The 42,291-nt window shown below is 43.6% G+C and carries 38 protein-coding genes, 1 tRNA gene, 1 pseudogene and 1 other annotated feature (1 of these 41 cut by a window edge); of the genes and pseudogenes, 32 read left to right on the top strand and 8 right to left on the bottom strand.

Annotation, left to right across the window (positions count from 1 at the left end; all coding sequences use genetic code 11):
• A protein-coding gene (locus FQV28_RS01620) for an aldo/keto reductase (protein WP_146493861.1) crosses the window boundary here: on the top strand, window positions 1-469 show its 3' end. Its footprint begins 518 nt before the window's first position; only the last 469 of its 987 coding nucleotides appear in the window; the start codon falls outside the window, past its left edge; it ends in the stop codon at window positions 467-469.
• Window positions 470-559: 90 nt separating this feature from the next.
• Window positions 560-1,507 (top strand): L-lactate dehydrogenase, encoded by a 948-nt coding sequence (locus tag FQV28_RS01625; protein WP_146493862.1) that lies wholly within the window; start codon window positions 560-562, stop codon window positions 1,505-1,507.
• Between the two features lie 57 nt (window positions 1,508-1,564).
• Here FQV28_RS01625 and FQV28_RS01630 read toward each other — a convergent pair whose 3' ends face one another.
• Window positions 1,565-2,575 (bottom strand): alpha/beta fold hydrolase, encoded by a 1,011-nt coding sequence (locus FQV28_RS01630; RefSeq protein WP_146493863.1) that lies wholly within the window; start codon window positions 2,573-2,575, stop codon window positions 1,565-1,567.
• 383 nt (window positions 2,576-2,958) lie between these two features.
• Here FQV28_RS01630 and FQV28_RS01635 point away from each other — a divergent pair, with 383 nt between their 5' ends.
• From FQV28_RS01635 to FQV28_RS01690, 13 genes are all read left to right on the top strand, one after another.
• A complete protein-coding gene (locus FQV28_RS01635) occupies window positions 2,959-3,555 on the top strand; it encodes a TetR/AcrR family transcriptional regulator (RefSeq protein ID WP_146493864.1) in 597 nt (198 codons plus the stop codon).
• Between the two features lie 220 nt (window positions 3,556-3,775).
• Window positions 3,776-3,973: a hypothetical protein gene (locus tag FQV28_RS01640; protein ID WP_146493865.1), complete on the top strand. Its 198-nt coding sequence runs from the start codon at window positions 3,776-3,778 to the stop codon at window positions 3,971-3,973.
• Window positions 3,974-4,515: 542 nt separating this feature from the next.
• Window positions 4,516-6,000 (top strand): PTS mannitol transporter subunit IIBC, encoded by a 1,485-nt coding sequence (locus FQV28_RS01645; RefSeq protein WP_146493895.1) that lies wholly within the window; start codon window positions 4,516-4,518, stop codon window positions 5,998-6,000.
• Window positions 6,001-6,107: 107 nt separating this feature from the next.
• Window positions 6,108-6,545 carry a PTS mannitol transporter subunit IIA gene (locus FQV28_RS01650; RefSeq protein WP_146493866.1) on the top strand — a complete coding sequence of 146 codons (438 nt, stop codon included), beginning with the start codon at window positions 6,108-6,110 and terminating at the stop codon, window positions 6,543-6,545.
• Window positions 6,546-7,697, top strand: a complete 1,152-nt coding sequence (locus tag FQV28_RS01655; protein ID WP_146493867.1) for a mannitol-1-phosphate 5-dehydrogenase — start codon at window positions 6,546-6,548, stop codon at window positions 7,695-7,697.
• Window positions 7,698-7,991: 294 nt separating this feature from the next.
• A complete protein-coding gene (ade, locus tag FQV28_RS01660) occupies window positions 7,992-9,716 on the top strand; it encodes an adenine deaminase (RefSeq protein WP_146493868.1) in 1,725 nt (574 codons plus the stop codon).
• 513 nt (window positions 9,717-10,229) lie between these two features.
• A complete protein-coding gene (locus tag FQV28_RS01665) occupies window positions 10,230-11,504 on the top strand; it encodes an extracellular solute-binding protein (RefSeq protein ID WP_186763755.1) in 1,275 nt (424 codons plus the stop codon).
• A gap of 15 nt (window positions 11,505-11,519) precedes the next feature.
• On the top strand, window positions 11,520-12,467 hold the full coding sequence (locus FQV28_RS01670; RefSeq protein WP_255472757.1) for a carbohydrate ABC transporter permease: 948 nt from the start codon (window positions 11,520-11,522) through the stop codon (window positions 12,465-12,467).
• A 12-nt stretch (window positions 12,468-12,479) separates the two neighbouring features.
• Window positions 12,480-13,310, top strand: a complete 831-nt coding sequence (locus tag FQV28_RS01675; RefSeq protein WP_146493870.1) for a carbohydrate ABC transporter permease — start codon at window positions 12,480-12,482, stop codon at window positions 13,308-13,310.
• Between the two features lie 383 nt (window positions 13,311-13,693).
• Window positions 13,694-14,644, top strand: coding sequence for an HNH endonuclease (locus FQV28_RS01680; protein ID WP_146493871.1), 951 nt, complete (start codon window positions 13,694-13,696; stop codon window positions 14,642-14,644).
• A 280-nt stretch (window positions 14,645-14,924) separates the two neighbouring features.
• On the top strand, window positions 14,925-16,958 hold the full coding sequence (locus FQV28_RS01685; protein WP_146493872.1) for a Na+/H+ antiporter: 2,034 nt from the start codon (window positions 14,925-14,927) through the stop codon (window positions 16,956-16,958).
• 26 nt (window positions 16,959-16,984) lie between these two features.
• Entirely contained in the window at window positions 16,985-17,140 is a 156-nt protein-coding gene (locus FQV28_RS19095) for a hypothetical protein (protein WP_186763756.1), read from the top strand.
• 309 nt (window positions 17,141-17,449) lie between these two features.
• Window positions 17,450-19,135: a bifunctional metallophosphatase/5'-nucleotidase gene (locus FQV28_RS01690; RefSeq protein WP_146493873.1), complete on the top strand. Its 1,686-nt coding sequence runs from the start codon at window positions 17,450-17,452 to the stop codon at window positions 19,133-19,135.
• Window positions 19,136-19,306: 171 nt separating this feature from the next.
• Here FQV28_RS01690 and FQV28_RS01695 read toward each other — a convergent pair whose 3' ends face one another.
• The gene (locus tag FQV28_RS01695) at window positions 19,307-20,242 is read right to left on the bottom strand and encodes an acetamidase/formamidase family protein (RefSeq protein ID WP_146493874.1); all 936 of its coding nucleotides are present in this window, start codon (window positions 20,240-20,242) and stop codon (window positions 19,307-19,309) included.
• 146 nt (window positions 20,243-20,388) lie between these two features.
• Here FQV28_RS01695 and FQV28_RS01700 point away from each other — a divergent pair, with 146 nt between their 5' ends.
• A complete protein-coding gene (locus FQV28_RS01700) occupies window positions 20,389-22,179 on the top strand; it encodes a S9 family peptidase (protein ID WP_146493875.1) in 1,791 nt (596 codons plus the stop codon).
• 394 nt (window positions 22,180-22,573) lie between these two features.
• Here FQV28_RS01700 and FQV28_RS01705 read toward each other — a convergent pair whose 3' ends face one another.
• Window positions 22,574-23,572, bottom strand: coding sequence for a potassium channel family protein (locus FQV28_RS01705; RefSeq protein ID WP_146493876.1), 999 nt, complete (start codon window positions 23,570-23,572; stop codon window positions 22,574-22,576).
• A 163-nt stretch (window positions 23,573-23,735) separates the two neighbouring features.
• On the opposite strand from FQV28_RS01705, the gene FQV28_RS01710 reads away from it, so the two are divergent.
• Window positions 23,736-23,823: transfer RNA gene (locus tag FQV28_RS01710), tRNA-Ser, on the top strand.
• 36 nt (window positions 23,824-23,859) lie between these two features.
• On the opposite strand, the gene FQV28_RS01715 is transcribed toward FQV28_RS01710, so the two are convergent.
• Window positions 23,860-24,381 carry a GNAT family N-acetyltransferase gene (locus tag FQV28_RS01715; RefSeq protein WP_146493877.1) on the bottom strand — a complete coding sequence of 174 codons (522 nt, stop codon included), beginning with the start codon at window positions 24,379-24,381 and terminating at the stop codon, window positions 23,860-23,862.
• 233 nt (window positions 24,382-24,614) lie between these two features.
• Between FQV28_RS01715 and FQV28_RS01720 the strand changes: the two genes are divergently transcribed.
• The 4 genes from FQV28_RS01720 to FQV28_RS01735 all read left to right on the top strand — a co-directional run bounded on the left by FQV28_RS01720 (window position 24,615) and on the right by FQV28_RS01735 (window position 28,406).
• On the top strand, window positions 24,615-25,325 hold the full coding sequence (locus FQV28_RS01720) for a GDSL-type esterase/lipase family protein (protein WP_146493878.1): 711 nt from the start codon (window positions 24,615-24,617) through the stop codon (window positions 25,323-25,325).
• A gap of 175 nt (window positions 25,326-25,500) precedes the next feature.
• Window positions 25,501-26,025, top strand: a complete 525-nt coding sequence (locus tag FQV28_RS01725) for a divergent PAP2 family protein (protein WP_146493897.1) — start codon at window positions 25,501-25,503, stop codon at window positions 26,023-26,025.
• A 240-nt stretch (window positions 26,026-26,265) separates the two neighbouring features.
• Window positions 26,266-27,696 carry a carbon starvation CstA family protein gene (locus FQV28_RS01730; protein WP_146493879.1) on the top strand — a complete coding sequence of 477 codons (1,431 nt, stop codon included), beginning with the start codon at window positions 26,266-26,268 and terminating at the stop codon, window positions 27,694-27,696.
• 116 nt (window positions 27,697-27,812) lie between these two features.
• Window positions 27,813-28,406, top strand: coding sequence for a class I SAM-dependent methyltransferase (locus tag FQV28_RS01735; protein WP_146493898.1), 594 nt, complete (start codon window positions 27,813-27,815; stop codon window positions 28,404-28,406).
• 47 nt (window positions 28,407-28,453) lie between these two features.
• Here the strand turns inward: FQV28_RS01735 and FQV28_RS01740 are convergent, their stop codons facing one another.
• The 3 genes from FQV28_RS01740 to FQV28_RS01750 all read right to left on the bottom strand — a co-directional run bounded on the left by FQV28_RS01740 (window position 28,454) and on the right by FQV28_RS01750 (window position 30,319).
• Complete coding sequence (locus tag FQV28_RS01740) at window positions 28,454-28,657, bottom strand: hypothetical protein (protein WP_146493880.1); 204 nt, start codon at window positions 28,655-28,657, stop codon at window positions 28,454-28,456.
• A gap of 27 nt (window positions 28,658-28,684) precedes the next feature.
• Window positions 28,685-29,344: a hypothetical protein gene (locus FQV28_RS01745; RefSeq protein ID WP_146493881.1), complete on the bottom strand. Its 660-nt coding sequence runs from the start codon at window positions 29,342-29,344 to the stop codon at window positions 28,685-28,687.
• A 165-nt stretch (window positions 29,345-29,509) separates the two neighbouring features.
• Window positions 29,510-30,319 (bottom strand): alpha/beta fold hydrolase, encoded by an 810-nt coding sequence (locus FQV28_RS01750; protein ID WP_146493882.1) that lies wholly within the window; start codon window positions 30,317-30,319, stop codon window positions 29,510-29,512.
• Between the two features lie 192 nt (window positions 30,320-30,511).
• Here FQV28_RS01750 and guaC point away from each other — a divergent pair, with 192 nt between their 5' ends.
• The 8 genes from guaC (at window position 30,512) to FQV28_RS01790 (ending at window position 37,766) form a co-directional block, all read left to right on the top strand.
• Window positions 30,512-31,495, top strand: coding sequence for a GMP reductase (guaC, locus tag FQV28_RS01755; RefSeq protein WP_146493883.1), 984 nt, complete (start codon window positions 30,512-30,514; stop codon window positions 31,493-31,495).
• 128 nt (window positions 31,496-31,623) lie between these two features.
• Window positions 31,624-31,882: a binding site (T-box leader), on the top strand.
• 50 nt (window positions 31,883-31,932) lie between these two features.
• The gene (gene metG / locus FQV28_RS01760) at window positions 31,933-33,567 is read left to right on the top strand and encodes a methionine--tRNA ligase (protein WP_146493884.1); all 1,635 of its coding nucleotides are present in this window, start codon (window positions 31,933-31,935) and stop codon (window positions 33,565-33,567) included.
• 160 nt (window positions 33,568-33,727) lie between these two features.
• The gene (locus tag FQV28_RS01765) at window positions 33,728-34,087 is read left to right on the top strand and encodes a hypothetical protein (RefSeq protein WP_146493885.1); all 360 of its coding nucleotides are present in this window, start codon (window positions 33,728-33,730) and stop codon (window positions 34,085-34,087) included.
• 11 nt (window positions 34,088-34,098) lie between these two features.
• Window positions 34,099-34,596 carry a hypothetical protein gene (locus tag FQV28_RS01770; RefSeq protein WP_146493886.1) on the top strand — a complete coding sequence of 166 codons (498 nt, stop codon included), beginning with the start codon at window positions 34,099-34,101 and terminating at the stop codon, window positions 34,594-34,596.
• Between the two features lie 41 nt (window positions 34,597-34,637).
• Window positions 34,638-35,447 carry an MBL fold metallo-hydrolase gene (locus FQV28_RS01775; RefSeq protein WP_146493887.1) on the top strand — a complete coding sequence of 270 codons (810 nt, stop codon included), beginning with the start codon at window positions 34,638-34,640 and terminating at the stop codon, window positions 35,445-35,447.
• Between the two features lie 29 nt (window positions 35,448-35,476).
• Window positions 35,477-35,869, top strand: coding sequence for a hypothetical protein (locus FQV28_RS01780; RefSeq protein ID WP_146493888.1), 393 nt, complete (start codon window positions 35,477-35,479; stop codon window positions 35,867-35,869).
• Between the two features lie 175 nt (window positions 35,870-36,044).
• On the top strand, window positions 36,045-36,812 hold the full coding sequence (locus tag FQV28_RS01785; RefSeq protein ID WP_146493889.1) for a sporulation protein: 768 nt from the start codon (window positions 36,045-36,047) through the stop codon (window positions 36,810-36,812).
• Window positions 36,813-36,998: 186 nt separating this feature from the next.
• Window positions 36,999-37,766 carry a sporulation protein gene (locus FQV28_RS01790; RefSeq protein WP_146493890.1) on the top strand — a complete coding sequence of 256 codons (768 nt, stop codon included), beginning with the start codon at window positions 36,999-37,001 and terminating at the stop codon, window positions 37,764-37,766.
• An 85-nt stretch (window positions 37,767-37,851) separates the two neighbouring features.
• Here the strand turns inward: FQV28_RS01790 and FQV28_RS01795 are convergent.
• Window positions 37,852-38,077, bottom strand: a pseudogene (locus FQV28_RS01795) (SDR family NAD(P)-dependent oxidoreductase); the annotation flags it as partial.
• Between the two features lie 183 nt (window positions 38,078-38,260).
• On the opposite strand from FQV28_RS01795, the gene FQV28_RS01800 reads away from it, so the two are divergent.
• From FQV28_RS01800 to FQV28_RS01810, 3 genes are all read left to right on the top strand, one after another.
• On the top strand, window positions 38,261-39,862 hold the full coding sequence (locus FQV28_RS01800; RefSeq protein WP_146493891.1) for a pyruvate oxidase: 1,602 nt from the start codon (window positions 38,261-38,263) through the stop codon (window positions 39,860-39,862).
• A gap of 40 nt (window positions 39,863-39,902) precedes the next feature.
• Entirely contained in the window at window positions 39,903-40,925 is a 1,023-nt protein-coding gene (locus tag FQV28_RS01805; RefSeq protein WP_146493899.1) for a zinc-binding alcohol dehydrogenase family protein, read from the top strand.
• A gap of 144 nt (window positions 40,926-41,069) precedes the next feature.
• Window positions 41,070-42,134, top strand: a complete 1,065-nt coding sequence (locus FQV28_RS01810; RefSeq protein WP_146493892.1) for a DmpA family aminopeptidase — start codon at window positions 41,070-41,072, stop codon at window positions 42,132-42,134.
• The last annotated feature ends 157 nt before the right edge of the window (window positions 42,135-42,291 follow it).

Consider the following 42,291-nt stretch of genomic DNA (forward strand, 5'->3'; position numbering starts at 1 on the left):
TCAAACCGAATACTCGCTTTGGAGCCGTGACGTGGAAGAGGAAATTTTTCCAGCTGTCCGTGAACTTGGAATTGGCTTTGTCCCTTATAGCCCGCTCGGCAGAGGGTTTTTAACCGGACAGATAAAGTCGTTTGATGACCTGGAGGAAGACGATTACCGCCGCTTTTCTCCTCGGTTCCAAGGTGAGAATTTCCAGAAGAATTTGGATTTGGTCCAGAAAGTCGAAGAGCTAGCTAGCGAAAAAAATTGCCAGCCAGCTCAGCTTGCGCTAGCTTGGCTGCTCGCGCAAGGAGAAGACATCGTTCCGATTCCTGGAACAAAACGGATCAAATACCTTGAAGAAAATATGGGGGCTCTTGAAGTAGAGATATCCCAGGAGGATTTGGACCGTATCCAGGAAATAGCGCCAAAAGGAGCAGCTGCCGGAACCCGTTACCCGGAAGCAGGTATGAGAGGCGTAAATTTATAAAAATTCCCCGAAGAATTTAAAAGCATCGTCTATGGCGATGCTTTTCTTTTTTAGGGAATTATGTATCTCGCATAAAGGAGTGATTGATGGATGAAAAGACAAAATGTTAACCGGGTTGTGTTAGTGGGTACAGGAGCAGTTGGCTGCAGCTATGCCTATTCATTTATTAACCAAGGTATTGCAGAAGAGCTAGTCTTGATCGATGTCAATGAAAAAAGGGCGGAAGGCGAAGCGATGGATTTAAGCCACGGCATTCCGTTTGCTCCGTCGCCGGTCAATGTATGGAGCGGAACGTATGCGGATTGCGGAAAAGCCGAATTGGTCGTCATTACGGCGGGAGTAGCGCAAAAACCGGGTGAGACACGCTTGGATTTATTAGCGAAAAACGCGAAGATTTTCAAAGACATCATCAAGCAAGTGATGGACAGCGGCTTTGATGGAATATTTCTGATTGCGACAAATCCGGTCGATATTTTAACGTATGTGACCTGGAAGGAATCCGGGCTGCCAAAAGAACGTGTCATTGGTTCCGGAACGACGCTTGACTCGGCACGCTTCCGCTATTTATTAGGACAATATTTCCATGTGGATTCACGAAATGTCCATGCAGCTATTATCGGGGAGCATGGCGATACGGAATTGCCGGTCTGGAGCCGGACGAGCATCGGACTCGACAGCATCAATTCACTGCTGGCCAAAAACAGCAACTACAGCCAACAAGACCTGGATGAAATATTCATAAATGTCCGGGACGCTGCATACCATGTCATCGAACGAAAAGGAGCCACTTATTACGGAATCGGCATGTCGCTTGTCCGCATAACCAATGCTATATTGAGAAACGAAAATAGTGTCCTGCCAGTATCCGTGTATTTAGATGGAGAGTATGGCCATAACGACGTATTTATCGGTGCACCGGCTATCATCAACCGATCAGGAATCCGGGAAGTGAGGGAAATCGAACTTAATTCGAAGGAAAAAGAGCAATTTGACCATTCAGTCACGTTGTTGAAAGAGGCAATGTCTTCTGTGCTTTAACGCTAAAAAAGAAAACCCAACAGCCTTTATCCGAAAATGGATAAAGGCTGTTGGCCGTTATAAACCGGCTTCTTCGCTGAATGCAGTAATCGCTTTGACAAATTCTTTCGGCTTAAACATATGAATCACATGATTGGCGGGAATCTTCTTATAAACTGCATGAGGCACTATGTTCAAAAGCCGTTTGGCATCATCATCGTCCATCGCCCCGACGAGCCCGTATTGGAGAAAGCGCCGCCAATTGGCATGCAGCACAAGCATAGGGCACTTCACGCTCCGCAGGGATTCTTCGTGATCCATGCCTTCATAGAAACGTCCATCCAGAAAAGCGCGGGAAAAATCCGGATCGAACATTGACAGCGACTTTAACAATAAACGCAGCGTCTCAGGAAAACCGACGTCAACCGGACGGCCGGGGTGCTCGGCTTCAAATTTTTCCGTCTTTTTCGAGAGATAGCGGATAAAGAATTCCGGAACTTTTTTGGTCCTCGTATCAGAAACTGGCATCTCCAGCCCCCGAAAATAATCGGCAATATCCCGATTCAGAGGATCGCCTATTTTTTCAACCAAGTGGTGCAGCCCGTTATAGACAAAGCGGTCCCAATCTTTAAACCGCGGCATTTCGGCCGAAAAGATTGGGGCATCCTCCAGCACAATACCTGCTACATACTCGGGGACGTGTGCTCCACACCAAAGAGCGATGATGCCACCGGAAGAATTCCCGGTTAGTATGGCCCGTTTCCCGACCACTCCTTTTAAGAAAGATTCCATATCAGCGCCGATGCTTTTCCATGAATAGTCGCCTGGCGTCCAGCTTGATTTCCCATGGCCACGTATTTCAACGACAAACACATGAAACTTTTTAGAGAGGGGAACCATCACTTTTTGATAGCTTTCCCAGATACCCATCTGGGCAGGAATCAATACCAGCGCCGGTCCGTTGTCCGGGCCCTCTACAAAATTCAACTGAATTCTCCCTGTCCAAAAGCGCTTTTCATTAAATCCTGCCTTTGCAATTTCTGCTATGCGGATTGGTTCGGATAGATTTTCATACGGATTCCTATACATCGGCTATCCACTCCCGTAACCGTCTTGGTATGATTAGTGTTCGCCATCAGGAGAAAAATTCCTGTGCCAAGCTGATTGTAGCCGGAACTTTTTCCACGGGTTGCATATAACACATGAAAAAGGGGAGGGGAGTCGAGGGCAACTGCCTCTAAGACTTCTACCGCTCTTTTTTCCTCATTTATTAGCAAGCTGTATTCCTTTTTTGACAGGTCTGTTACTGCTGGAGCCGAGTAGCCCACAGTTTTCCTTGTTATCCACAAAAGTAAAAAATTATCAAGCTTTTAGCAGTACACTTGTATCAAAATAAATATTAGCCGGAAAAGTAAATGATACAGCTGTATTAAAAATTACGAAAATTCTTATTATTGTGATAGAATGGAATCATGCCAAAGCAAATTGATCACGATACCCGAAAAGTTTTAATTGCTGAAGCCACTTGGAGAATTTTATTAGAACAAGGTGTAGCCGGCGCATCAGTACGAAATATAGCAAAGGAGGCAGGCATATCTTTAGGGTCATTGCGCTATTTTTTTCATACGCAGAATGAGTTGATGAATTTTTCAAAGGAGTTGATTTCGGAGAGGATATCACAAAAAGTCGATAATATTTTTAACGGGGACCAACCGCCGAAAGAAAAAATATTCCTGGTGCTATTAGAACTTTTGCCGCCAACAGGAGAAATGGAAAATGAAACACGAGTAAGATTAATTTTTAAATCTAATGCGCTTTCTGAAAAAGAGACTATTGGAAGGGGAGAAGACGGCGTTTTTTTAGCTGTGAAAAAGGTGATGTCTAATTTGTTGCTGCTGAACTTATTGAAAAAAGAACTGGATATTGCTAATGAAACTGAACGGCTCTACGCAGTTATGGAAGGATTGGCGTTCGAAAGCCTTTTAAGGCCGAATGTTTTAACAGCAACCAGAATCGCAGAAATCATTCAATATCACTTGAATGCAATATGCAAGGAAGAGGTAAAATAGCTGCCGTTTCAACTAATGAACTGGCGGATTCCTTTCTATACGTTGAAAGTGTATATTTATTCATTAATAAATAAACGTTAATATATTTATTATGTAAACAAAAAAATGAAAGAACTTGGGTTTGAAAACGGTTTAAATGAGGAATTGAGCATTAATCTTACTAAAATGCCACGGATATATCAAAGTATTTACTATCATAGAGTGAGAGGGGTGGAGTCCAATGAACATGGAAACGATTAAAGGTTCAAGCATGATTGTGAAAATGGCGCGTACATTGATGAGTGAAGGCTGGTCTTTCATTCCAGATGAATTCGACGTGATTGTGAAAGCTGAGAACAAGTCCACAGGCGAAGAAATTTCATTTCCGTCAATCGGCAACCTTAAAATGTGGATGTATGAAAAGGCGTTGAGCTATTAAAATGATTCAATACTCATATAGTAAGATCCGGTAAAAGCCGCCACTTCTTTTTTAGAATTGGCGGCTTTAACTGTTGTTTTTTTATAGAATATGCGGCTTCTTTTCACTTTTCATTTGTATCGGACTAGCGTTGCAGAAGTGCTGCACCTCTTTTTACGGTTTAATATTTAATAATTGATAATTCAGATAACTATGAACACATCAACCTATCTGTGTGATACTATTGGTTCAAGAAAATATTTCAAGATTGTTAGCAGGTGAATTGCCGAAGATGCACATGTTTAAAGATGGAAACAATTCTGAAACGCAGGTTGTGGCATCTTGAATCTTTAAAAATGAAAAAAGCTGAAAGAAGAATAGGCGATATGGATACCAATTAAATCTCCTGGGCTTCTGGAGCTTTAGACAAAGCGCTTAACTGAAAGGAGGAATTGGCAAATCGGCTTACTGAAGGCGGGATCAATTTCCGAGCAGTCTTTTTAGAGAGAAAATCTACAACTGAAAAGCTGGCTGCAATTATTTTAAAGAAAAGAGGGGAAAACATGGCAGAAGCAACGACACGCGCTCGAATCCAGCGTTTTGGCAGCTATTTGAGCGGTATGATTATGCCTAATATTGGAGCTTTTATCGCTTGGGGGCTAATTACAGCTCTTTTTATCCCAGATGGCTGGACTCCGAATGAAAAATTAGCAACTCTTGTCGGTCCGATGATCACTTATTTATTGCCGCTCCTGATCGGTTTCACCGGTGGCCGTTTGGTGTATGACTTCCGGGGCGGTGTGCTCGGAGCCATCGCAACGATGGGGGTGATCGTCGGAGCGGAAATTCCAATGTTCCTGGGTGCGATGATTATGGGGCCGCTCGCCGGTTTTGCAATGAAATTGATTGACGGTGGATTTCAGCACCGGATTCGGCCAGGCTTTGAAATGCTTTACAACAACTTTTCCGCAGGTATCCTAGGGGCGTTTCTTGCCGGCATTTCGGTTTATTTTGTCGGTCCTCTTGTCAACGGTTTGACGAATGCTTTAGCTTCCGGCGTTGAAGTGATAGTGGATATGGGCTTGCTCCCTTTAGCAAGCATCATCATTGAACCGGCTAAAATTTTATTTTTAAACAATGCTATTAACCATGGGATTTTAAGTCCTTTAGGCGTAGAACAAGCAGCGGATGCTGGGAAATCCGTTTTGTTCCTGCTGGAAAGTAATCCAGGGCCTGGTCTTGGTGTATTGCTTGCTTTCTCAGTTTTTGGAAAGGGCATTTCAAAAAGTTCAGCTCCAGGAGCTGCCATTATCCAGTTCTTGGGCGGCATCCATGAAATTTACTTCCCTTACGTCTTGATGAAGCCGATGCTGCTTCTGGCGGTCATCGCAGGCGGAATCAGCGGAGTCTTCACTTTTACTTTGTTTAATGCAGGTCTAGTCGCAACGCCATCTCCCGGAAGCATTTTCGCTTTGCTGGCCTTAACGCCTCCCGGAAACTATCCCGGTGTTATATTAGGTGTGCTTATTGCAGCGGCTGTTTCTTTTGCCATCGCTTCGGTCGTATTGAAAACGAGCAAAGCGGAAGAAGAAGATTTGTCTGCAGCGGCTAACCGGATGCAGGAAATGAAAGGGAAGAAAAGCGATGCTACCGGTTATTTAACGCCCCAGCCGGCTGCTGGGATTGTAGGGGATGCCGGTGCGAGAAACTTGGCGTCTGATAATACGCAAGCTGTCCAATCGGCTCCTGTGAAAACTGCACATGATATCAAGAAAGTCGTTTTCGCTTGCGATGCAGGCATGGGATCGAGCGCGATGGGAGCATCTTTGCTCAGAAACAAGTTCAAAAAAGCGCAGATCGATATCCCGGTGTCGAATACAGCGATCAACCAACTGCCGGCAGATGCGGATGTTGTTGTTACGCATAAGGATCTAACAGATCGCGCAAAAGCGAAACTTCCGCAAGCGGAACATATTTCGGTCGAAAACTTCATGAACAGCCCTGAATATGATAAATTGGCGCAGCGCTTAAAAGAACAAGGCGAATAAAAATTTCAATCAGTGGAGAATAGTCAGCTCCACTGATTGTCCTTTTATGAGCGTCCGCTGAACAAATGGCGGCATATCAGATTAAAATTTGAACAGGAGTGATAGAAATGGCAAAACCGGTCCTTAGCAGAGAGAATATTAAATTGAATGTGGCGATACCAAATAAAGCGGAAGCCATCCGCTTCACAGGGCAAATTCTTGTCCAAGGGGGCTATGTCGATGCAGGGTATATCGATAAAATGTACGACCGAGAAGAAATGGCTACCACGTATATGGGCAACTATTTGGCCATTCCCCACGGCACGGAAGATGCAAAAAAGAATGTTTTTGAAACCGGCATATCAGTAGTCACAGTACCGGAAGGCGTTGACTTTGGTGATGGCAATATTGCGAAAATCTTGATCGGCATCGCAGGAAAAGGCGATGAACATTTAGAAATTCTTTCAAATATCGCAATCGTCTGTTCTGAAGAAGAAAATATTGTAAAAATCCTTAACGCAACTTCAGAAGAAGAAATCATGGATCTTTTTAGTGAGGTGAAATAAATGCAGGCTGTCCATTTCGGCGCGGGAAATATTGGCCGGGGATTTATCGGCGCCCTTCTATACCAATCTGGATATCAAACCATTTTTTTAGATGTCAACGATACCGTGATTCAAGAGTTGAACCAGCAGCATGAGTACGAAGTAACTCTGGTAGGTACCGAACAAGAAATCATTTCTGTTAAAAACGTCAGCGGCATAAATAGCAGCACCCATCCCGCCGAGGCAGTGGAAGCACTCAGCAAAGCGGATTTGATCACCGCTGCAGTCGGGCCGAATGTATTGCCGCATATTGCAGAACTTCTTGCCGAAGGCTTAAAAGTGCGTATGCAAACGCGCAAAGATCCGGTGAATGTGATTGCGTGCGAGAACATGATTAATGGCAGTTCCATCTTGAAAAAACACGTATACGAATACCTGAACGAAGAAGAAAAACAAACAGCAGAACAATTGATTGGATTTCCCAACGCTGCAGTTGACCGCATAGTGCCTGATCAGCGGCCGGGGAATATCCTCGGGGTGGCGGTCGAGCCTTACTATGAATGGGTAGTCGAAGAGACAGCAGTCAAAGGCGGAAAGCCGGATGTGGAAGGAATTACGTATGTCGATGATTTAAATCCGTATATCGAGCGCAAGTTATTCACCGTCAATACAGGCCATACAGTTCCGGCATATCTGGGATATTACAAGAATTACTCCACCATAAATGAAGCAATGGGAGATGAAGAAATCGACAGGGTCCTGCAAGGAGCTCTTAAGGAAACCGGCGAAGTGGTTGTCCGCCAGCATAAATTCGACAGGGCAGAGCATGCTGAATATATCCAAAAAATCATTGGCCGCTTCCGCAATCCCTATGTTTCTGATTATGTAACACGCGTAGCACGGGGGCCAATCCGAAAACTCGGACAGAACGACCGCCTGATCCGGCCGGCCAGCCTATATATCCAGTTGACCGGTGAAGAACCCGTCAATTTGGCGACGGTCATTGCGGGTGTCTTGTTGTATGAAAATGACCAAGATGACGAGGCGCGGCGGCTGCAGGAACAAATTGCCGAGAAAGGCGTCGAGGAAACCTTGCAAAGTGTTTCTGGTTTAACCGCTGGAGATCCATTGATTGCGGCCGTCATAAAGCAAGTAGATGCAATGAAGCGTTAATTAAAAAGCGACCGGCACAATTTGTGCCGGTCGCTTTTTTAATTTGTTGAGCAACTTTCCAATACTATAACGGATGCGACATGATGCAACAGTGCATTTCTTAGGGATGTGACGGATTTCCTCAGCTTTTAATTTATAAAAAGCTTCGTTGACTGCTATCCAACAGCGGTTCTTTTCGTTAAGATAAGTCTATTAAACCCTTGTTGTACGGGTCGTTTCTTTCTTAATCAAGTGACCAAAACAACAAGGAAAAACCAAGGAATAAACGCAATAAGGAATAAAGGAGAGAAAGCCATGAAGAAAGAGCGATTAACGTCCCGCATTCTAGCCTCAACAAAACAAAAGCCAGCAGATCTGGTGATCCGAAACGGCCGCATTGTCAATGTATTTACAAAAGAACTGACTTCCGGAGATATTGCGATCACTGACGGAGTTGTCGTTGGCATCGGAAATTATAGCGGCATCCGCGAAATCGACGCAAACGGCCGTTTTGTTGCCCCGGGTCTTATTGATGCCCACGTCCATATCGAATCTTCAATGGTCACGCCCCATCAGTTTTCCCAAATTGTTCTTCCGCACGGCGTAACTTCGGTCATTACAGATCCCCATGAGATCGCAAATGTTATGGGGGCAGCAGGAATCGACTTTATGCTTAACGATTCCGAGTCAGTGATGCTTGATATTTTCGTTATGCTGCCATCCTGTGTGCCGGCAACCGCTTTTGAAAATTCAGGCGCAGTGTTGAGCGCAAAAGATTTGCAGCAATTTATCAAGCATGAAAGGGTGCTCGGGATTGCGGAAGTCATGGATTTCCCGGCTGTGTTGCGGGCGGATAACGAAATGCTCGAGAAACTATTGCTTAGCGCTCAGCGGGATGGGCACGCCGCAGGTCTGAAGGAAAACGATTTGAATGTTTACCGGACAGCCGGCATTTCGACAGACCACGAATGCGTGACCAAAGAAGAAGTCATTGAACGGCTGCGCCGCGGCATGTATGTTATGCTGCGGGAAGGTTCGGTGGCGAAGAATTTAGAGGCGCTGCTTGAAGCGGTCACCGAAGCAAACGCACATCGCTGCTTGTTTTGCACGGACGATAAACATTTAGACGACCTGATTGATGAGGGCAGCATCGATTACAATGTACGAACCGCGATACGCCATGGGCTAAATCCAATCACAGCAATCTCGATGGCTAGCCTCCATGCGGCGCAGTGCTATGGTTTGCACATGAAAGGAGCGGTTGCACCTGGCTATGACGCAGATCTGATTTTACTTGATAATCTTGAAGAGTTCGCTATTTCGGAAGTATACAAAAATGGAGTGTTGGTCGGACAAGGCGGTGCATATGCCGGCCCTATCGGTGAGAGGATTTCTGTAAAGAAAGTAAGGGAAACAGTGAATATTGCCGGCTATACTAAAAACAGTCTCCAAATTCATATGGCGGAAAACACGACAGCAAATGTCATCGGCATTAATCCGAATAATTTAGTGACAGAGCATTTAATTGAAAAAGTGGAAACAAGAAATGGCCATTTTGTTCCAAGCATAGAAAAAGATCTGTTGAAAATTGCGGTCATCGAACGGCATAAGGCAACAGGCAATATTGGTTTAGGCATCGTCAAAGGCCTTGGATTGAAAAGAGGGGCCATCGCAACAACCGTTGCCCACGATTCACATAACATTATTGCTGCAGGTGCCAATGATGAAGATATTTTAACAGCGGTCAAAGCTCTTCAAAACATGGAAGGGGGATTAGTCGTGGTTGACGGCGGAAATATATTGGCTGAGTTGCCGCTGGCGGTCGCTGGGCTAATGTCTGAAGAAAATTTCCAACGGGTATATGAACAGATTAAAACCATTGATGCGAGCTTGATGCAGCTTGGTGCCCCGACTCATTTCAATGCATTTTTGACATTATCTTTTTTATCGCTGCCGGTCATCCCTCACCTGAAGATTACCGATTGCGGCTTATTCAAAATGGCAGAATTTCAGCATATCTCCGTTCCTGTTGCGAAATAGGCATTAAAAAACCAGGAACAAATTACCTTGCAGCGGGAATCTTTGCTGCAAGGTTTTTTAATGGCATTATAGCGTTTAAATACTGGGTTGTCAGGCTATTCAGTTAATGACGGGAAATTTTTCAAGAAAGAAAAAAGAAGGAGGAGCATTTTGTGTACATAAATGCAGGAAAATCACAGACTTTATCATTTTTCCATCAATTAATTTTGTTAAAGGCAAGTCTATGACTGGAAAGATTTTCACTGTCCGCGTGAAGTGGCTGTAAACAGGCATCCCCAATGCAATCGAACTGGCTCTGATCAAGAGGCGACAGTATAGCTTCTATGTATATTTTTTCCCACAGAATTTACAGGAATTGAATGACAATTTGCTTTGACAGCCGAATTATTATAAAATTTAGAAAATTATCATTTTAGGTTAGTCAGTTCAGTTCGGGTTAAAGGGAGAATGCTTAATAACTTGTTTCAGCCACGGAAGTGTGTAAGCGCTATTTTAAAAAAGGGGGCAACATTGATGAAAAGTAAAATGCTTTTATCTGTACTGTTAATTGTCGCGATGATATTGAGCGCATGCGGAGGAGGGGGCTCGGGCTCTAGTGGTGAAACTGCAGACGGAAAGATAGTTATCAAGTATATTAACGGCTTTACCGGCGGGGATGGCGAATACATGAAAAAAATCACCGACGGCTTCAATGAATCACAGGATCAATATGTTGTGGAAGAATCACAGGAAAAAGACCACTACACAAAGTTTAAGACAGGAAGTTACGATTTGGTCTTGATTCACTCCGACAATCTTCAGACTTACCGGCAGGATAATATGATCCAGGATATGGGAAGCGTATTAGAAGCTGCAGGAATCAGCCCTGATGATTTCCATCCGGTAGCTAAAGAACAAGTCACTTTCGAAGGTGCTACATTCGCAGCACCTCTCGACATCCATCCTATGACCATGTTCTACAACAAGCAACTTGCTCCAGAAGCACCAATGACCTATGAAGCAATGACGGATTTAACCAACACTTTGCAAGAACAGGATTCGAATCTCTACGCAACCGGTATTCCTAGCGGCGGTCTGCCGGAATGGTTTTACATGACTATTGCGGCACAGAACAATATCAACTTGGTGGAAGGCAACCATTTGAATTTTGCCCAGGATGAATTTGCAGATGCGCTGATGATTTACCATGACATGATTTATAAAGACAATATATCTCCGGCAGGATTGGGGCTGGATGGGGAATTCCAAGCTTTCATGAAGCAAGTAGATGAAGGCGGAAGCTCAGTCCAGACTGCTACTGCTCTCACCGGGCCATGGTATTACCAGGCGGTAAAAGAAGCATACGGAGATGATTTAGGCATTGCTTCAGCGCCTCAATTAGGTGATCAACCAGGCGTTTACGGAGGCGGCCATACTTTGGCGCTGCCGGCTTCTGTGCAAGATGAAGAGAAAAAAGCTGGTATTGCTGAATTCCTAAAATACATGTATACACCAGAAAATTTATTGAATTGGGCGGACAGCGGCCAAGCGCCGACACATCTCGCTACAATTGAGCTGGTTGAGCAAGATGCAGAAAAATATCCGCTTGCCGCACAAAATGTCCAACAATTTGATTCGTTTGTTGGTGCGCCGCAGCTTTACCAATACCGAGAACAAGTACGCTACATGACTGAGAGTGTGTTCCCGCAATTAGTAGGGGATGAAGGGATGACAAAAGATAAACTGATGTCGGAATTGCAAAAAGCGACCGACCAAGCTGCTCAGGTAGCTGAAACAGCACCTCAATAACAAGGATAAAAATAGGTGGGCGGCATTTCATTCTTGCCTGATGAAATGCCGTTTTATTTAACTGACGGGGGTGTATTAAGAACTATGAGGATTTCGAGAACATGGTCCATTATTATGTATTTGCCTTTTCTGATCTGTTTCGTCCTTTTTTTGATTGTTCCATTGGTTTACGGCATTTGGATCAGCCTGCATAGCTGGTCTGTGTTTGGTGGAAATGGCGGGTTTGTCGGTCTTGACAATTACATAGCCATCCTGACTCCAGGGAACATCTACAGCACTTCTTTCTATCTTGGGCTAAAAAATACGCTTGTATTTGTAGCAATCAGCGTAATTCCGCTGGTGGTGATCAGTTTGGCCCTTGCGCTATTGGTAGACGCTATTCCTAAAAAGCTGAAAGTCTATTTCCGGACAATCTTCTTCATCTCTTATGCTGTTTCCGTAACCGCTGTTTCTGCCATTTTCAAATGGCTGTTCACCGGAAACGGGGGATATGTAAACAATGTAATGAATTCGATCGGATTAAGTCCCATCAACTGGCTGAATGAACAGCCGTACGCCTGGGTATCCATTCTGGTGGCAACCATTTGGTGGACAATCGGCTTCAATATGATTTTGTTTATCAATGCTTTAGATGAAGTCGACGAAACCATGTATGAAGCCTCAAGCCTCGATGGGGCAAACTGGTGGGAAAAATTTGCCTATATCACTTTCCCTTCCATCAAAGGTGTGTTTGTTTTCTTGACGATTATCTCAGTAATCGCTTCCTTCAATTTGTATGGGCAAACATTGCTTATTACAGCGGGAGGCCCGGCTCAAAGCACACAGTCTTTGATCATGGTCATCCAGCAAATGGTTTTTACCCAAAACAATCTAGGGATCGGTTCTGCCATGGCGATTGTCATGGGGCTGGTCATGATGGCGATTGTCGCTGCCCAATATTTTTATTCATTCCGAAAAGAATAAGGAGGCTGAAACATGAAGAAATCAAAAACTAAAACGGCCTTGATTGTCATAGCAGCATCCATTATTGCATTTTTGTTCCTGCTTCCGCTGATCTTTATGATTTTCACTTCCTTTAAGGCGCTTGGCGAGGCAATGTCATCTTCCGCGTTGTTGCCTAAAGCGTGGACATCGGAGAACTATGGCAGCATATTCGGGATTGGAGCCGAAGTACCCGTTATCCGCTGGCTATTCAATACAGGTTTAGTCACAATAGCCGGGACTGCACTGGTCGTTTTTGTCGATGTACTGGCAGCGTATTCCTTGGCAAGGCTCAACTTGCCCGGAAAGAAATTCTTCCTGAGCGTTGTAGTGGCAGCTTTGACAGTGCCGGGCATCGTTACGTTATTTCCTGCGTTCTATCTTTTCCGGCAATATGAATTGATTGACACTTACGCACCGCTGGTTTTGATCTACTCCGCGAATACCATGGGCGTCTTCCTGATATACAGTTTTTTAAGGGGCTTCCCAAAAGATTTGGAAGAAGCGGCGTTTATCGATGGCGCGTCATTGCTTCAAATATTGCGCTTTGTTATTTTTCCGGCAATCCGGCCTGTGGTCGCTACTTTGTCGGTGCTGACGTTTTTGACAATCTATAATGATTTCCTTTGGCCATCGATTGTAACAAGTTCAGATGAAATGAAAACTGTGACTGTAGGCGTCGCAAATCTTGTTCAAGGCGCAAACTTTGTCAATCCCGGAAGGATGATGGCTGCGACTGTAGTAGCGACTATGCCGGCGTTGATCATTTTCGTGGTTGCAAACAAATACTTTGTCAGAAGTGTCGTAAGCTCAGGCATTAAATAAAATTGCAGAGAAAAAAGCTGGGCGCCGAATCGGCGGCTCAGCTTTTTCTGGTTTTCGAAAAACTTTAGGTTAAAAAGGAAGCGCACTAGCTATTCTACACATCAGCTGCACTAATGTGTGTGCAGCTTCGTGAATGGAGCGAAAGGCAACAAACTTGTTTGCAGGAAGCAGTGTAGAGTTGCAACGTTCTTCATGATCCACACCTTATGAAACCGAAAGTGTCTGCCTCGGGAGAAATGAAATAATTGCCGAGAGTTTCCGACAGTTTTTTCATGATCAGATAGAAGAAACTGCTCATCATGCGCACGAAATGGGAAAAGTAAGGTAAAATAGAAGACAGAAGATTTTAAAGGAATTAGATAGCGCGTCTAGGAGGCAGTTTATTGAACAGTTTTATCGTTATGCAAGGAGAAACGTATCAGCAAGAAAAAAAGTTGGGGATCCTTTGGTCGCCGCAACAAGACAAATCGGGGATGGTTCCGCATTCCTACAAACGGATGACGGAAGTGAAAAAAGGTGATCGCATTCTTCATTTCGTTAAAGGCGCAATTATCGCTATCAGCAGAGCGGCTGAGGACTGCAAAGAAGCACAGCGGCCAACACTGCTGGACGGGACCGGCGAAACGAACGGCTATAAAGTCTCTACAGAATACCGGGAGCTGGAAACTCCAGTAATTATCCATGAGCATATAGCCGGCTTATCTCCTTTCCTGCCCAAAAAATATTCTGCCTTCCAAGAAGACGGAAGCGGAAATCCTGGCTATTTATATGCCTGCAATGAAGAATTGCTGTTGAAATTGCTGGAAATCATTAGTATCCACAATGTTTATGTCGAGGAAGCGGAACAGCTTGAGTTGGCGATCGAAGTAGTGCGCAGAAAAGAGCATTATCCGCTTGTCACGCTGATTGCTGAAACGGTGTTGGATGCAAAAACGAAAATGGAACGGGGCGAGCAGCATTTTCAGCAGCTCCTTATGCCAATGTGGAATAGACGATGCCAGATTTGTGGAATCCAATTGGAGGCGCTGTTAAAAGCCAGCTATGCTAAACCATGGAAAGACAGTATGGACACAGAAAGAGTAGACCCTTATAACGGCATCGTTTTGTGTGCCAATCACGATGCACTGTACCGGAACGGATATATAGCAATCAATCCAAGCGGCAACTTGCAGATTTCAAAAAAAATTGCGGAAGAAGATTATCCCTTATACGGATTGGCGAAAAAAATCAAAATTGCTGCTAATCCTCAAAATGAGCCTTTCTTTAGATGGCATAAAAACAACATCTTTTTAGACAAGAGAAAGCGGGTATTAAACCGTCCGCCAGTAGAATGAAAAACGAAAAACGTCCTCCGCTTGTTTTGCGGGCAAGAGGCGTTTTTCGTTTTTTTGTTTGCAAAGAATTTCGAGGCTGTGTTTTAAAAAGCAAAACAGGGAGGAGGGCCTGCAAAGGAAAACAACAGAAACAATAACTTATTGCAATTTAAAAAGAAGGGAATTTCTGCGGTTTTATAGAACTAATTATAAAAATAATAGGCGGAAAAGCAAAAAAACGGGTATACAAAAATCACATCAAACTAGGTGATAGCACCTTTGCCAAGATTGGAGACTTTTTATGGATTTATTGCTAACCGTCTTGATATTGCTTTTCTGTTTGTTAATTTCCAATATTGTAAGCCACTATACGCCTTATATTCCAACAGCGCTCATCCAAGTAGCTTTAGGGGTCATCCTGGTAGTGGTTGTCGAAGATTTCACTTTTGAAATCGAAACTGAATGGTTTTTATTGTTGTTTATCGCCCCTCTCCTGTATAACGATGGAAGACATTTCCCCCGCGAAGAATTATGGAGAATGAGAGGCCCCATTTTAGGGAATGCCATTCTCCTTGTACTATTGACGACTGTCGGAGGCGGGTATTTTATCCACTGGCTTGTTCCGTCAATTCCCCTGACAGCGGCGTTTGCATTAGCTGCCATTTTATCGCCGACCGATCCGGTTGCTGTCAATGGCATTGCAAAACGCATCCACATTCCGGAAAAAGTTTTGAATCTTGTAAGAGGCGAATCGTTGATTAATGATGCATCGGGCCTTGTTGCTTTCAACTATGCCGTTGCGGCGGTTGTGACCGGCTATTTTTCTTTGCGTGAGGCTGTCCTTGATTTTTCTTACAAATTCGTAGCAGGAGCTGTTTTAGGCCTTGTTCTAGGCTTGCTTATTATTGGCATCCGCTACCTTTTGCGAAAACAAGGCATCAGCGATGTTACATTTTTCACCTTGCTGCACGTTATGACGCCATTTTTGATTTTTATTATTACGGAAGAGTTTTTGCACGCTTCTGGGGTCATTGCGGTTGTTGTAGCCGGGATTGTCCACTCCTTGGTCAGGGAAAGAACCGAAACTTTTATCGCTGAAGAACAGATTTTAACAGAAGATATTTGGAAGATTATTTTATTTATTTTGAATGGCATCGTGTTCTTGCTGTTGGGCTTGAATATTCCGCCTTCCATGAGCGGCATATTGGAAGATGCGGATTCAGGGCTATGGCGGCTTGTTCTTTATGTTGTTTTGATCGGTTCCGTTATTTTAGGAATTCGTTTTGTTTGGGCGTATTTGTTTGCCGCATATGAGTATCGGTTCAGCAAAACTGAAAACTTTGCAAAACCAAATTTGAAAACCACTCTTTTTGTCAGTTTGACGGGTGTTCGCGGAACAGTCACCATGGTCGGGGTTTTATCGATTCCATACGCGCTGGAAAGCGGTGAAGATTTTCCGAACCGATCGCTCATCCTTTTTTTAGCGGCCGGAACCATTTTATTCACATTAATAGCAGCGACCCTCTTGCTTCCGCTTCTCAGCAGGGGAGTGATGGATGAAGGGGAAAGCGAGCCTGAAATGAATTTAGAAGAGGCAAGGAAGCGTGTGCTGCTGGCTTCGATCAATAAAATCAAAGACGAAATGACAGAAGAAAATGAACCCGTCGCTTATGAATTGATGGATGAATATAAATTGAGGCTAAGCCAATTGGAGCCGGATGCTAAACTGGTGGAGCAAAAAAGCAAAAAGTACCAGCGGAAATTGAAAGAAACCCGCTTAATGGCATTAAAGGAGGAAAGAGAGTATATAGAGAATGTAAAGAAAAAGCAGGGCATGGACCAAGATATGTATGAAGCGTTCGAGAAATCGTTGAACCGAAGAGAACAGGCGATTGAAAAGAATGTCCGTGCTTTTACAATTTATCTCCATGGCAAGCTGATCAGGGCGTGGAAGAGATTCCGCGGCCATTACGTTAAAGACGAAGAAACCCGGTTGATCAAGCTGCAAATCGGTAAAGACATTCAATTGGCTGCCCTGCAAGCCGCTCTAAGAACATTAGAAAACCGTCTTAAGGAAAATGGGCAAGATGAAACGATAGAAACCGTCATTATGGAATACAATCGAATGATCAGCGGATTAAAAACACCCGAATCACTTTTCAATGAAAATTACGATATTCAAAAAGAAGAACTTCGAATTATTGTCATGGATATGGGTCGCTCTGAAATTTTCAAAATGTATGACGGAGGGCAAATAACAAGAGAACAGGCAAAGGAATTAAGGCGCTATGTCAACTATTTGGAAAGTGTTACGCTTCACGAATTAATTGAATGATTACATTTTCGGGAGGAGCAGGAAATATGAACTTAAAAAAAGTTGAATCTTTACTCTATAAAACGGGGCGGGCACTGGGCGACCTCAATGCAATCAAAAATGGGACATTTCATGAAAGACTAGCACGCCGGGCTGTCAAAAAAGTGGTGAACCGCGTGACGGGAAGAATCTTTAAAATTTAATTGCAGATGAACCTCTTGGCAATCAACTGTTAATATGCCTGCAATCAGAGAAGCAAATAAACTTTACGGAAATTTAATATAGCTCTTTTTTTATAGGCCTATCGCTCTTATTCGAGTGGTAGGCCTTTTGCAAGGCGGCCTTTTTGAATTGCTTAATCGACTCCTTTGTAAATTTTATGATGACAAAGGGAGTGAATAGAAATTTGCTTATTGTTGCAAATTATCAGCCATGCTAAACTGTTGATGGATGGCTGCGCTTACACGCTAACGAGTTAGCCGACCATCAAAAACTAACAAGGATGGTGTCGAATGAACGGTAAATTTATGAAGACGGCAATTGCTTCAGTTTTAGCGGCAAGTGCACTAGGTTTTCAAGCTTCAGCTCCTGCAAATGCTGCAGATGGGGATTTCAACCTAACGATCATGCACACAAATGATACACACGCGAATCTGGACAATGTTGCAAAACGTGTTACTTTGGTAAATCAAATCCGTGAAGAACATCCAAACAACTTATTGCTTGATGCCGGAGATGTTTTTTCTGGAACGTTGTATTTTAATACATTCCAGGGACAAGCGGATCTCGACTTTATGAATTTAATGAAATATGATGCAATGACGTTCGGCAATCATGAGTTCGACTTAGGGTCTAGTGCCGAAGGCCATGCAGCATTAGGAGAGTTTATCGGGGGAGCAGATTTTCCTTTTGTCTCGGCAAATGTTAATGTAGCCAATGATGCGGTTTTAGCGCCGCTAGATAACAATACCTATACAAAAGAATTTAACAACGGTGAAATATACAATGGCGTTATAAAAGAAATTGATGGTAAGGAAGTTGGTATATTCGGTCTCACAACTGAAGAGACTAAAGCCATTTCAAGCCCGGGTTCTGTAGAATTTGCGAATTACATCACAGCTGCAAACGAAGCAGTGGCTGCTTTTGAAGCTGCTGGCGTCAATAAAATTGTAGCGCTGACTCATATTGGTTTCGACGATTCCAAAACATACGACAACGACCAGTTGCTTGCTGATGCAGTAGCGGGAATCGATGTGATCGTCGGCGGCCATACGCACACCAAATTGGCGACACCTGTTGTAAACAATGCACACGGCGAACCGACTGTCATTGTCCAAGCGGAACAATACAATAATTTCTTAGGGCAATTGGATGTAACGTTCAACGAAGCTGGCGTTATTACAAGCCATACAGGAATATTGCATGATGTAAAAACAGCTGCTGCTGACGCTGCAGCTGCAGCCATGCTAAAACCTTATGCAGATGAAATCAGCGCTATTAAAAACCAATCAACTGGAGCGGTTGCAAAAGTCCTCTTAAATGGCGGCCGCAACGAGGGCGGTGTGCGCTCTTCTGAAACGAATCTTGGAAATTTGATCACTGACGGCATGTTGGCGACTGCACAGAAGATCGACCCTGAAACAACCATCGCTGTCCAAAACGGCGGCGGTATCCGTGCTTCAATCGATGCAGGCGACATTACGGTCGGTGAAGTATTGACGGTTATGCCTTTTGGCAACGCATTGGCGATCATGGAGTTGACAGGCACTGAACTGAAAGCGGCTCTTGAAATCTCTGTCAAAGACTATCCGAATGAGTTTGGCGGATTCCTTCATGTATCGGGACTGAAATTTACGTTTGACCCGAGCGCTCCAGCCGGTTCACGGGTTACGGATATACAAGTAGAGAAAAACGGGAAGTATAAGAAATTCAAAGAGAAAGACACATACAAAGTAGCGACAAATACGTTCACTGCTAAAGGCGGAGACGGTTATACTCCATTTGCAGCTGCGTATGCAGACGGCCGCGTCAGTGAACCGGGCAATATCGATTATGAAATGTTTATCGATTATATTAAAACATTGGAAGAAGTAAATCCGAAAATGGAGAATCGCATTGTGGCTAAAACTCCTGCTCTAAGCAAAGCTTGCCAAAAACGCGCTGCCACTCCTGCTCCTGATTGTGTCGTGAATCCTTAATACTAATAAAAAAAGCCATTTCCGAATTGTCGTACAAACGACTCGGAAGTGGCTTTTTCTAATCAAACATCCAAATGATTGTACCCTTCTAATCTAGCGGATATAAGCAAATTTTATAGAATTTAAGCAGCACCCGTTCTTTTCAAAAAGACGGGTGCTGCTTCTTTTTAATTACCGAATAACGCCGTGCGGCAAAATGGCATGTACCCCTTTCACGCCGTTGACCACTTGTGTGATGTGAAGGTCGACCGCTGCACTTGAAAGAGCGGTTGCTTCGGTTTTGGAAATTCCATAAAGCGACTGCATGAATTGAACCATTTCATCGAGTGCGACGGCAGCCGCTGCATTCAAGTCTTTATCAAACCCGAAAGTAATCCAACCGGCAGCTGTATTGGCCCGTGGCATGGTAAGAGACATGTTCTCATGGACGATTAACGTAAGATCGACCAAATCCATCGGGCATTCGATTGCGGTTCCGGAACTTTCACCATCGCCTTGCAGCGCGTGGCCGTCGCCTAAAGAAAACATGCCGCCTTCAACGGCAATCGGCAGGAATAAGCTGCTGCCTGTTGTCAGTTCTTTACAGTCGATATTACCTCCGCAGTAGCGGGGCGGAGCCGTCCGGTGGATGCCCGGCTCAGCGGGTGCAACACCCATAAGGCCAAGGAAAGGAGACAGGCCGACACGAAATTCCTTGCTGCCGATTTCACAGCTTCCTGTCAAAGTTTCCGGATTCAATTTCCAATCCACTTCAAGCCTTTCGCTGCCGACTAGTCCCAATCTGTCGTTTTGCCAGTTTGGCAGGCCCCCAGCCCAATTCCGGCCATACCATCCAGGAATAACAGCGTTTGTCCGGACCTCCAACACCATGCCAGGTTTGGCGCCTTCGATGGCGATAGGGCCGACTATCGGATGGCCAAGTTGTTCTTCTTTTTCCCGGGAGGTGAAAATCGTGCGTTCTTGCCCTTCTTTTTCAGAATAACCCCATTGGATATCGGGCGTCCTCAATTGTATCGAGTCCCCGGAGGCGATTGTCAAAATCGGTTCATAGTCGCTGCTGAATGATGAGTGCAAATTCTCTGAAGCTAAATCAATTTTATGTATCATGCTGTTCTCCTTTCAATGTCCTACTTACTATTATTTCGCTATAAAAAAATAAAATCCTTTTCTGCTGTTTGCTTTTGCCAACTTACGCTATACTTGAATAAGTTGTTTATTTGATAAATTCTGAAAACGATTTAAGGAGGGTATTAATGATTCAATTTCCGAAACCTACAGTAGAACAATTCTTTCGTACATATTCCATAACTGATTTTGCAGTACGCGATGATGAAAAGCAATTGATTTTCAGTTCCAATTTGAACGGCAAGGTGAATCTATGGGCAATGGATTTGCCTAATCTGTATCCTTATTTGTTTGCGCATCGGGATGAATCCACAAATTTCATCAAATTCGATCCTCAGAACCGCTATGTGCTTGCTGGTTTTGACAAGGATGGGGATGAAAATCACCAGATATACGCACTTCCAAGTGAAGGCGGTCTTCCGCTGCCAATCGTTACAGGGAATCCTGATGAAAAATATTACTATGCGCATTTGAGCGAAGACGGAGAACGCTTGTATTACTTGACTTCCGAAGGAAACCCGTCGTTTCTAAATACGCATATGCGCAATCTGAAAGACCAGTCGGACACAGTTTTGAACAGAGGGGAGAAGACCACAACTTACTTGGAAGCCGTCTCTCAAAACGAGCAAGCATTTGTTTATACCCAATCGTTCGCTAATACGTATGTTTTAGGCTATGTAAAAGTCGGTGAGGAGATCCATTATTTAACACCAGACCCAGAACAAGTGCACGTTGTCTATGATTCTGTTTTCATCGATGACCAAACAATTTATTTTCTCACGGATTACGGCAGCGACTTTGTGTATTTAGCCCGCTTCGATATAGAAGAAAAAGCATTTTCAAAAGTACTGGTAGTTGAAAACGAAAGTATACAAATGGTGAGGTGGAATAAAGAACAGAATATGTTCTACTTTTACACTGAAAAAGGGGTAATCGACATTTTATACCGTTTCAACCCGGATTCGGAAAAATTGGAACAAATTCCAACTCCTGTAGACATTATTGATAAATTTATCGTTTCTAAAGCCGGAAATCTGTTTTTGCTCGGTACCAGCTCTACAAAACCGCATAATATATTCCAGTGGCTGGGAGATTCAGATTGGAAACCGTTGACAGACAACCGGGTTCTTGGATTAACTGAAGAAAATCTGGTTGATCCGGAAGAAGTCAGCTACACATCTTATGATGGCCTGGAAATTGAAGCGCTGCTGTTTAAACCGAATCCGGAAAACGACAACGGCCATGCCATCTTCTGGCCCCACGGCGGCCCCCAGCATGCCGAACGAAAGCAATTCCGCTCCATGTTCCAGTGCTTTTTAAACCGCGGCTACACCATTTTTGCGCCTAACTTCCGGGGAAGCACAGGATATGGTTCAGCTTTTGTAAAGCTTGTGGAACAAGATTGGGGAGAAGGGCCGCGGCTTGATTGTCTGGCTGCTATTAATTGGCTGTTTGACAAAGAGCTGGTGGACCGGGATAAACTGTTTTTGATTGGCGGCAGCTATGGCGGATATATGGCATTGCTTCTTCACGGCCGGCATCCTGAATATTTTAAAGCCGTTGTTGATATTTTTGGCGTTTCCAACTTGTTTACATTCGTCGAATCAGTGCCACCTCATTGGAAGCCCATTATGGAACGCTGGTTGGGCGATCCGGAGCGTGACAAAGAGCGTTTCACAAAAGACTCTCCGGTCACGTATCTAGACGGCATGGAAAAACCGATGCTCGTTATCCAAGGAGCAAAAGATCCCCGTGTAGTTAAAGAGGAATCCGACCAGATTGTTGCGAAACTGCAGGAAAAAGGCCGAGAGGTGGAATACCTTGTGTTAGAAGATGAAGGGCACGGCTTTTCGAAAAAAGAAAATGAGATAAAAGTGTATAGCGCAATGCTGGAGTTTTTGAAAAAACATCACGGGTAAAGGAACAGAAAAAGGCGAGAGAAGAAATCTTCTCTCGCCTTTTTCTGTTATTAAAATGCTCCTGAGCCGCCCCCTCCGCCTCCAGCACCCCCTCCAATTGATATAGCCGCCATTACATGGGCGGTCGAAATGGAATTTACTGTGAGAAAGACTCCTGTCCATAACTGAGGATTAAACACGAACGAACCGGAATTTGATCACCGTGCAAAGGTTCCTGCTCTGGCGAGAGCTTGTGCTTTCTTGCCGGAAGGGCTTGATTCAGTACTAAGAAGGTCGGTATAGGCATGCAGTTTTGTTGAAGAGGGATTGTTGGTTCACTTTGTTTACAACCGCGCAGTGCCAGGAAGCGAGCGCTTTTTGATAGTTAGATCGCCCGTCTCCTAAATACTAAAAGTCATTTCTTTTCAACCGGCCACCGCCGCGCATTTGCTTCAAGTATGCCGAGCAACTTTTGGCGCCGATTTTTTAAACCGGTCACTGCCAGGTGGAACTCTTCATTTGAAACAACCGGCAAACCCGATTTACTTAAAGTTTCAAGTTCTAAAGCGGGCGGCGTATTCTTGGATGGAGAAACATAAGTTGGATTGATAGTATCCAAGAAACTATCGATACTCGAACGGGCTTCTACAACCAACAACTTGTTCGGTTTACAGCATTCCGGAATGCCATATTGAAGTATAGTCAACGCTTCATCGAAAACTACCAATGCAACGGAAAATGCTTCTGTCACATTGCTGGTTTGGTAATAGTGCAGGATGGGGTAAGCTTTATGCTGGGCAGTCAACGTGCTGATTTGATCAGAGTATGATTTTAAGATCAAGTCGATATCGTGGAAATCCGTTTTATTCCAGGCATTTTCGACAATTTCTCCTCCATGTCTGCCTATACCCGTTACACTATTGGCAAACGACCGTTTTAACGTTACGGCATTTAAAACAGAAAGCAAATAAGTGACGGCTAACGTGATAAACAGCATCCCGGATCCTGTAGCCAAAACTGTCATGGCTTGCCAAATTCCATTAGTGGGTTTAAAATCGCCATTTCCAAGCGTGAATACTAAATAACCCGTATAATATAATTTATCTGACCAAGTAGCATATTCATTATTTTGCGAGCCCGCCAAGGAACCTTGGTCACTTAGGAAAATAAGCGCCCAGCCTATCCACAAAAAGAATATCCATGAAAAAAGAGTAAGCGACAAAATAAGAGGGCCAGAAAGGCTGAGCACTTGAGGGCGGTCCCTGCCCAATTTCCTCAATAGCCTCCATAAAACATTTGCCAATCTCCGAGTAACAGGTCCAGCTCCGCCGTCAACCCAAAGCGCCGTCCAAAAAAAGTCCAGTATTCCAGTTACTAAAAGCAAAATGCCGAGCAACAGATAAAATAGTTCCATACTTCCTCCTTCCAAAACGTTGATTGCTCCCAAATAACAAGATGAATAGTTTAATTTAGATTAATGGAGACGCTTAAAAAATGCCGTAAAAACAAAAGTTATGGCTATTGTAGTAATTAGTTGCGTTTTTTTCTCGCAGTTGCTAGAATTTTTTTGTTCGCATGGAGATGTACCCAAGAGGCTGAAGGGGGCTGACTCGAAATCAGCTAGGGCGTGCAAGCGCCGCGGGGGTTCGAATCCTCTCATCTCCGTACGTTGTTTTGAAAAGCTGAGTTCCTAAAAGGAATTCAGCTTTTTTCATTCAGGTTTTTCAGCCAAAACATATGAGGTTTTCCAGGTCCCCAATAATCTTTCAAAACAAAACCCGGCTCTCCTAAAATTGATTTCCAGTATCTTTGAGAACTTGGAAAGCCCGCGTCTAAACAATAGAAGGGCCGGTTCAGCCATTCTAATTCACTTTGAGCTCTCTGCAGCATGAATTTGCCGATCCCTTGTCGCTGGAATTCGGGCCGGACATAGACACACCCAATCTCTAAGCAGCCTCTTGGCAAGGCAATTGCCGAAGAAATCATCGGGCCGGGCTGGGAAAGTGCGATCGTACCCGCGACCGTGCCATCTTTTTCTGCTATAAAAAATAGCTGCTCTGGTTGGTCAAAGCTTTGCTCCACGTTTTTTTGCAGACGGGCCACTTCGTTTTCAAGCAAGCCTTCTTCTTGGATATTCTCACTGACAAGCAATTTGGATAAACAAGCAGTAAACAAATTGTTTGTTTGGTCGGTATCTGCTCTTTTTACTTTCCTGAATTCCATAGCCACCAGCCCTTTGTGGTTTTATCTATACCTAGTATGCAAGAAGATGGAGGAGCGCTGCAAATATAAAACCGAAAACCGTCTTTGATTAATTGATGAACAACAGTTTCAAAAAAGGTTTTAAAGCAACGCAAATCTCAATCTATTGCATCAAGAAAGCGGTGCGTCCTAATCGCTGAACAGCCTAAATTATGTTAAAATAAGGATAAGCAAAATGAAAGGGATGAAGCAGATTGAAAAAGAATATTCGACCTGGCGCCCTTTTTAGAGGAGCGCCATTAGCATCTTTTGACCATAGACAAAAACAATTTCACATAAAAAATATTGTCATCTTAGGTGACTCTGTCGCGTATGGCTACGGCACAAAAGGCGGCATTGCAAAACATTTAAAAGAAACATTTGCGGGATGTACCGTTACCAATCTTGGCATCAATGGGTTAACAAGCAAAGGCTTGATTGACCGGCTGCGTTCAGGAAGCTGGGACCGTTATTTAAGTTCAGCTGATATGGTGTTATTGAATATCGGAGGCAACGATTTGCTTCGGGGATTCCGCAATAGCGGAGCAAAAGGCTTGGTCCGCCAGTTTTCGCAGTTAAAAAGGACTTACCGAAAAAATTTGCTGGACATATATCAACATATCCGCAGCTTAAACGAAGATGTTTTGATCGTCCAGAACAATCTATATAACTCCATGAAGAAGGAATTCCAATACTTCGGCTTTACCAATTTACTTTTTCGCATTTGGAATACAGCAATTGGCGAAGATGGAGTCATCATTTCCCGGACAGATATTATGGGCAAGAATCCATCTATTTGGCTAGATGCCATCCATCCGAATGAGGATGGATATAAGCTAATGCACGAATTGCTGATGAAAACTTTGAAGACTACAGGCATTGATTTCTCTTTACAAGATCAAGCAGGAAAACCTTCACAAAATTAAGGAATGGCGCAAAGTTTGCGCTGTTCTTTTTTTATGCATTCCAAAAAAAGGTTTTTCAACTATTTCCGCATAAAAAGAGTGGAATAGGGGTATTGAAGACGGAAAGTAGATTTTTTTACTTGAGGGCATTCGATACATAGAGCGGAGGTCGAGGGAAATGGACAGTATGGTGAAAATGGATAAAATGAATCGAGGCATTGTAACTTCTTTATCGGCGATTGGCATTGCCCAAGCTTTAAAAATTGTGACCCATAAAAAGTTGACAGGTGTATGGGACTGGAAACAAGCATTCACGACTGGCGGTATGCCTAGTTCCCACTCAGCCGGCGTATCTGCCTTGGCATCTTATGTGGCGGCGAACAAAGGAGCGAGGCATACCGAAACGGCTTTGGCAGTCGTTTTTGGAACGATTGTGATGTACGATGCGCAAGGGATTCGCCGGCACACCGGTGAGATCGCTCAGCTTGTAAATGACTTGGAAGACAGTTTCGTTTCCATATCAGGCGATTTTCCGAGTATGACATTCGTGAAGCGTGAAAAAGAACTTAAAGAGCTTTTGGGCCACCAGCCGATTGAAGTTTTTGGAGGAGCATTATTTGGCGTAGTTCTTGGCCTCATATCTGCAAAAATAGAGAATGACGAAAGAAGGAACAAAAAACGCGCCCAAAAAAGATTGGCAACCGGTTACCGGACACAGTAATTTTGGTTAAGCTAGGATCTGCCAAAGCCGTTGCTTTCTGCAGCGGCTTTTAAATTTGCAAAAAATTAATTGAGATATTTTGAAGAAATAAGACATTCTCTTGATATAATGTTAGAATAAATAAACAAATGGTGACAAATGGCCAAATCCTGAAGGAGAGGAGAAGAATTCCACGCAAATTTCTTTTTATTTAAGTAGTATTGAAAGCGTTTTCTAGAAAATGAAAGTGGAGTGAAGAATATGATAACTTTTTTTGTGGCAATAGCTTTATTAATTATTTCTTATTTTACATACGGTAAATTTATTGAAAAATTATTTGATCCTACTGAATCCCGTAAAACCCCCGCTTATGCAAATGCTGATGGCATTGATTTTGTTCCTATGCACAAACAGAAAAATGCGCTTATTCAACTATTGAACATTGCTGGGACAGGACCGATTTTCGGGCCAATCATGGGAGCGCTATACGGGCCCGTTGCGTTTTTATGGATAGTACTTGGCTCAATTTTTGCGGGGGCAGTCCATGATTATTTAACCGGAATGATTTCAATCCGCAACAAAGGAGCCCATATTCCAGATTTGGCAGGGAAGTTTCTTGGAGCAGTATCAAGGCACATAGTGAACTTCTTCGCTCTATTATTGCTTCTTTTGGTCGGAACCGTGTTTGTCACAACGCCTGCTTCCTTGCTGGCTCTCTTGATGAATGGCAAAGTAACGGTAGGCATAATTATCACAGCTATATTCATCTACTATTTCTTATCTACCATTTTACCAATTGATAAAATTATTGGCCGGCTGTATCCGTATTTTGGAGCCATCTTATTGATCGGTACTGCAGGGGTCGGCATCGCGCTTCTGTTATCGGATTACCGCATTCCTGAGCTATCGCTTACGAACATGCATCCGGCGGATCTGCCGATTTTCCCGATGCTGTTTTTCACGATCACTTGTGGAGCGTTGTCCGGATTCCATGCTACGCAATCGCCGATTATATCCCGGACGGTTGAAAAAGAATCGCAAGGCCGCTACATTTTTTACGGCATGATGATTGCAGAAGGGGTTATCGCCATGATTTGGGCAGCTGCCGCCATGAGCATTTTCGACGGCCAAACTTTGAGCGGCATCATCAATTCTGGTACGCCTTCTGCTGTTGTCAATGAAGTGTCTATGACTTTGCTTGGGGCAGTCGGCGGAACAATCGCGGTGCTAGGCGCAATTGTTCTTCCAATCACATCAGGGGACACGGCTTTCCGAGCGGCACGTTCGATCATCGCTGATTACATTAAAGTGGATCAGCAAAAGCTGGTGAAACGTTTGATGATTGCTGTACCGTTGTTCATTTTATCTGCTTTGCTGACACAAATCGATTTTAACTTGTTATGGAGATATTTCTCTTGGGCCAACCAAGCGACCGCTGCCATTGCATTATGGATTGCAGCGATGTACCTGTACATTCAAGGAAAGAATTATTTAGTGGCAATGGCACCAGCTCTATTCATCACCTATATGGTATTTGTCTATATTTTAAACCAGAAAATTGGCTTCAATATGGACTTGAATACTTCGTTTATCATCGGATTAGGATTAACCGCTATTGTTGTAGCCATGTTTTATATTAAAGCGAAGAAAAACAGGGACGACGAGGTTGAAACTTCTGTCGCTGTTGAATAAAGAAAGCGGACTCAAATGAGTCCGCTTTCTTTTGGGTTTCAGGTATCATTCTAGATAAAGAATGGCTGGAGGTGAAGACGGATGGGGAAGTTGTTTCCGCAAATTACGACGTAGTAATGGCTCCGCTGGAACTCAATCGATTTAAAAAAATACGAACTTCCCTCGTGAAAAAAGCGAGGGGGAGGGTGTTGGAAATTGGATCGGGCACTGGCGTAAATTTCCCATATTATGAAAGAGGGGTGCATGTGGACGCCATAGAACCAAATCCTTTAATGATGAACCAAACAAAAAAACGGAAAGATGCTGCCATAGCTTCTATTGAAACGTATTTAGCTTCAGCTGAAAAACTCCCGTTCCCTGATGATTCTTTTGGCGCGGTTGTTGCAACGCTAGTGTTTTGCACTATTCCGGAACCCGCTAAAGCACTTCAGGAAATCAAGCGTGTAAGCAAATCTGATGCCACTTTCCTGCTATTTGAACACGTCCGGATGGATCATAAGATGTTAGGGAAAACTCAGGATTTTCTGACACCAGCATGGAAAAAAGTTTGCGATGGCTGCCATTTGAACCGCGATACACTTGAACTACTGAAGCAATCTGATTTTTCCATTTCCAAAGTCGACTCTTATTTCTATGGTCTGTTTTTAGCGATCGAATGCTCCAATATAAAAGAAGTGAAGCGGATCAATATTGATGAGGCCTCGAAATAAACGGGATTCACAGTAAAGGAGCAGCCAATAAAAAGCTGCTCCTTTTTTTATAAACGGGACGCCTGGTGCTTTCTTCTTTTGCTATTGAGCCATTTCAAATCAAATGGCAACCAGCAAATAAACGGATAAATAATGATGGCAGGAATTTTGTAGATGTTGTCCGGAAACAGGAAGTAAATCAGGATCATGCCGACTGTCAACGCTATATATGTTAAAATGACCAGCCGGCGATTTTCTTTCGCTGTGAACAAACCATCCGCCTCCTTGGGATGTCCCAGTCAGTTGCCAACTAAGCTTGCTGACTCCTTGGTTTCATTTTTGATCAGTTTCGTGTAATTGCTTTTCTCAAACATTTTAAGTTGTTGCTTTTCCATCATGTAGTTAGCGTTTAAAAGCTTGTAATCCCGTTTAGCGCCGAAATATCCAGTGTCTACCCCATAAATTAGGACAAGTGAAGCAATCGCGCCAACCACTTTTCCGATATAGGGAATGTAAGAGCATAGCAAAGCTGTTATGGTGATAGCTGCGGCCTTGTCCGGAATCTCGATTGTATAATAGCGCCACTTGCCGTATACCCAATTTCCTTTTACATCCCCTGAAAATGCATTTCCCTTAACTTCTTCTTTCAAACTGGATTGATTTAGCTTCTGAAGTTCTATTTTTTCCTCCTGAAGCGTCCATTGTTCTGAAGCGACTGAAATGAATTCATCTTCCACTTTATCACGCACAACCACAACCTTGTCTTTTGCGCCAATGATAGTGGTCGTTACTTTGACTCCATCGTCCACCTGGCTCGCTGTGTATGCTTCCCCCATGACTTCAATGCTTTCGTTGAATACAACCTTCTCTTGGTTAGTATTTGCCGATGCTTGCGTGGCAAAAGAAGAAGACACCAAAAGAATGAAGACCATTAAATACCTAATCTCGGCCTTCAGCATGTTCGATCCTCCTTATCAGAATTTTCAGTCATAAATTTACTATAGATTAACATAAAGATATCATTTTGTATACGAGCCAAAGCCCTTAATACAAAGTTCAGCAGCTTATTTTTTTCTGAACATTTTCCAAAATGTTGCAGCGTGCAAGAAATTTCAGTGCTTGATTCAAACATTTTTTAAGAACCGAATCATTTCCTCATTGCACTTTTCAGGTTCATCCCAGTTGAGGCCATGGCCGCTTTTGTGAAACGGTACTAGAATTGAATGGGGAATCTTCTTTTTCAACTCTTGTGCCAATCGAAAGGAGCAGGACCTGTCATTTTTTCCGTGAAAGATAGCAGTAGGCGTGGCTATTGAGCCCAGTTCACCAAGAACATCGTCGTCTCTTAAAGTGGCCATGGAGTGGATCATAGAATGGGCACCCGACTCCATGCCAAGTGAATGGAACCAAGTCCTAAATTCCTTTGATTTTCTTTTGTAAAAATACATTTTTGTATATAACGCCATTTGGCGAGGGCGGTCCTGTTGAATCCGGCTAATCAATAGATCCACTTCTTTTCGCTTTTTTCCATATTTACAGCCTTTCCGTTGTGTATAGGAAGGGGCAGCAGCTGAAATCAACAGCAATTTTGAGACCTTTTCTCCACCGTACAAAGTCAAGAATCGGATTGCGATCGGAGCGCCAATTGAAAAGCCGATGAGCACAAGTTTATGAAGGTGTAGGGCATCAATGACTTTTTTCACATCGCTTGCAAGTGTATCAAAATCGTAGCCAGTCCAAGGCTTGTCAGATTTTCCGAATCCGCGAAGATCAATTCCGATAAAACGAAACCCATTTTGAGCCAAAACACTGGCTTGCCTTTCAAAAAAATTGTGGTTCAGCGGCCAAGGATGAAGGAAAACGACCGGCTGGCCATACCCGAAATCTTCCACATAAATGTTTACGCCATTCTCGACTTTCACAAAATATGCCACAGTTTTACCCCCTTTTAGTTACCTTTCTATATCCTTCGGTCTTATTGGCCAAACAAGCATGCTTCAAGAAAGGCAGTAAATCACGAGGGGAAAAGATGTTTTGACATTCATCTCTAAATAGAGTACATTATCATATGGACGAACATTATGAGTTAAAAAACGATAAATCATTCGGATTTAGGAGTGTTAATTATGGATAATGTGTTTGATTACGAAGATATTCAGTTGGTTCCTGCAAAAGCAGTGGTAAATAGCCGTACGGAATGCGATACATCAGTAGAATTTGGCGGACGCACTTTTAAACTTCCTGTCGTGCCAGCAAATATGCAGACGATCGTAGATGAGAAGATTGCAACTTTTTTAGCCGAAAACAACTACTTTTATATAATGCACCGTTTTGAACCTGAAAAGCGCCTTGCGTTTGCAAAAGAAATGCAAGAACGTGGCCTTTATGCTTCGATCAGTGTCGGAGTGAAACCTGAAGAATATGACTTTGTACAACAGTTGGTAGAGGAAGGCGTTACACCTGAATACATCACTATTGACGTTGCCCATGGGCATTCAAATTCCGTTATTGACATGATTAAGCACATCAAAAAACAGTTGCCTGGCAGCTTTGTGATTGCCGGGAATGTTGGTACGCCAGAGGCCGTCCGCGAACTCGAAAACGCAGGAGCGGATGCAACTAAAGTGGGCATTGGACCAGGTAAGGTCTGTATCACAAAAATCAAAACAGGTTTTGGCACAGGCGGCTGGCAATTGGCTGCGCTGCGCTGGTGTGCTAAAGCTGCAAGCAAACCGATCATCGCGGACGGAGGCATCCGGACGCACGGCGATATTGCCAAGTCGGTCCGGTTCGGAGCTTCGATGGTCATGATCGGCTCGCTCTTTGCGGGGCATGAAGAATCTCCTGGCCAGACTGTAGAAAAAGATGGCAAGCTGCTAAAAGAATATTTTGGCTCTGCTTCCGAATTTCAAAAAGGCGAGAAGAAAAACGTTGAAGGCAAGAAAATGTACGTTGAATTCAAGGGTTCAATGAAAGATACTTTGGTTGAAATGGAGCAGGATTTGCAGTCTTCCATCTCTTATGCAGGGGGCGACAAATTAATGTCAATCCGCAACGTGGATTACGTCATCGTGAAAAACTCGATCTTCAACGGAGATAAAGTATATTAAAATTAACCAACTTAACAGTAAGAGCAGCCGTAAAAATCGGCTGCTCTTTTTAGGTGATTCCAGTATAAAAGTGAAGTTGCAGGAAAAATGGATTGATTCAGTTTTAATATTTGATATAATATGTAAAAACAAAAGCATTGATGGGGAAAAGTAAATTGATGGCATTTTTTACAGAGAGCTTCGGCAGCTGAAAAGAAGCGGAGATGCGCAATCGAAAAATGGCCCCGGAGCTTCGCACTGAACAATTCCTCATGGAAACAGTAGGATGCGACAAGTATGGGCACTTGTTATCAAAGCCACAGTACAGAATTTTTGGTACTTACAGAGGCTGCCTATGCAAATAGGCGGCGAATTAAAGTGGAACCGCGGGAGAACCCCGTCTTTATCAGGATATGATAAAGACGGGGTTTTTTATTACTTAAAAAGGAGTGAGTCGGATGAATGTATTGATTGGAGGGGCATGGCCATATGCTAATGGCTCGTTGCATCTTGGCCATATCGCCGCATTGCTGCCAGGTGATATTTTGGCCAGGTATTACCGGTTAAAAGGGGAGGACGTGTTGTATGTATCGGGCAGCGACTGCAACGGAACGCCTATTTCCATCAGAGCCAGCCAAGAAGGTGTGCCGGTCAAGGAAATTGCCGACCGCTATCACGCTGAATTCCAAAAGAGTTTTCAGGATCTTGGATTTTCATACGATTTGTACACACGGACGGATGCCGTTTTTCATCATCAAGTAGTCCAAAATGTTTTTTTAGAGTTACAGCATAATGGCTATATCTACAAAAAGGAAATCGAACAGACGTATTGCGAGTTTGACAAGCAATTTCTGCCCGACCGTTTTGTTGAGGGAATATGTCCGGTTTGCGGAGCCCAGTCTCGGGGAGACCAATGTGATAACTGTTCGACAATACTGGACGCCCTGGATTTGTTGGAACCAACGTGTAAAATTTGCGGCAACCCGCCGACTGTCAAGAAAACAGAGCATTTTTATTTTGAATTGAGTCTTTTTCAAAAGGAGCTGGAGCAGTATGCAGAAAACGCAAAAGACGAAAAAAGGTGGCGCGAAAACGCCATCAACCTGACTGAGAGGTATTTGAATGAGGGATTGGTGGACCGGGCAGTGTCACGTGATTTGCCAAACGGCGTCAGTTTGCCGGTGGAAGGGTACGAAGACAAGAAAATCTATGTATGGATCGAGGCCGTTTCAGGTTATTATTCTGCCAGCAAAGAATGGGCGGCTCTCTATAAAAAAGACGATGGGGCGTTTTGGCAGGAAGATGCAAAGGCATATTATGTCCATGGCAAAGACAATATTCCATTCCATACCATAATATGGCCAGCAATTTTAAAAGGGATCCACGTACCAGGTTTGCCGACCCATATTGTGTCAAACGAATACTTGACGCTCGAGAAAAAGAAGTTATCGACAAGCAAAAACTGGGCAGTCTGGGTGCCCGATGTGTTAAAACGCTATCACCCCGACTCGATCCGCTATTTTCTAAGCGTCAATGCACCGGAAAACCGCGACACAGATTTTTCGTGGCGGGAGTTTATTTATAGCCACAATAGCGAACTCCTCGGCGCATATGGCAATTTTGTCAATCGGACATTGAAGTTTATTCAGAAAAGCTATGGCGGGGCTATTCCTCAAGCGGCAGTCGATCCAGAAATTGAGGAGAAACTTGCAAGTTTATACAAACAGGCAGGCAGTTATATTGAAAAAGGGCATATGAAACAAGCGTTGGAAACTATATTTAATTTTGTCCGTCTCGCAAACAAGTATTTTGACGAAAAAGAACCGTGGAAAGAGGTGAAAAGCAACCCTGCATCTTGCGAAAAGACAATTGCTACATGCATGTTGATTATCAACAACCTGGTCCAGCTTTTGCACCCGTTCTTGCCATTCTCTACAAATGAGGTGAAAGCAACATTAGGAATGACAAATTTAAAGTGGGAATTAATACACAATGAAACAGCCGAAGTTTCGGACATTAAGCCGCTATTTGAACGGTACGACGTCAAAAGAATCGACGAGGAACTTGAACAACTTATTAGCCAATCCAACTAATAGGAAAGCTGGATTTTCGGTATTTTCGAAAGACGAAAGCTTAAACTCTCTATTGTTTGTTCGAAGCAAGATGATAAACTTAAATAAGGAAATGTCCTAATTTTCTTTCTACTGAAGTCGGCAAGGTTAAGAATAAAACTTAGATGGAGTGATGGAATCAATGGATGTACCGGAAGAAGAAAAGTTGATCTCATTTTTTGGGTCAAAACCGAAGAGAGAAGCGGAAACGGAAATCTTCTATTATGATACATCTACATTTTCATATGAAAATGATAATGAAGTCTTCGGGGTCATAGTCTCCCCGTTCTATGACAGATTTATCCTGATGGTCAAGCATAAAGAAACACAAGAAACTTTGTTTTTTATGGAATTGCGCTCCGTCCAAAAGTTCGAATTGATAGATGATTTGATCCAAAAGAAGGTTCGATTATTCCACGGAGAATCCGAAATCTATCAAAATATAATAGAATTCACTTTCACGCCCCGTTTTAAAATGATCTTTGAGGAACAATACAGATAGGCGGGACGCCCATGATAGCGTATACGTATCGCTTAGACACAAGCCTTCCAGTTGATGTGCAGGAAAATAGCGAGATGAGAGCAGGGAAAATTAAAGTCTTATGGTGCCAGCTTGCCTATCTGTTCTTTGAGAAAGGCAATTCGGTTACATTCAAATACTGGTCTGGCGACTTGTCTGCAAGAAATGGCTATTCCGGATTCGGCATTAAAAAGGTCAAGCAACTCGCCAAACAATCAAAATTAACAATTGACTTGGATGGCATGAGCATACTCGAAGTGGAATTAAATCATAACGTAAAAAACTATGTGCTTCATAATATCCATAAATCCGAAGACCGGCTTACACCATTTTTTCATTTTGACGTTCTTAGTGAAGAAGGCGAATCCCTCTGTACTTCACAAGATTTTGGATCGTCAATTTTAATGGCCCTGACCGTTTCCGATTTACGGATATTGGCTGCTGATGGATTTGACTTGAATTTCTTGATCAGTCTGCCCGAATCTTGTTGAGGCAGAAGAGGTGATTTTAATTTTTGTAAAGGAGGATTTTAATGGAGAATTATATTTGCGAAACTTGTGGTGTCCAATACGATTTCTCTGCAAATGAACCTGAGCAATGCCTGATCTGCAACGAGGAACGCCAGTATGTTAATCCGAATGGGCAAAGCTGGACTACTTTGCAGGCGATGGTCGAAACAGGGGACTTTCGCAACAATTTCACTCAGGACGAGCCAGGAATTTACAGCATCCGTACCTCTCCTAATTTTGCTATTGGGCAAACCGCTTATTTGATCCATGAGGATGGTTACAATATGTTATGGGATTGCATCACGCTTCTTGACTCACCGACCATTGAAAGTGTCAAAGAATTAGGAGGAATCCAGGCAATTGCTTTGTCGCATCCGCATCATTATTCCACTCAAGTTGAATGGGCTGAAGTATTTGATGCACCAATCTACATCCATGAAGATGACCGGAAATGGGTTACCCGTCCAAGCGAACAGCTTATCTTCTGGTCAGGCGAAACGTATGAAGTCCATGGAGGGCTGGTGCTTCACCGGCTAGGCGGCCATTTCAAGGGGGCTGCTATTTTGCAGTGGAAAAATAGCCATTTGTTTACCGGAGACGTTGTGCGGGTGATGGCAGATCCTAGCTGGGCCTCTTTCATGTATAGTTATCCTAACTTTTTGCCTTTGCCGGCAAAAATAGTCAGGCGCATGGCGGAGCAGTTAAAATCCGTGGAATTTTATCGCGTGTATGATGCTTTTCACAGGACTATGAGAGAAAACGCAAATGAGCAGATTCAAAAATCAGCCCAAAGATACATCGATGCGATAAATGGGGAGTTATTCAGCACGTAGCAAATTCACTTTTTTTGGAAAGGATACATATGAAGTATTTTTACTGGCTATCAAGGTTTGCCCTTTTTTGGGGTCTTTCTTCTACTGCTAAATACTTTTATAAATCTTATGGCTGGTGGACAGTAGTAGTCGGGATATCAATTTTTCTAATTGTAGACTGGGTTATAAACAAAAAGTTAGAGGAAATCAAAGAAAAAGAAATTATTAAAAAATACCCTTATCTAAAAACCTTAAAAAGCGGGCAGCTTATTTCGCTAAAACTTAAAAACGGCAAAGAATTAACCCATATGACTTATTATTATTTTATTGATGATGTAATTAGCGTATCCAATTTACCCTATGGTGAAATTATCGAAAGTTTAAAGAGTATCCAGTACATTAAACTAAAGAAGATCCAAACCTTGGAAATGATAGAGAAGTAAAAGAATGCCGATCCCACGGGATCGGCATTCTTTTATTTGCTTGTCCAAAAAATTTAGTTAAAGATATGCCTTGGATGAAACTTTGCAGAAAGAAAATCGTAAATATACAGATTGTCCGGGTATAGCAGAAAAAGGTTTTAAAAAAGTCTTATATGAAAACATAAGGAGGAGTACGATGTCATTATTTGATAAGGTAAAAGCAAGTGCAGGGATAGGCAATGCAAAAGTGGATACGCGTATTAGCAATTCGACAGCAAAACAAGGCGGCCAAGTGGCCGGTGAAGTTGTAATAAAAGGCGGTTCAGTAGAACAGCAGATCAACTCGATTTCGATTTCTGTGGAAACATCGGTATTAGTAGAGCATGATGACCGGAAATACCGGCAAGATTTTCAGATCCAGCGTGTTAAAGTAAGTGAAGCTTTGACAATCGGGGCGAAAGAAGAAAAAGTTTTGCCTTTTTCGTTTACTTTATCTTACGAAGCCCCAATAACCACCGGCAAAAGCGAAGTTTGGCTGGATACCGTATTGGACGTTCCATTCGCAGTCGATCCAAAAGATAAAGATGGAATCAAAGTGGCGGGAACGGAAGCTGCGGAAAAAATGCTGGCTGCAATTCAGGAACTCGGATTCACGCTGAAATCAGTTACCAACTTGAAGAGCAGGCAGACAAAAAGTGGTTTAGTGCAAGAATTTGAATTTTACCCAAGCCCGGACTTCCGAAAACATTTCACCGAACTTGAAGTGATTTTCCTTTCTGACACAACCGGCACAACGGTATTTATCGAAATGGACCATAAAGCGAAAGGGTTAGGCGGTTTGCTGGCACAAGCGTTGGATATGGACGAATCCAGGCTTTCGATGCGTATAGAAAAACGAGACACATCGAGCGTTACAGAATTGGCCCGCGAGCTTCGGGACGTTCTTCTCCGGAATGTTCGGTAAACACACATAAAACTGGAAGAGACTTGCTCTCTTCCGGTTTTTTCGCTTTCTTAGATGCATCATTTATTATCGTAATAAATCTATTACAGCCTCTGGCACCGTTGAACTTTACATATTCTTTATAAAACAGAAGGTGAAAAATGGTACAATAGATTGAAAATACAGATAACTGAGGAGGGGATATTTATGCCTGTTTCCGATAAAGTAAAAGCAACTGCCGGAATTGGAAATGCAAAAGTGGACACGTATATCAAGGAAGTAAAGGTAAGACAAGGAAAATCCATATCAGGTGAAGTGTATGTGTTAGGCGGCGAAGCAGAACAAAAAATCGAGGGCGTGTATCTTTCAGTAATGACCTCTGTATTGACAAAAAAAGATGATCAAAAAATAATGCAGGAAGTTGAAATCCAACGAGTAAAGGTCAGTGAACCCTTCACCATCACTCCAAACGGGGAAAAAACCATTCCATTTTCATTTTTCTTATCTCTTGAAGCGCCGATGACTGTCAAAAGAATTGAAGTATGGTTAAAGACTATATTGGACGTAGCTTTTCAATGCGACCCAAGAGACAAGAATTATATTCAAGTGATCGGGACAGAAGCAGCTGAGCGAGTGCTGTCTGCTGTTCAGCAATTGGATTTTTCCATTAAAAAAGCAGTCAATCTAAAAAGCCGCCGCACCTACAGCGGTGTAATTCAGGAGTTTGAGTTTTACGCTGGAGGAAGTTTTAAGAAGGGATTTGAGGAGCTGGAATTGGTTCTTATCTCGGACAGTGCAGGAACTGCTGCTTATTTTCAACTTGCTCCGAATGGAATTGGAGAAACAAATCTTCTTGCCAAGGCAATGGATAAAAATGACCCTGAACTTTCTCTGCATTATCGTTATGGCGACGTTCCAGCTATCAATGTTGTTGCAAACCATGTGCAAGAGCTCTTGTTAAGAAAGCTTCGATGATCCGTCTTAAAATAAAAACGGCCATTTGCAAAGATCTTCATGCAAATGGCCGTTTTCTGTAAGTTCTTATATAGAATATATCAATACGCCGTCCAGCTCCAATTTCATTGATGAGGGTCATCCTACTGCCGATATTCGTGATGACCGCTCCAGGTGCGATACCATTGCATCGGATATTTTTATCGGCATACATAAATGCTGGACTTTGGATCAGACCTACAACTGCATTTTTAGAGGCAATGTAAGCAGCAGGTGCACGGGCTCCGTATAAGCGAAATGTTGTTGACGATAGATCCATGGCCATGTTCAAGGATCGGCATGCCCAAGTGTGCGAACCGATGAAAAAAGATGTGGAAATTCAGGCGCGCATTCAAATCGACCCGGCTATGGACAAGCTATTGTTTAAAAAGGGGATGTTAGAGGTAAATTCATGGGATGAAGAGAAATTTCTCAGGTGAACAAATTGCTGTCATCAATCAAAAGGAGGAATTGCCATGTTCGATCGCACTGCAGGAAGTTATGCTATTGACCTTTTAAAAGAATGGAACATCGACCATATCTATGGAATGCCTGGAGATTCGATCAATGAATTTATGGAGGAATTGCGGAAAGAGCAAACGATCCGCTTTATTCAAATCCGGCATGAGGAGACAGGTGCCCTTGCAGCCGCTGCCTTTTCCAAACTGACCGGGAAAATCGGCGTCTGCCTTTCCATCGCCGGGCCAGGTGCGGTCCATCTGCAGAACGGGCTATATGATGCAAAGAAAGATAAAACGCCGGTATTGGCAATAGTAGGACAAGTGGAAAGCACGAAAGTTGGGACCGACAATTTCCAGGAACTGCAACTCGAAGCGATGTTTGAAGATGCTGCGGTCTACAACCGGCGGGTCCAGTCGGCGGAACAGCTGCCGGATATGCTGAACCAAGCAATCCGGACAGCATATGCGGAAAATGGGCCGGCAGTATTAATCGTTTCAGATGATCTGTTTTCCGCAAAAATAAAGCGCAACGAACCACGCACTTCCGCTGTTTATGCTGCGCCGAAAATGCGGCCGTCCGAAGAAGATTTGGCGGAAGCCGCGCAGTTGGTAAATGCGTCAAGAAAGCCGGTCATTCTTGCCGGAAAAGGGGCTAAAGGAGCCGTAGCGGAAGTATTGTCATTTGCAGAAAAGATTAAGGCGCCCTTGATCGCTTCTTTCCCCTCGAAAGGCATTATACCGGATGACCACCCGCAAAACCTTGGGCATTTAGGCCAGCTGGGAACCAAGCCCGCAGAAGATGCAATGAAAGAAGCCGATTTAGTCATCTTAGCCGGTACGGCATATCCATATCGCCAGTTTCTTCCGACAAACGCTCCGGCTATTCAAATTGATATCGATCCGAAAGTGATCGGCAAATACTATCCAGCCACAGTTGGCATTGCAAGTGAGCTGAAACCGGCAATTTCTTTGCTTGCTGCTCAAGCGGAACCGAAAGATGACAGTTTTTTAAAGAAGTACATGGAAAAACGGATGGATTGGCAAGAAGAAATGCAAGCGGATATGGAAAAAGAAACCGATATCTTGCAGCCGCAGCATGTATTGGCTGAAGTTCAAAACGTACTTGATCCGGATGCTGTCGTTTCACTTGATGTAGGAAGTGTCACCATTTGGACGGCACGTTATTTGAAACTTTCCCGGCAAAAGTTTGTCTTGTCCGCTTGGCTCGCAACTATGGGGTGCGGATTGCCCGGTGCCATTGCGGCGAAAATCGCTTATCCGGACAAGCAAGTTATTGCACTGACAGGGGACGGTGGATTTTCCATGGGCATGCAGGATTTTGTAACAGCCGTTAAATACGATTTGCCGATGACTATCGTCATTTTCAATAACCAAAAAATCCAGCTGATTGAGCACGAACAACAGGACAAAGGCAATACCCCAACAAATATTGAAATCGCCAATATTGATTATGCAGCGTTTGCGGCCGCATGCGGGGGAGAGGGATATACATGTAAAAATCGAGCTGAGCTGAGTGCCGCGTTGGCAAAAGCGAAACAAAGCCTAAAGCCTGTTATAATTGATGCATATGTCGAAGATATATCCCCAATCGAATAAATTTGCGAAAGAGAGGCGAAGCCCATTGACTGAAAAATCTATGAAAGCACTCGGCTTCTATAAACCGGGACCAAAATCAGAGCCGCCGACATTTGAATATATTGACGTCGACCGGCCAGTTCCGACAGGAAGAAACTTGCTTGTTGAAGTTCGGGCCGTATCGGTGAATCCTACTGACTTCCGGACGCGCGACGCAAAAGATGAAAATGATGATTCATTGACCATTGTCGGCCGCGACGTTGCAGGCGTGGTTGTGGAAACAGGGGAAGATTGTACAGTGTTTAAAACAGGAGATGAAGTGTTTTATGCTGGAACAACAATAGCGCCTGGCGGCCATAGCGAAGTTCATCTTGTTGACGAGCGGCTGGTCGGCAAGAAGCCGAAAAGCCTGGATTTTGCAGAAGCAGCGGCACTTCCGCTCACAAGCCTTACGGCATTTGAAGCGTACTTTGACCGTTTAGGCATTTCTCGCCGTGTGGAAGACAATGCAGGGAAAAGCATCTTGATCATTGGAGCGGCTGGCGGCGTCGGATCAATTGCAACTCAAATAGCTAAACAAGTAGGGTTGACGGTGATAGGCACAGCTTCACGGCCGGAAACGAAAGAATGGGCAATGGAGCACGGAGCCGATTACACGATCAACCACATGGAACCGTTCGAGCTGCAGCTTCAATCGTTGGGATTAGGCGGTGTCCACTATATTTTTTGCTTGACCAATGTCGATGACCATATGTCCAATATGGCGAAAGTGATTTTGCCTCAAGGAAAAATCTGCTCAATTTTGCCGACCCAAAAACCATTGGATATTGCTCTTTTTTCAAAGAGTGTGACATTTGCCTATGAACTGATGTATACCCGTTCCATGTTCCACACGGATGACATGATTGTCCAGCATGAATTGCTGGATGAACTGGCGGATTGGGTGGACGCCGGCAAAGTTAAAACTACAATGACCGAACGCATGTCGCCTATCAACTCCTCCAATTTGAAACAAGCCTACGGAAAATTAATGTCCGGCCGGACTATTGGCAAAATTGTTTTGGATGGTCCGATTGAACCATAAACAATGAGAAGAAAAAGCAATGTTTCTCCAATAGTTTCTGGAGAAGCATTGCTTGTTTTTTTGTCTTCTTGATATAGTAAGGAAAACTATAAGCGAATTAAGAAAAAATCTTTATGCCAATACATAGAATAGAGGGTGCTTTGTTTGCTGAACCAAAAAAGGATTCGTGACTACGGAGTAAAGATCGGCAGTTTAGAACCGGGGCCGTTGAATGCAATTACTGATGTTGAAGGAGTAACCGTCGGCCATGCGACGCTGAGCAATGGGGATGTCCAAACTGGAGTGACTGCCATCCTGCCGCATTCCGGCAGTGTTTTTAAGGAAAAATTGATTGCTTCAAGCCATGTGATCAACGGTTTTGGGAAAACGATGGGCACCATTCAGCTGCAAGAACTCGGAACGCTCGAGACACCGATTTTGCTGACGAACACGCTGAGCATCGGGACGGCGGCGGACACGTTGATCGATTACATGCTCGAGGAAAATCCGGAAATAGGTGTTACTACAGGCACGGTCAATCCCGTCATCGGCGAATGCAACGATATGTTTTTGAACGATATACGTGCGAAATCGGTAAAAAGGGAACATGTGCTGCAGGCATTAAAAAGCGCATCCGCAGAATTCCAAGAAGGGGCAGCAGGTGCAGGTAGGGGGATGCTCTGTTATTCGCTGAAAGGCGGCATCGGTTCCGCTTCACGGCTGATGGAGTTGGACGGAGAGGTCTATACGATGGGGGTATTGGTGCTGTCGAATTTTGGCATGCTGAGCGACTTGCGCATAAATGGCCAGGCGGTCGGCCAGAAATTGAAGAAAGAAATTTTGCAAGAGCAGGAAGAAAAAGATAAAGGCTCTGTTATGATCATCGTCTCTACAGACCTTCCTGTTTCCGAAAGGCAATTGAACCGAATTCTTAACCGGGCGGTTGCTGGCTTATCACGAACCGGCTCTATCATTACGCACGGCAGCGGAGAGATTGTCATTGGATTTTCGACTGCTACTAGAATTCCGCATCAAAAGCCGGCAGAACGTAGAACTTTGCCGTGCATTCATGAAGAAGACCTCGATTTGGCATTCCGAGCCATCGGAGAAGCTGCAGAAGAAGCGGTCCTCAATAGTTTGATCACGGCAGAAGCAGTGGTCGGGCGTGAAGGCAACGAAAGGCCGGCTCTCAAAGATTTGATTGAAAAATTCAGCATCTCTTTGTATTAACAGTTTTCAAGAGAAACCCCGCTCATCTTTTTAGAGTGACCCAATAAAATGAGACAAGGAAAAAACACCGCCATCGTCGTATGTAGTTATCCACGACAAATTGGAGGTGTTTTTCTGTATGGGTTCAAAAAAGGGATCAACCAAGCGATTCTATCCA

Origin of the sequence: Planomicrobium sp. CPCC 101079 (assembly GCF_007859275.1) — a bacterium.
In the GTDB taxonomy this organism is placed as follows: domain Bacteria; phylum Bacillota; class Bacilli; order Bacillales_A; family Planococcaceae; genus Planococcus.

Excerpts from the sequence above, each read along its gene's own strand:
- FQV28_RS01625 (WP_146493862.1), top strand. The coding sequence starts at position 560 with ATGAAAAGACAAAATGTTAACCGGGTTGTGTTAGTGGGTACAGGAGCA.
- FQV28_RS01630 (WP_146493863.1), bottom strand. The coding sequence starts at position 2,575 with ATGTATAGGAATCCGTATGAAAATCTATCCGAACCAATCCGCATAGCA.
- FQV28_RS01635 (WP_146493864.1), top strand. The coding sequence starts at position 2,959 with ATGCCAAAGCAAATTGATCACGATACCCGAAAAGTTTTAATTGCTGAA.
- FQV28_RS01640 (WP_146493865.1), top strand. The coding sequence starts at position 3,776 with ATGAACATGGAAACGATTAAAGGTTCAAGCATGATTGTGAAAATGGCG.
- FQV28_RS01645 (WP_146493895.1), top strand. The coding sequence starts at position 4,516 with ATGGCAGAAGCAACGACACGCGCTCGAATCCAGCGTTTTGGCAGCTAT.
- FQV28_RS01650 (WP_146493866.1), top strand. The coding sequence starts at position 6,108 with ATGGCAAAACCGGTCCTTAGCAGAGAGAATATTAAATTGAATGTGGCG.
- FQV28_RS01655 (WP_146493867.1), top strand. The coding sequence starts at position 6,546 with ATGCAGGCTGTCCATTTCGGCGCGGGAAATATTGGCCGGGGATTTATC.
- ade (WP_146493868.1), top strand. The coding sequence starts at position 7,992 with ATGAAGAAAGAGCGATTAACGTCCCGCATTCTAGCCTCAACAAAACAA.
- FQV28_RS01665 (WP_186763755.1), top strand. The coding sequence starts at position 10,230 with ATGAAAAGTAAAATGCTTTTATCTGTACTGTTAATTGTCGCGATGATA.
- FQV28_RS01675 (WP_146493870.1), top strand. The coding sequence starts at position 12,480 with ATGAAGAAATCAAAAACTAAAACGGCCTTGATTGTCATAGCAGCATCC.
- FQV28_RS01685 (WP_146493872.1), top strand. The coding sequence starts at position 14,925 with ATGGATTTATTGCTAACCGTCTTGATATTGCTTTTCTGTTTGTTAATT.
- FQV28_RS19095 (WP_186763756.1), top strand. The coding sequence starts at position 16,985 with ATGAACTTAAAAAAAGTTGAATCTTTACTCTATAAAACGGGGCGGGCA.
- FQV28_RS01690 (WP_146493873.1), top strand. The coding sequence starts at position 17,450 with ATGAACGGTAAATTTATGAAGACGGCAATTGCTTCAGTTTTAGCGGCA.
- FQV28_RS01695 (WP_146493874.1), bottom strand. The coding sequence starts at position 20,242 with ATGATACATAAAATTGATTTAGCTTCAGAGAATTTGCACTCATCATTC.
- FQV28_RS01700 (WP_146493875.1), top strand. The coding sequence starts at position 20,389 with ATGATTCAATTTCCGAAACCTACAGTAGAACAATTCTTTCGTACATAT.
- FQV28_RS01705 (WP_146493876.1), bottom strand. The coding sequence starts at position 23,572 with ATGGAACTATTTTATCTGTTGCTCGGCATTTTGCTTTTAGTAACTGGA.
- FQV28_RS01715 (WP_146493877.1), bottom strand. The coding sequence starts at position 24,381 with ATGGAATTCAGGAAAGTAAAAAGAGCAGATACCGACCAAACAAACAAT.
- FQV28_RS01725 (WP_146493897.1), top strand. The coding sequence starts at position 25,501 with ATGGATAAAATGAATCGAGGCATTGTAACTTCTTTATCGGCGATTGGC.
- FQV28_RS01730 (WP_146493879.1), top strand. The coding sequence starts at position 26,266 with ATGATAACTTTTTTTGTGGCAATAGCTTTATTAATTATTTCTTATTTT.
- FQV28_RS01735 (WP_146493898.1), top strand. The coding sequence starts at position 27,813 with ATGGCTCCGCTGGAACTCAATCGATTTAAAAAAATACGAACTTCCCTC.
- FQV28_RS01745 (WP_146493881.1), bottom strand. The coding sequence starts at position 29,344 with ATGCTGAAGGCCGAGATTAGGTATTTAATGGTCTTCATTCTTTTGGTG.
- guaC (WP_146493883.1), top strand. The coding sequence starts at position 30,512 with ATGGATAATGTGTTTGATTACGAAGATATTCAGTTGGTTCCTGCAAAA.
- metG (WP_146493884.1), top strand. The coding sequence starts at position 31,933 with ATGAATGTATTGATTGGAGGGGCATGGCCATATGCTAATGGCTCGTTG.
- FQV28_RS01765 (WP_146493885.1), top strand. The coding sequence starts at position 33,728 with ATGGATGTACCGGAAGAAGAAAAGTTGATCTCATTTTTTGGGTCAAAA.
- FQV28_RS01770 (WP_146493886.1), top strand. The coding sequence starts at position 34,099 with ATGATAGCGTATACGTATCGCTTAGACACAAGCCTTCCAGTTGATGTG.
- FQV28_RS01775 (WP_146493887.1), top strand. The coding sequence starts at position 34,638 with ATGGAGAATTATATTTGCGAAACTTGTGGTGTCCAATACGATTTCTCT.
- FQV28_RS01780 (WP_146493888.1), top strand. The coding sequence starts at position 35,477 with ATGAAGTATTTTTACTGGCTATCAAGGTTTGCCCTTTTTTGGGGTCTT.
- FQV28_RS01785 (WP_146493889.1), top strand. The coding sequence starts at position 36,045 with ATGTCATTATTTGATAAGGTAAAAGCAAGTGCAGGGATAGGCAATGCA.
- FQV28_RS01790 (WP_146493890.1), top strand. The coding sequence starts at position 36,999 with ATGCCTGTTTCCGATAAAGTAAAAGCAACTGCCGGAATTGGAAATGCA.
- FQV28_RS01800 (WP_146493891.1), top strand. The coding sequence starts at position 38,261 with ATGTTCGATCGCACTGCAGGAAGTTATGCTATTGACCTTTTAAAAGAA.
- FQV28_RS01805 (WP_146493899.1), top strand. The coding sequence starts at position 39,903 with ATGAAAGCACTCGGCTTCTATAAACCGGGACCAAAATCAGAGCCGCCG.